General features: G+C 46.0%; 54 protein-coding genes and 1 pseudogene (2 of these 55 only partly in view). 23 read left to right on the top strand and 32 right to left on the bottom strand.

What is annotated here, in order from left to right; all coding sequences use genetic code 11:
- The 3 genes in view from OO774_RS17010 to OO774_RS17000 are tightly spaced (at most 14 nt apart) and all read right to left on the bottom strand, a layout consistent with a single transcriptional unit that may run on beyond the window.
- Positions 1-550, bottom strand: partial view of a M14 family zinc carboxypeptidase gene (locus OO774_RS17010; RefSeq protein ID WP_264907742.1) — the start only. Its footprint begins 2,114 nt before the window's first position; the window shows 550 of its 2,664 coding nt (coding positions 1-550); it begins with the start codon at positions 548-550; the stop codon falls past the left edge of the window.
- A 14-nt stretch (positions 551-564) separates the two neighbouring features.
- Positions 565-2,007, bottom strand: coding sequence for a helix-hairpin-helix domain-containing protein (locus OO774_RS17005; RefSeq protein ID WP_264907741.1), 1,443 nt, complete (start codon positions 2,005-2,007; stop codon positions 565-567).
- Positions 2,004-3,002: an ATP-grasp domain-containing protein gene (locus OO774_RS17000; protein ID WP_264907740.1), complete on the bottom strand. Its 999-nt coding sequence runs from the start codon at positions 3,000-3,002 to the stop codon at positions 2,004-2,006. Before OO774_RS17000 ends, OO774_RS17005 begins: the two co-directional genes overlap by 4 nt.
- 229 nt (positions 3,003-3,231) lie before the next feature.
- Here OO774_RS17000 and OO774_RS16995 point away from each other — a divergent pair, with 229 nt between their 5' ends.
- A complete protein-coding gene (locus OO774_RS16995; protein WP_264907738.1) occupies positions 3,232-4,323 on the top strand; it encodes a M20 family metallopeptidase in 1,092 nt (363 codons plus the stop codon).
- Positions 4,324-4,369: 46 nt separating this feature from the next.
- Here OO774_RS16995 and OO774_RS16990 read toward each other — a convergent pair whose 3' ends face one another.
- Entirely contained in the window at positions 4,370-5,284 is a 915-nt protein-coding gene (locus OO774_RS16990; protein ID WP_264907736.1) for a LysR family transcriptional regulator, read from the bottom strand.
- Positions 5,285-5,433: 149 nt separating this feature from the next.
- Between OO774_RS16990 and hisC the strand changes: the two genes are divergently transcribed.
- Positions 5,434-6,525, top strand: coding sequence for a histidinol-phosphate transaminase (hisC, locus tag OO774_RS16985; RefSeq protein ID WP_264908722.1), 1,092 nt, complete (start codon positions 5,434-5,436; stop codon positions 6,523-6,525).
- Between the two features lie 19 nt (positions 6,526-6,544).
- Positions 6,545-7,318 (top strand): ABC transporter substrate-binding protein, encoded by a 774-nt coding sequence (locus tag OO774_RS16980; RefSeq protein WP_264907734.1) that lies wholly within the window; start codon positions 6,545-6,547, stop codon positions 7,316-7,318.
- Positions 7,319-7,398: 80 nt separating this feature from the next.
- Here the strand turns inward: OO774_RS16980 and OO774_RS16975 are convergent, their stop codons facing one another.
- The 7 genes from OO774_RS16975 to xdhA all read right to left on the bottom strand — a co-directional run bounded on the left by OO774_RS16975 (position 7,399) and on the right by xdhA (position 15,929).
- Positions 7,399-8,802, bottom strand: coding sequence for a nucleobase:cation symporter-2 family protein (locus tag OO774_RS16975; RefSeq protein ID WP_264907732.1), 1,404 nt, complete (start codon positions 8,800-8,802; stop codon positions 7,399-7,401).
- Between the two features lie 279 nt (positions 8,803-9,081).
- A complete protein-coding gene (locus OO774_RS16970; RefSeq protein ID WP_264907730.1) occupies positions 9,082-10,311 on the bottom strand; it encodes a urate hydroxylase PuuD in 1,230 nt (409 codons plus the stop codon).
- Between the two features lie 113 nt (positions 10,312-10,424).
- Positions 10,425-10,748, bottom strand: a complete 324-nt coding sequence (uraH, locus tag OO774_RS16965) for a hydroxyisourate hydrolase (RefSeq protein ID WP_264907728.1) — start codon at positions 10,746-10,748, stop codon at positions 10,425-10,427.
- The gene (locus OO774_RS16960) at positions 10,745-11,236 is read right to left on the bottom strand and encodes a 2-oxo-4-hydroxy-4-carboxy-5-ureidoimidazoline decarboxylase (RefSeq protein ID WP_264907727.1); all 492 of its coding nucleotides are present in this window, start codon (positions 11,234-11,236) and stop codon (positions 10,745-10,747) included. Before OO774_RS16960 ends, uraH begins: the two co-directional genes overlap by 4 nt.
- On the bottom strand, positions 11,233-12,144 hold the full coding sequence (gene xdhC / locus OO774_RS16955) for a xanthine dehydrogenase accessory protein XdhC (protein WP_264907725.1): 912 nt from the start codon (positions 12,142-12,144) through the stop codon (positions 11,233-11,235). The genes OO774_RS16960 and xdhC overlap by 4 nt, the downstream gene beginning before the upstream one ends.
- Entirely contained in the window at positions 12,128-14,524 is a 2,397-nt protein-coding gene (xdhB, locus tag OO774_RS16950; RefSeq protein ID WP_264907724.1) for a xanthine dehydrogenase molybdopterin binding subunit, read from the bottom strand. Before xdhB ends, xdhC begins: the two co-directional genes overlap by 17 nt.
- Entirely contained in the window at positions 14,517-15,929 is a 1,413-nt protein-coding gene (gene xdhA, locus OO774_RS16945; RefSeq protein WP_264907722.1) for a xanthine dehydrogenase small subunit, read from the bottom strand. The genes xdhB and xdhA overlap by 8 nt, the downstream gene beginning before the upstream one ends.
- A gap of 592 nt (positions 15,930-16,521) precedes the next feature.
- On the opposite strand from xdhA, the gene OO774_RS16940 reads away from it, so the two are divergent.
- A complete protein-coding gene (locus OO774_RS16940; RefSeq protein ID WP_264907720.1) occupies positions 16,522-17,163 on the top strand; it encodes a TetR/AcrR family transcriptional regulator in 642 nt (213 codons plus the stop codon).
- Between the two features lie 129 nt (positions 17,164-17,292).
- On the opposite strand, the gene OO774_RS16935 is transcribed toward OO774_RS16940, so the two are convergent.
- A complete protein-coding gene (locus OO774_RS16935) occupies positions 17,293-17,736 on the bottom strand; it encodes a DUF2798 domain-containing protein (protein WP_264907719.1) in 444 nt (147 codons plus the stop codon).
- A gap of 65 nt (positions 17,737-17,801) precedes the next feature.
- On the opposite strand from OO774_RS16935, the gene OO774_RS16930 reads away from it, so the two are divergent.
- Together OO774_RS16930 and OO774_RS16925 are read left to right on the top strand one after the other, a co-directional pair.
- Entirely contained in the window at positions 17,802-18,242 is a 441-nt protein-coding gene (locus OO774_RS16930) for a MarR family transcriptional regulator (protein ID WP_264907717.1), read from the top strand.
- Between the two features lie 250 nt (positions 18,243-18,492).
- A complete protein-coding gene (locus OO774_RS16925; protein WP_264907715.1) occupies positions 18,493-18,765 on the top strand; it encodes a hypothetical protein in 273 nt (90 codons plus the stop codon).
- Between the two features lie 52 nt (positions 18,766-18,817).
- Here the strand turns inward: OO774_RS16925 and OO774_RS16920 are convergent, their stop codons facing one another.
- The 6 genes from OO774_RS16920 to OO774_RS16895 form a co-directional block, all read right to left on the bottom strand.
- Complete coding sequence (locus OO774_RS16920) at positions 18,818-19,495, bottom strand: response regulator (protein WP_264907714.1); 678 nt, start codon at positions 19,493-19,495, stop codon at positions 18,818-18,820.
- Positions 19,482-21,137, bottom strand: a complete 1,656-nt coding sequence (locus OO774_RS16915; protein ID WP_264908720.1) for a sensor histidine kinase — start codon at positions 21,135-21,137, stop codon at positions 19,482-19,484. The genes OO774_RS16920 and OO774_RS16915 overlap by 14 nt, the downstream gene beginning before the upstream one ends.
- A 109-nt stretch (positions 21,138-21,246) precedes the next feature.
- Complete coding sequence (locus OO774_RS16910) at positions 21,247-22,548, bottom strand: sodium ion-translocating decarboxylase subunit beta (protein ID WP_264907712.1); 1,302 nt, start codon at positions 22,546-22,548, stop codon at positions 21,247-21,249.
- Between the two features lie 14 nt (positions 22,549-22,562).
- Positions 22,563-24,362, bottom strand: a complete 1,800-nt coding sequence (gene oadA, locus OO774_RS16905) for a sodium-extruding oxaloacetate decarboxylase subunit alpha (RefSeq protein ID WP_264907711.1) — start codon at positions 24,360-24,362, stop codon at positions 22,563-22,565.
- 11 nt (positions 24,363-24,373) lie between these two features.
- Positions 24,374-24,628, bottom strand: coding sequence for an OadG family transporter subunit (locus tag OO774_RS16900; RefSeq protein WP_264907709.1), 255 nt, complete (start codon positions 24,626-24,628; stop codon positions 24,374-24,376).
- A gap of 67 nt (positions 24,629-24,695) precedes the next feature.
- Entirely contained in the window at positions 24,696-26,039 is a 1,344-nt protein-coding gene (locus OO774_RS16895; protein ID WP_264907707.1) for a 2-hydroxycarboxylate transporter family protein, read from the bottom strand.
- A gap of 272 nt (positions 26,040-26,311) precedes the next feature.
- On the opposite strand from OO774_RS16895, the gene citC reads away from it, so the two are divergent.
- The 7 genes from citC to OO774_RS16860 are packed head-to-tail and all read left to right on the top strand — an operon-like array spanning position 26,312 to position 32,418.
- Positions 26,312-27,364 (top strand): [citrate (pro-3S)-lyase] ligase, encoded by a 1,053-nt coding sequence (gene citC, locus OO774_RS16890; RefSeq protein WP_264908718.1) that lies wholly within the window; start codon positions 26,312-26,314, stop codon positions 27,362-27,364.
- A gap of 34 nt (positions 27,365-27,398) precedes the next feature.
- Complete coding sequence (citD, locus tag OO774_RS16885) at positions 27,399-27,695, top strand: citrate lyase acyl carrier protein (protein WP_264907706.1); 297 nt, start codon at positions 27,399-27,401, stop codon at positions 27,693-27,695.
- On the top strand, positions 27,692-28,567 hold the full coding sequence (gene citE, locus OO774_RS16880; RefSeq protein WP_264907704.1) for a citrate (pro-3S)-lyase subunit beta: 876 nt from the start codon (positions 27,692-27,694) through the stop codon (positions 28,565-28,567). Before citD ends, citE begins: the two co-directional genes overlap by 4 nt.
- A 54-nt stretch (positions 28,568-28,621) precedes the next feature.
- Complete coding sequence (gene citF / locus OO774_RS16875) at positions 28,622-30,091, top strand: citrate lyase subunit alpha (protein WP_264908717.1); 1,470 nt, start codon at positions 28,622-28,624, stop codon at positions 30,089-30,091.
- The gene (gene citX / locus OO774_RS16870; protein ID WP_264907702.1) at positions 30,088-30,627 is read left to right on the top strand and encodes a citrate lyase holo-[acyl-carrier protein] synthase; all 540 of its coding nucleotides are present in this window, start codon (positions 30,088-30,090) and stop codon (positions 30,625-30,627) included. Before citF ends, citX begins: the two co-directional genes overlap by 4 nt.
- Positions 30,611-31,552 (top strand): triphosphoribosyl-dephospho-CoA synthase CitG, encoded by a 942-nt coding sequence (gene citG / locus OO774_RS16865; protein ID WP_264907700.1) that lies wholly within the window; start codon positions 30,611-30,613, stop codon positions 31,550-31,552. The genes citX and citG overlap by 17 nt, the downstream gene beginning before the upstream one ends.
- A gap of 35 nt (positions 31,553-31,587) precedes the next feature.
- Complete coding sequence (locus OO774_RS16860) at positions 31,588-32,418, top strand: DUF5718 family protein (RefSeq protein ID WP_264907698.1); 831 nt, start codon at positions 31,588-31,590, stop codon at positions 32,416-32,418.
- Between the two features lie 162 nt (positions 32,419-32,580).
- On the opposite strand, the gene OO774_RS16855 is transcribed toward OO774_RS16860, so the two are convergent.
- A complete protein-coding gene (locus OO774_RS16855; protein WP_264907696.1) occupies positions 32,581-33,483 on the bottom strand; it encodes a LysR family transcriptional regulator in 903 nt (300 codons plus the stop codon).
- A gap of 145 nt (positions 33,484-33,628) precedes the next feature.
- Between OO774_RS16855 and hutH the strand changes: the two genes are divergently transcribed.
- The 3 genes from hutH (at position 33,629) to OO774_RS16840 (ending at position 38,345) form a co-directional block, all read left to right on the top strand.
- A complete protein-coding gene (hutH, locus tag OO774_RS16850) occupies positions 33,629-35,122 on the top strand; it encodes a histidine ammonia-lyase (RefSeq protein WP_264907695.1) in 1,494 nt (497 codons plus the stop codon).
- 14 nt (positions 35,123-35,136) lie between these two features.
- Positions 35,137-37,149, top strand: coding sequence for a urocanate hydratase (locus tag OO774_RS16845; RefSeq protein ID WP_264907693.1), 2,013 nt, complete (start codon positions 35,137-35,139; stop codon positions 37,147-37,149).
- A 245-nt stretch (positions 37,150-37,394) separates the two neighbouring features.
- A complete protein-coding gene (locus OO774_RS16840; RefSeq protein WP_264907691.1) occupies positions 37,395-38,345 on the top strand; it encodes a LysR substrate-binding domain-containing protein in 951 nt (316 codons plus the stop codon).
- 71 nt (positions 38,346-38,416) lie between these two features.
- On the opposite strand, the gene OO774_RS16835 is transcribed toward OO774_RS16840, so the two are convergent.
- A complete protein-coding gene (locus OO774_RS16835) occupies positions 38,417-40,153 on the bottom strand; it encodes a BCCT family transporter (protein ID WP_264907690.1) in 1,737 nt (578 codons plus the stop codon).
- 321 nt (positions 40,154-40,474) lie between these two features.
- On the opposite strand from OO774_RS16835, the gene OO774_RS16830 reads away from it, so the two are divergent.
- The 6 genes and pseudogenes from OO774_RS16830 to OO774_RS16805 all read left to right on the top strand — a co-directional run bounded on the left by OO774_RS16830 (position 40,475) and on the right by OO774_RS16805 (position 46,345).
- The gene (locus OO774_RS16830; protein ID WP_014234888.1) at positions 40,475-41,662 is read left to right on the top strand and encodes an aromatic ring-hydroxylating dioxygenase subunit alpha; all 1,188 of its coding nucleotides are present in this window, start codon (positions 40,475-40,477) and stop codon (positions 41,660-41,662) included.
- 1 nt (position 41,663) lies between these two features.
- The gene (locus tag OO774_RS16825) at positions 41,664-43,088 is read left to right on the top strand and encodes an aldehyde dehydrogenase family protein (RefSeq protein ID WP_264907687.1); all 1,425 of its coding nucleotides are present in this window, start codon (positions 41,664-41,666) and stop codon (positions 43,086-43,088) included.
- Between the two features lie 156 nt (positions 43,089-43,244).
- Positions 43,245-43,406 (top strand): annotated as a pseudogene (locus tag OO774_RS16820) (rubredoxin); the annotation flags it as partial.
- Positions 43,395-44,669, top strand: a complete 1,275-nt coding sequence (locus tag OO774_RS16815; protein WP_264908715.1) for an FAD-dependent oxidoreductase — start codon at positions 43,395-43,397, stop codon at positions 44,667-44,669. The pseudogene OO774_RS16820 and the gene OO774_RS16815, both read left to right, overlap by 12 nt.
- Before the next feature lie 12 nt (positions 44,670-44,681).
- Positions 44,682-45,998, top strand: coding sequence for an FAD-binding oxidoreductase (locus tag OO774_RS16810; RefSeq protein ID WP_264907685.1), 1,317 nt, complete (start codon positions 44,682-44,684; stop codon positions 45,996-45,998).
- On the top strand, positions 45,995-46,345 hold the full coding sequence (locus tag OO774_RS16805) for a cupin domain-containing protein (protein ID WP_264907684.1): 351 nt from the start codon (positions 45,995-45,997) through the stop codon (positions 46,343-46,345). The genes OO774_RS16810 and OO774_RS16805 overlap by 4 nt, the downstream gene beginning before the upstream one ends.
- A gap of 138 nt (positions 46,346-46,483) precedes the next feature.
- Here OO774_RS16805 and azu read toward each other — a convergent pair whose 3' ends face one another.
- Positions 46,484-46,936, bottom strand: coding sequence for an azurin (azu, locus tag OO774_RS16800; RefSeq protein WP_264907682.1), 453 nt, complete (start codon positions 46,934-46,936; stop codon positions 46,484-46,486).
- A 279-nt stretch (positions 46,937-47,215) separates the two neighbouring features.
- The gene (locus OO774_RS16795) at positions 47,216-47,866 is read right to left on the bottom strand and encodes an HAD family phosphatase (RefSeq protein WP_024372859.1); all 651 of its coding nucleotides are present in this window, start codon (positions 47,864-47,866) and stop codon (positions 47,216-47,218) included.
- 214 nt (positions 47,867-48,080) lie between these two features.
- Between OO774_RS16795 and OO774_RS16790 the strand changes: the two genes are divergently transcribed.
- Complete coding sequence (locus OO774_RS16790) at positions 48,081-48,956, top strand: NAD(P)-dependent oxidoreductase (protein WP_264907680.1); 876 nt, start codon at positions 48,081-48,083, stop codon at positions 48,954-48,956.
- 423 nt (positions 48,957-49,379) lie between these two features.
- Here OO774_RS16790 and OO774_RS16785 read toward each other — a convergent pair whose 3' ends face one another.
- The 10 genes from OO774_RS16785 to OO774_RS16740 all read right to left on the bottom strand — a co-directional run.
- Positions 49,380-49,997 carry a glutathione S-transferase family protein gene (locus tag OO774_RS16785; RefSeq protein WP_264907679.1) on the bottom strand — a complete coding sequence of 206 codons (618 nt, stop codon included), beginning with the start codon at positions 49,995-49,997 and terminating at the stop codon, positions 49,380-49,382.
- A 14-nt stretch (positions 49,998-50,011) separates the two neighbouring features.
- Positions 50,012-51,043 carry an NADP-dependent oxidoreductase gene (locus tag OO774_RS16780; RefSeq protein ID WP_264907677.1) on the bottom strand — a complete coding sequence of 344 codons (1,032 nt, stop codon included), beginning with the start codon at positions 51,041-51,043 and terminating at the stop codon, positions 50,012-50,014.
- 144 nt (positions 51,044-51,187) lie between these two features.
- Complete coding sequence (locus OO774_RS16775; protein ID WP_176292538.1) at positions 51,188-51,787, bottom strand: TetR/AcrR family transcriptional regulator; 600 nt, start codon at positions 51,785-51,787, stop codon at positions 51,188-51,190.
- 33 nt (positions 51,788-51,820) lie between these two features.
- Positions 51,821-52,147: a N(4)-acetylcytidine aminohydrolase gene (yqfB, locus tag OO774_RS16770; protein ID WP_264907674.1), complete on the bottom strand. Its 327-nt coding sequence runs from the start codon at positions 52,145-52,147 to the stop codon at positions 51,821-51,823.
- A 102-nt stretch (positions 52,148-52,249) separates the two neighbouring features.
- Complete coding sequence (locus OO774_RS16765) at positions 52,250-52,639, bottom strand: VanZ family protein (protein ID WP_264907672.1); 390 nt, start codon at positions 52,637-52,639, stop codon at positions 52,250-52,252.
- 2 nt (positions 52,640-52,641) lie between these two features.
- Positions 52,642-53,949: an oligosaccharide flippase family protein gene (locus OO774_RS16760; RefSeq protein ID WP_264907671.1), complete on the bottom strand. Its 1,308-nt coding sequence runs from the start codon at positions 53,947-53,949 to the stop codon at positions 52,642-52,644.
- A gap of 9 nt (positions 53,950-53,958) precedes the next feature.
- Positions 53,959-54,990, bottom strand: coding sequence for a glycosyltransferase (locus OO774_RS16755; protein ID WP_264907669.1), 1,032 nt, complete (start codon positions 54,988-54,990; stop codon positions 53,959-53,961).
- Positions 54,987-55,820, bottom strand: a complete 834-nt coding sequence (locus OO774_RS16750) for a putative capsular polysaccharide synthesis family protein (RefSeq protein ID WP_264907667.1) — start codon at positions 55,818-55,820, stop codon at positions 54,987-54,989. Before OO774_RS16750 ends, OO774_RS16755 begins: the two co-directional genes overlap by 4 nt.
- Positions 55,817-57,055, bottom strand: a complete 1,239-nt coding sequence (locus OO774_RS16745) for an O-antigen ligase family protein (protein WP_264908712.1) — start codon at positions 57,053-57,055, stop codon at positions 55,817-55,819. Before OO774_RS16745 ends, OO774_RS16750 begins: the two co-directional genes overlap by 4 nt.
- A protein-coding gene (locus OO774_RS16740; RefSeq protein ID WP_264907666.1) for a glycosyltransferase crosses the window boundary here: on the bottom strand, positions 57,033-57,671 show its 3' portion. The gene runs 408 nt beyond the window's last position; the window shows 639 of its 1,047 coding nt (coding positions 409-1,047); the start codon falls outside the window, past its right edge; the stop codon is at positions 57,033-57,035. The genes OO774_RS16745 and OO774_RS16740 overlap by 23 nt, the downstream gene beginning before the upstream one ends.

The following is a 57,671-nucleotide window of genomic DNA, read 5'->3' as shown; positions in this document are numbered from 1 at the left end:
CGATGCAGATATTGTTATGCTGCTCTACAAAATGTTTGATCGCGCGGGTTTCTGGCTCTGAAAAAGCTTCTGGACCACCGTAAATATTCGAGCTGGTTTGATTGCTGCGGCGGAAGTTCACCCCGAAGTTACGGTTTAAATCTACCCCAAAAGTGCCGTCACCGTTGTCACGGCGGTTTTTACGCCAGAAGGAAAAGTGCTTATGCGAATACTCAAAACCATCAGGGTTGAGGCAAGGTACCATATACAAGGTATTGCGACTTAATGCATCAATCACATCTGGATTGGTTTGGTGGTTATCCAGCAGGTATTGGATAAAGCTAACGGCCAACTCATTTCCTATCCACTCCCGTGCATGGATGGTACCTGTGTAGAGCAGTGCAGGTTTGAGGTGAGCATAGGCTACATTTTGAGAAATAGTGGCCATTAGGATTGGCCGCCCTTCATGAGTCTCCCCAATACTTTCAAGGCGGATCAAATCTGGATGCTTCGCCATCGCTTGCTCGAGAAACTGTTGGGTTTGCTCATAGCATAGGTATTGTTTTTTCATTCGTTTACCTCTGCTCAAGCCAATGCTTTGCAGTGTAAATTCCAATGCAGACAAATCGCATCGCATTTTTTCTGCTTAATCCCTGGGACTGTCATCAACAGATTTGGGGCAGAATTTAACGCGGTCAAGGTTTGCTCAACGCCTAGGTGAGTGATGATTTTGTTCGCTTGCTCTAAGCCTATGCCTTTAATACTGGTGAAAAATGTCACCAATTGCGCTTGATTCATCGCACTATTAGGTTTTGTGGCTGTGGAATTAAGTAAGTGTTCACTTTTACTTTGCGCTTGTAAATCAAGGCTGTCTAAGCTTTCAATACCAGTATCAATCGCTTCAAGGCGAGACTGTTCACCCAGTTGCGATGCAGATGGCGCGATTAACTGATGAGCGAGTAAGCCTTGTCGATTCCAGACTTCACTTGGCCACTCTTCGCCAATTTCTTGGTATGTACGAGCAAGTGGATAAGCTGAGTCGTGTGGTGCGTATTCGCCAGTATCGGTAGAAATGCTGGTTTCACCAAAGCTTAGATGACGCAAAGTACGGAGCAAAGATGACTGAATTTTCCCTAATTCTTCCCAGTTGCGATGCGCAAAGTAAGGCTTTTTAAAGCGCTCTGGCGCGAATAACCACATCAGATATTGACCGATCCAGTCACGGATATAAGGGAAAGCAGCAAATGCGGTCGCACATTCTAAAATGGTGTAATCATCGTCCATGCTAACGGCGATATCACACGCCCAATACTCAGCATTGGCCGCTTTAGATGCCTTCACTGCAACGTCGAGCACTTTCTCTGGTACGGCTTGGTAATCCATGCTGCCGCCTTGGCTGGTATTGGTGAGCCATTCCCCTTCCGGTGGACGGCGCCAAAATGCGCACACAGGTTGGTGACCTACTAACATTACGCGAATATCGGCTTTCATTGGGACAAAGTCTTGAATATAAGCGGGGTAATATTGTTTTTTCGCAAACAGGCGTAGAGCCTCGGCTTCTGAGTCCACTTTATGCACAAAATAACCGCCATAATTGGAAGGACCATAGGAGCGCTTAACAATTTTTGGATAAGTGGTATGGCTTAAATAATCCAGCGCTTCATCAACTTGATAAAAGATTTCAGTGCGCGGGATCGGCAGGTCATGCTTATGACAAAAGTGAGTAACATTCTCTTTCGACTTATTACAAAACTGGCTGTCGAGTGATGGCACAAATTGCACTTCAGGCAGGGCGCGGCTGATCTCACGGAAGGTTTCATACGCGGTAGCTGGGATATTACCGATCAGGACGTCGATCTTTTTGCGTTTGATTTCTTCGATAAAGCGCTGCTTGTCATTTCCCCAATGATAAACAACTTGTTCAATTTTATCCGGCCAGCCTTTGAAGTTTGAGCGATCGAAAAAGCGTAATACATGATCGAGATAGAGTAAGCCAAGTGTAGGACGAGTGGAGCCGTGAGAGGTCATAATGAGATTTCTACCTGCTGAGTGTTAGAGTGATTTGAGTTTAAATGAATGAAGCTGGTGTCTAAGGTCGTGGTCTTAGACTGGCTTTGGGCCGGATTCACGTTGCGATCAATCAGATCGACGATGTAGTTGATTTTTGTATCATTGAAATTCAGGCCGAAGGCTTCTTGTTCTGGCGTCGCAAAAGCAGGAATACCATTGACTTCAATAACGACATAACGTTGTTTTTCAATGTCATAAATAATATCAACGCCAGCTATTTCGAGTCCGGTTACAAATGCAGCTTGTTGAGCGAGTTCAACCACTTCTGCAAGAGGTTCACGTAGGATCACATGACCACCGCTGGAAATATTGGTTTTCCAGCTACCAGCGGCTGCTTTACGGCCATAGCAGGCGACAAACTTACCATCCACAATATCAATGCGATAATCAGAAAAATCATTTGGAATGACACGTTCAAGATAAAACTGACTACTAGAGTGATTTTTTAAAAATGGCGCTAGCAGGTCAATATCGCGTGTGTGTTCAAGCTTGATGATGCCATTGCCACCCCAGCCATCAACGGGTTTACAAATGGCCTGGCCTTCCCACGCGATTAACTGATCACGAACTTGATCCAGGTTGTCGCGGTTACATACGATGTAATCTGTCGCGCTTACTCCCGCTTGCTTGAGTTTATGAGCGGTACGGAATTTGTCTTCCGTCAAGGCAAACGAGGTGTAGTTGTTGATCATCGGCATCATGCTGTCGATGGTTTGGTACAGGTAAACCTGGTAGGGGGTTTGTTCTCCCGCGTTGTAAGAAAAAAACAGCTCCAGCTCTGATAGATCCTTGCCTTGGCAGAAAACCGTCCCGTCTTTAGCGCTCGCTTCTGCAAGGTTCAAACCACAAACAGATTCGATCTCGCGCTCACGCAGTTGGTCCACCATTTTTTGTTGAATTTGGCTACCGCCGCTATTTTCATACATCCAAATGCCAACTTGCTTCCGTGTCATGCATAGCTCCGTTAATTGCTACTCCCCTCCTTATCAGAACCTGTAGCTCTCTAAATTTTGGGGCAGGATTGATGTTAATTGCTCGTTTGGGTTGTTTTGCTAATTAATGCCTTTGTCACAATAGGGCTATATGTTCACATCACTTTATTGAATATTTATTACACATAACTCGAAAGTTGTAGGCTCTGGATAAGCTATAACTTCTAGGCACATGGAAGGTCATTTACACATGTTTGATTTTGGTGATTTGAAGCAATTGGTAGAAATAAATTCCTGGACACATAACAAACCCGGAGTGGACCAAACTGGTCAACTTATGCAGCAGTGGTTGGGAGAATTGGGTTTTCGTTGTGAGCGCTATAAGCGTGAAAATATTGGTGATCACCTGTTATTTAGTACTAAAAGTAATGAAAGTTCGCCGAAGTTGTTGCTTTTGGGCCATTTGGATACCGTGTTTTCACCCGAGACATTCGAAGGTTTTAGTCAAGACCAATATTGGGTCTACGGCCCTGGTGTGTGCGATATGAAAGGTGGGAATTTTGTTGCTCTGCAAGCTCTGCGCAATGTATTTACCCAGCAAGGGGAGCTCTGCAATGTCGATTTTCTGCTCGTTAGTGATGAAGAGACTGGCAGTGATGACAGTCGAGAGTTGACCAAAGAGCTTGCGACTAATTATGCAGTTTGTATTGATTTTGAAGCTGCTGGTGAGAACCATGAAGTGGTGATTGGTCGTAAAGGCGTGGCGACTTACCATATTGATCTAAGCGGTAAAGCGGCTCATGCGGGTAATAACTATGCACTGGGATGCGACGCTAACCTTGCTGCAGCCAAAATGATGATTACGCTAAGCGAGTTAACCGATTTAGCCGCAGGTACTACGGTTAATGTCGGCAAAATGGAAGGCGGTATTGGCGCTAATACGATCTCGCCACAAGCCCACCTTACCGTAGAGGCTAGATTTACCTCGCTTGAAGAGCAACGACGTGTACTTGAAAGTATTGAAAGTATCGCTCAGCAGCCTCAGGTGGTTGGCGTGAAAACGGAACTCAGTGGTGGCCTGCAGCGCGATGTCATGGTTCCCACCGCTGCTCAAGCTGAGTTTCTGGCACAGATAGAAGTTGCACTGGGGTATTCGTTACTGACTGAACAGCGTGGTGGAGTGAGTGATGCTAATGTGGTGGCAGGAATGGGCGTTGCCACTTTAGACGGCTTTGGACCGTTTGGCGATGGTGATCATACTCACAATGAGCGCGCATTAAAAGCGAGCTTTACCCGCCGTATTGATGAAGTGACAAAAATCCTCACTCTTTATAGTGTGTGAGAATTAAATTTGATTTAAGAAGACTCATCTCGCCACAGTGTCACCGCTAGGGCGAGATTTTCGAAGCTCTGCTTTGCTCAGACAACCAACTGACGAGGTTGCCAACCATCGCATTTCCCTCGTGTCTTGGGTTGATCAGATGATAACCGTTGCCAGACGCTACGTAGTGGTCGAATGGTTGAATCAGGTGCTTTAACTTCAAGTCTTGTTCGGCCAGCGTTATGTCACCAATTGCCATGCCAAATCCTTGTTGAGCTGCGTTGACCGCCTGATCGAGCGTGGCAAACGTCTGGTTGCCTTTGCCCTGAATATTGCGATACCCACGTGAGGCCAGCCACATCGACCAGTCTGACTGCTCGGTATTGGCATGCAGCCAGGTACAGCGTTTGAGCACGTTTAGTTCATCAAATCCTTTTTCTGTGCTGGATGGCGCTAACTTGTCCCACAGCTGTGGCGCGCAGACCGGAGCCAGAAGCTCATCGAACAATAACACCTGTTCGATGGTTTTATTGCGGATAGGTTTACCGTAAGAAATAACTAAGTCAAAGCTATCGAAGTTAGGTATGGCCTGATGTTTGGTGGTAGAGGTCAGCTCTACATTCACATCGGGATATTCTTGCTGGAAATTGGCGATGTGAGCCAGCAGCCATGAAGTAATACAGCTAGGGGCGTTTAGTTTGATTCGGTTTGCACTGTCAACCACTTCCCGAATCGAAGTTTGTAAGCGCTGAATAATTTCTTCTGCGAGCGGAACAAACTTCGCACCCTCCGATGTGAGAGCGAGCCCTCGTGCTTGGCGATAAAACAGGGCAACACCCATCAGACTTTCCATCGACTGAATCTGGCGACTTATCGCGCCCTGGGTCATGTTAAGTGCCTCTGCCGCATGGGTGAAATTCAGGTGCTGTGCGACGGCCAAGAAGGCTTGCAGGTTTTTTGTCGAAGGGAGTCTGTTATGCATCTTGTCTATCCATGCTTTTTTTGCATGGCTAGTATGCCTTTATTTCGATTTAACCGGAAGCAGTTCTTGACTAATTTATTACCAATACAGAGATTAAATTTAGTTTAATCGGTAAAAACTGATTAAGTATTCAAACTGGGGTGATAAATATAATGTCATTAGCTGAGAAATTAGCGCCTGAGAGCATAAAAAAGTTAATACCATATCAGTCAGCAAGACGCATTGGTGGGGCAGGGCGATTATGGCTGAACGCCAACGAACTTGAAGATCCGTTACTGTACAAAGAACATCAGTCGCCACTGCATCGCTATCCGGATTTTCTTCCTCATGATATTGCTGCTGCTTATCAGGCTTACTGTTCAACGACACAGCCGACATTGGCGGTACGTGGTGCGGACGAAGCGATTGATTTGCTCATTCGTACTTTCTGCCAGCCAGGAAAAGACAGCATCGCAATATGCAGCCCGACTTATGCGATGTACGAGTTCTGTGCTGAATCATTAGCGATCGATGTTATCGACTGTCCTCTGGTTTTGCCGAACTTTGATCTCGATGTAAATAGCGTGGTCCAAGCTGCAGAGAAGGCAAACCTTGTGTTCCTCTGTTCACCCAACAATCCAACCGGTCAGCTACTCAGCTATGACAAGATTGTTGATGTGCTTGAGCAGACTCAGCAAAGCGCGATCGTGGTTGTCGATGAGGCTTACATTGAATTTGAACTAGACCAAAGCGTCGTTGAACTGATTGATCGTTATCCGAATCTTGTTGTGGTTCGCACGCTATCGAAAGCGTTTGGTTTGGCTGCCGTCAGATGTGGATTTATTATCGCTCAGCAATCGATAATGGACTTTGTTTACAAGCTGATTCCACCGTACCCAATGCCGGATAGCTCTGCAGAAATTGTTCTCCAGGCGTTGAGTGCAGAAGGGTTAGACAAGGTCACGGCACATACCCGTACTTTGATTGCATCTCGTCAACGTTTTATTGAACGTATTCAAGGCCTTGACTGGATTGAAAAGATTTACCCATCAGCGACCAACTTCGTACTGATTCGCACTAAACCGAATATCAATCTTTTTGAATACTTACGTGAGCAAGGCATTGTGACGCGTAATCAAACCCATGAGCCAAGCCTGCAAAACTGTGTTCGTATCACTGTCGGCTCTGAAAAGAGCATGCAGGAAGTGGCAGAAACGATTTGTAACTTGCAACTAAACCAATCAACTGACACCATCAATTGAAATAATAAGGACATTACACATGAAAAAAATGCTCAGCGCGTTAGCTTGCACCGCGGCACTACTCTCGACTCCTTTGATGGCAAAGGAAGTTCGTCTGGCTTCTGACTTTACGTACCCACCATTCAATTATAAAGATGCGAGTGGTACTCCGGTTGGTTTTGATATCGAAATCGCTGATGCTTTATGTGCAGAGGCCAAGCTTGAGTGTACCTGGGTTTCACAGGGATGGGACTCTCTGATCCCAAGCCTGCTTGCACGCAAATCAGATGTGATCATGGCTTCCATGCGCATTACTGATGATCGTAAAAAACGCGTGTCGTTTACCGACAAGTACTATCAAACTCCGGCTCGCTTTGTGGCTAAAGCAGACAGCAATATTGAGATCAGTGAAGCGGGTTTAAAAGACAAAGTGATTGGTGTTCAGAGCGGCACAATTCACGATCTCTACGTGACCGATAAGTTCGGCTCAGTGGCAACCATCAAGCGTTATTCTGGTCAGGATGAAGTGTATCTGGACATGGCAAACGGCCGTTTGGATGCGACTTTTGGCAACTCAGACCAACTTTCACTGGCGTTCTTAGACAAAGATATTGGTAAAGGTCATGAGTTTGTTGGTGAAGCCGTGACAGATAAAGCTTACATCGGTGAAGGTACCGCACTAGCACTGCGTAAAAACGATAAAGAATTAGCTGACAAGTTTAACCAAGCGATCAAGACCATTCGCGCAAATGGTACTTACGATAAGATTGCCGCGAAATATTTCTCCTTCGATATCTACGGTGAAGAGCTGTAATTATCACATTTGAATACGAGTTACGAACAAGGCCTACCTCGCTTAGCAAGGTAGGCCTTTTTGTACTCTCGATTTATTTATTACTTTTCTAACGCTGGTTTTGATAGCGCTTTTTGTTTTTCTGTTTGATTCGCTTGCTGTACATCTTCTTTAGAAGTTTCAGGTAGCACAATAGTCATGATAATGGCAGCAATACCACTGGTGGTCACTGGAGAGCCAAAGACGCTCTGCATGATTTTTGGCATACCTTCCAGAATTTCAGGAACGAGCATAACGCCAAAACCGATACCGAAGGAAACCGCCAGGATCATGAGATTACGTCGATCCAGCTCTTCATTCGAGATGATCTTGATACCTGCCGCTGCGACCGTACCAAACATCACTAAGGTTGCCCCGCCAATCACCGGTTTAGGGATGGTGGTTAAGATGGCTCCGATGAGTGGAAATAGTCCGAGAGCAACCAAAATAAGCGCGACAAAGTAACCAACGTAACGACTTGCAATGCCGGTAAGGTGAATCACACTGTTGTTCTGGCTGAACGTGGTATTCGGAAAAGTATTAAATACCGCAGCAATCAGCGAATTTACACCATCGCCAAGTATGCCGGCTTTAATGCGTTTAAGGTATTGTGGGCCAGATACGGGTTGCTTAGTAATAATACAGTTCGCGGTAATATCGCCTGCTGACTCGATCGCTGTGATGGCATAAATAACAGCGATTGGTACGAATGCAAACCAATCAAAATCAAACCCGTACTTGAATGGAACCGGAACGCTTACCAAAGGCTGGTTGAATGCACCTTCTAAGTTCACCATGCCCATGAAAGCCGCCAGAATGTAACCCAAAACCATCCCGATCAGGATCGATGATAAGCGCACCATCAGGTTTTTAGAGCGATTTAACACGATGATAGTGGTTAACACGACTGTGCCCAAAACGAGGTTGTTCCAAGAGCCGAAGTCAGGCGCGTTGAATCCACCCGCCAGGTCGGTCATACCGACTTTAATCAGAGAGATACCGATCGTTGTCACCACAATACCCGCCACAACTGGCGTGATGATGCGTTTAAGTTTGCTGATAAACTGAGAGAGGATGATTTCAATGAAGGCACCGACAAAACACACCCCGAAGATCATGGCCAGAATATCTTCAGGACCTCCGCCCTGAGATTTAACGATAAAGCCTGCCGCCAAGACAGAGCTCAGAAATGCGAAGCTTGTGCCTTGAACACAAACTAGTCCAGCACCAATAGGGCCGATACGGCGCGCCTGTATAAAGGTACCAATCCCTGACACGATTAACGCCATGCTAATCAGGTATGGGATATGCTCGCCCAACCCAAGCACACCACCGATGATGAGGGTTGGAGTAATGATTCCGACAAAACTTGCAAGTACATGCTGTAGCCCAGCGTAAAGTGCTGCGCCGGCTTTGGGCTTGTCTTCTAACCCATAGATGAGGTCGTGGGTTTCCTGTTGAGACATACTGACTTCCTTGTATTCATTATTGTGTACTATTTTATTGATACAATTGAGCAATCTTTGTGCCACAAACTTCCTGACTGGTTAGTCAAGTTATTCCAGTGGGTTAGGAGAAAACCTTGTTTAGTAGGCTGAGAATATTGTTTCGTGTTGGTGCAAATCTACTCAATTTAGTGCATGCACAACCCGTTTCGTTATTGCTCGTCGTGGGGAGTAATAATTTGAAATCGCAATAAAAAAGCCACCTGGATTTCAGGTGGCTTAATATTGTTAGCTGAACGATTAATTCAGCACTTCTTTTAAGCGTTGTCGTTCTTCATCGGTCATCTTGGTTTTATTCAAGAATGGCATGTCAGCACTTTCGACAGAGCGAACCAGAATGCGAGCTTTCCAGCGTTCAATATCTTGCCAGTTATCGAATATTGCGCCGCTTGGCGCAACCTTGAAGACATCATCCGTTGGTGTTGAGCTATGGCACTGGCTACAGCGGTCATCAATAATTTTTTTCGCAATCATCTGATTTTCAGTGAGTGATTGCTGACTTGTGACCACTTTATGATGTCCCTCTGTACTTGCCATTGTATCTTGTGTCGCTTTACCCGAGGTTGACTGCCAACTCACAACAACAGCCAGCACGAACATTGCACAAGCACCACTTAAGATGACGCTTGGTTGATTTTTACCAACATGCTTGAGGTTAAAGTAATGACGGATATACGCGCTGATGATCAGAACGAAAAAGCCAATCAGCCAGTTTAGCGGATGTTGATAGATCATTGGGTAGTGATTACTGATCATCAGAAATATCACTGGCAGAGTGAAGTAGTTGTTATGAATTGAGCGTCGTTTACCTTCTAACCCCGGAGCTGGGTCCACGGTTTCTCCAGCGATAACTTGCGCCACCATTTTACGTTGGCCAGGAATGATCTTGTGGAACACGTTATTGACCATAATCGAGCCGATCAGTGCGCCCATATGAATAAATGCGCCACGACCACTGAACAATTGGGTAAAGCCATAGAAAAACAGTGCACCAAACGCGAGTAATGCGACGCTAAACAGTGCTGTATTACGGCCTAACGGTGAGCGCATCAGACCTTCATAAACTACAACACCCAGCAGAATACCACCAACCCCAATACCAACGGCTTGTAGTGAGGTCAGTTCCATGACTCGTGGATCAATCAGATAAGCCTGTGCGTTGAAGTAATACATCCAAATCATCAACGCAGATCCAGTTAGCCATGTGGCGTACGCTTCCCATTTAAACCAGTGCAGTTTTTCCGGGATTTTCTCCGGACCCACCTGGTACTTAGCGACTTCGTAAAATCCGCCACCATGTACCGCCCATAAGTCGCCTTTGATGCCTTTGTCTTTTTTCCATTTTGGTGGTGTTTCCAGGTTGTTATCCAACCAAGTAAAGTAAAAGCTTGCTCCAATCCATGCGATGCCACAGATCACATGAAACCATTTGATAAACAGCGCCAGCCATTCATACAGTTGTGGCCACATCGTCATATTCCTTATTAACGTTTTACTCTTTGAAATTATGTCCTATTAATGTTGGATTGCGCTTTGCGAGGGGGCTTAGCCAAACTGCCTCACTGAAGCACAATCCTCTCTTATCAACTTCCCCGGTAACTCGAATAAGAGAATGGGGATAGCAGAAGAGGAATGTGATAGTTACCCTCGTCATAAACGTTGAAATTCACGTCAATGAGAGGAAAGAAAGCGCTACCAAATTGTGCGTTACAATAAGGTGCGACGAGAAAACGCAGCGTATATCCCTGCTTTTCCAGGGTTAATTTCGGGAACTTGGCGCGACCATCTTGATCCGTGGTACCTTCCGCGAGACAGGTTTGGTCATTAAGGCTAAATAGTTGAACTTGAATACCAGCAGCCGGTTTTCCGTTTGCGGTATCTAAAACGTGGCAACTGAGTTGTTTCATAACAAGGCTTCCATTCTGATGTTACTGATTTTTTGTTGTTCTATTGCTGCTTGATGTAGCTCTTCGTCCCGAGAGCGATTGATTCGGCCTTTGAGTAGGTTGAGCATCTCTTCAGCCGTTTTATTGGTGGCACACACAATAAAAATGAAGCCATATTTGTCGTGGTATTCCTGGTTGAGCGTAAGCAGTTCTTGCAACACATCGGTTGAAGCCTGCTTAACGTTCTTTTGCTCCTTTTCGCTGAGGTCTTTGCCCTGAGCGTATTTCTTTTTCAGGCTATTGAGATCACCAATCATCGGGTGACCTGCAAATGCTTCCAGCCAGTCGTCTTCTTTTAACTTGGTAAAGGCGATCTCTGCGCTGCGAAGCAAAGATTCTGCTGAGTCAAACGGCATGCGAATTTTCATTTCTTTCTGCCAACGTTTGCTGGTACAAATTCTCTCGAGCTGTTCGTTACTGAGGTTCAAGGCTTGGTTTACTGCACTCATTGATGGTTTTCCTTGATATTCTTGCGCACAATATTGGCTTGTCGCCACTGTTCTTCGTTGCGCTGTTTTTCATCTGGCTGCAGGTCAGTGGACGGCATGGGCGCTTGATGATGTTTGAAAAGATTCATCAATTGAGCCGAGACGGATACCGCGACTTCCATTGGTAGCTTTCCTGTGATGTCAGGGTGACCAATTGGGCAAGTGAGTTGGTCAAGCAAGTTGATATCAGTCAGTTGCTCTTTAAGGCGAAATCTGAAACGCTGGCTTTTACCTTGTGAGCCAATTAAGCCGACATAAGCGAAGCGCTGACTTTCGAGCGCATGCTGAGTCAGTTCAAAATCAAGCGCGTGGTCCTGCGTCATGATCAACACGAATGTGTTGTCTTTTAGGTTTTCAATCGCATCGACAGGGTTGGCATGTTGTTCTGTCTCGGTTCCCTTTTGCGCTAAAGGCGTCAACCACTCAGGGCGGCTATCGATAACTTTTACATGGCAAGCCAACCCACTGAGAATACTGGTCAGAGACTGACAAACATGTCCGGCACCAAATATCGCCACTTGCGGGGTTTGTGTATGGAAGAACTCGAACATCACCTGCACAGCGCCGCCGCAACACTGCCCAAGATCGGCCGACAAAGCGAAGCGTTCGATAATGGGTTCTGCGTGTTGCAGCGTCAGGTTCTCGCGCGCTTTGGCGATTACTTGGTACTCCAGGTTACCGCCGCCGAGCGTATCGAACTGGCCTTGCGCCGAGATAACCATCTTCGCGCCACTAGAACGCGGAACTGAGCCCACATAAGCCAGTACCGTTGCAATACAGTAAGCCTGACCTTGTTGTTCAAGTTGCTGACAAGCGGCTAGCCAGTTCATTCCCGGGTTAGACAGGTAAGAATCATTCTTCGACGACATAAGATGCCTCCTGCTTTGATTGCTCTGCAAGCCACTGCTGCTGATGTTCACAAGCGTTAAGAATTTCTTCGCCAGTCGCAGGTGCATGTAGTGCGGGAGTACATTGATGTTGACTGATGGAGCCAACCGCATCGTAGATTGCACACCAGACACTGTTTGCATGCATGAATGGTGGTTCACCGACGGCTTTAGAGCGGTAGATGCTGTATTCCGGATTGGCCTGTTGATACAGATCCGTGTGCATCTGTTTCGGGTAGTCGCCAATCGTTGGAATTTTGTAGTTCATCGGACTGTTACTTAGCAGATGACCATTGTCACCCCAGACTAATTCCTCGGTGGTTAACCAGCCCAAACCCTGAATGAACGCGCCTTCAATTTGCCCTTTATCGATTGCCGGGTTGAGGCTGTTACCCACATCATGAAGAATGTCGACTTTTTCAACGCGCATTTCGCCAGTGAGAGTGTCGATCGTGACTTCAGAGCAGGAGGCTCCCAGGGCAAAATAGAAGAACGGACGACCAGTGGCAGTGCTTCGGTCATAGCCAATTTTTGGCGTTTGGTAGAACCCGCTTGCAGAAAGTGAAATACGGTTCATGTACGCTAACTGAACTAACTCCGCCCAACTGACGGGTTGTTGGTATTTCGGTGAGGACTCGATACCGACAAGCTCACCGTTGACGATATCCGCTTCTTCGACTTGATAATGCTCGCAGGCGAAATCAAGCAAGCGTTGTTTAATTGCCATTGCCGCATTATGTGCCGCCATACCGTTAAGATCCGCACCTGAAGAAGCTGCTGTTGGCGAGGTATTTGGCACTTTATCCGTGCGGGTTGAGGTGACAAGAACCTTGTTAATATCAATGCCGAAAGACTGAGCGACGATCTGCTGAATTTTGGTATGCAGACCTTGGCCCATTTCTGTCCCGCCGTGAGATACCTGAAGTGTCCCATCGGTATAAACATGAATAAGCGCACCCGCCTGGTTAAGGTGTGTTGCCGTAAACGCAATCCCGAATTTGAGCGGGGTTAATGCCAGCCCTTTTTTCAGTACCGGATTGCTCTGGTTCCACTGATTGATTTCTTCTCGGCGGGCTCGGTAGCCACTTTGCTGTTCAAGCTGTCGCATGATGTCTAACATCGCATCATGCTGTTCGACTTCCATGCCATACGGTGTGGTTTGTGCGCCGTCGCGATACAGGTTTTTGTAACGAATATCGAGGGAGTCTTGTCCAACCTGAAGCGCTAAATCTTGCATCGCTTTTTCAATCGCGATCATGCCTTGAGGTCCGCCGAATCCACGAAATGCAGTATGGGAGACCATATCGGTTTTGAGCCTGTTGCCAACCACACATGCCTGGCCTAACGAGTACGCGTTATCGGCATGGAACATGGCGCGATCAACAATCGCATCTGACAGGTCAGGGGAATGGCCACACAAACCGTTCACTTCGATATTCGCGGCAATGATTTGGCCCTGAGCGTCTGCGGCAAGCTGGTAACGGTTGTAGAATGGGTGACGCTTACCTGTGGCCGTCATATCCATTGAACGAGGGAGGCGCATTTTTACGGCGTGTTTGGTGTGATGCGCGCCGAGTGCTGCCAGACATGCCCATTGAGCCGCCTGACTCTCTTTACCGCCAAAACCACCGCCCATGCGGCGCATATCCACCGTGACTCGGTTAAAGTCTATCGCTAATACTTCGGCAACTAACTTCTGCACTTCTGACGGGTTTTGGGTTGAAGTGCGCAAGAAGATGCCGCCATCTTCGGTTAATTCTGCCAGGCTTACCTGACCTTCCAGGTAAAAGTGTTCCTGACCGCCAACGTGGATGTCGCCGTGCACATAAATAGGGGCTTGTTCAAAGACTTGCGGCTCGACTTTTTTACCCATCTGGTGCGGAGGCAACAGAGGATTTTTTGATGTGGCTTTTGGATAAGTTAGGGTTAAGTCGTTGGCTTCGGAGTATTCAACTTTAGCCAGACTTGCGGCTTTCCATGCAAGCTCATGTGACGTCGCCAGAATCAGGGCAATAGGCTGCCCGAAGTACTTAACCTCGTTACCTATGGTCAGTAATGGGTCGCCTTTGAGGATCGTACCTATGTCTTTTTCGCCGGGAATTGACGTTTCAGTTAGTACTTTTACCACGCCTTCTGCGCGCTCAACGTCCGATAAGTCGATCTGAGTAATGAGACCTTTAGCGATGGTGCTGGTCACAACAGCGGCGTGCACACAACCAGCCGGAGCAGCGTAATCATCAACGAAACGCGCTTCACCGCTGACCTGTTTGTCGGCACTTTCGTGCTTGTAAGATTTCCCCACCACTTGTTGGGATTCAGGGAGTATGGTTTGTCCTGATTCAACCTGAGTTAACTTACGCATCTTGCACCAACCTTGTCTCAATGCTCTGAGACTCCAAATAAAAACGTTTAAGCAGGTTCTGGACCAGTTTGATTCGATAAGTATTGCTGCCTCGCACATCACTTAGTGGGTGAATGACCGTTGGGACCATTTCCTGCGCTCGCTGAATGACAGAAAGCGACAGTGGTTTACCAATAAATAAGGCTTCTAACTCGCTCAGGCGTACTGACTTGGCCGCAACACCGCCGGCAGAGATGATGCAGTTGGTAACGCATTGGTTGGGACCAAACGCCATATTCAGACCCAACGTCACCGTCGCGATATCATCTTCGTAGCGTTTGCTGACTTTATAGATGGCGTGACGCTCGTTGTTAGCCAGTTGCGGCAAGTGAATCGCGCTGATCCATTGGTTAGGCTGAAGCGCAGTCTGGCGGTATCCGGTAATGTACTCTTCTGGCGCCAGTAACACTTTGTCTTGGCCATTATCTAGCTCAATCAGACCATGTAGGCTGATTAGCAGCGGAGCGATGTCTCCAATTGGAGAGGCATGACCAAGGCTGCCGCCCAGCGTCGCTCTGTTACGAATTGTCAGGCTGCCTAAGCGTTCAATCACTTCGTCAGCCGTTGGGAAATGTTGTTTTACGAACTCATGTACCTGTGTCATAGGAACCGCCGCACCAATGCGCCAGCCTGCTGATGTTTCTGTGATCGTCAGTAAGTCATCGACGTGAGACAAGTCGATCAGTTGCGGCAAAGTCTTATATTGCTGAGTCACCTCAAGTGATAAATCCGTTCCGCCTGCGATCATTTTTGCCCCTGGCATATCCTTGATTGCCTGAGCGAGTTGCTGACGGTTTTGCGGGCGAGCATAGTCAGGCTCATTTTCTTCCGAGACGGAGGCCATCCATGTTTTGACTGCGGCTTCATGAACGTTAAGTGGATCATCGATATGGTTTGCAGCAATTGAGTTCGCTGCTTCAATAAGTGGACCATAGCCTGTGCAGCGGCACAGGTTGCCTGAAAGAAAGTGAGTTGGGTTTTGTGGCGTTTCTTCTTGCTTTGACAGCGCATAGAGCGACATGACAATCCCGGGTGTACAAAATCCACATTGAGAACCGTGATGATCAACCACGGTTTGCTGTACGGGATGAAGCTGATCGTTCTGCTTAAGGTGCTCTACGGTAATAATCTGCTTACCGTGCAGAGCGTGTATTGGTGTGATACAGGCATTGATTTGTCGATAACTCAGCTTATTTCCGTCATCGCTATCAACCACAACTACCGTACAAGCGCCACAGTCACCACTGGCACACCCTTCTTTAGAGCCTGTCATGTGTTTCTGTTCACGCAGGTAATTCAAAAGCATGGTATCTGCTTTTGCTGATGCCACTTTAACGACATCATTATTAATCATGAGCTCTAACATAACTTCCTCTGTTCATTATTATTAAAAACCTGTCCATGTGGTCAACTAAAGAGCCCCAAGTTGCTCGCGCCGTCTTGTCGAAAGCACAAGCCAAGGATGAATCTGTTATTCGTTTCGTCTCTGCATAACTAGCCTAGTTGTTGCTATTAGCCAGTTGTTATTAGGACTAAAGCAAAAACCTGACCAACTGGTCGTATTTTAAAAAATAACTTTCCACTTTTGGCTTGAAGGCTTATATATCAAGCATAATAGGCATGCTGGAAAACCCCAATATTTCGACGGCAACTGTTGGCTTGACTGGATTGTGTACAATTTTGGTGCTAAATCTCGTACATATTGCACTGAATTGATGCAGATCAAGTTTGACTAAGCGATGGTGATTCCCGATATCAACGGCTCGCTCAGGTTAGCTGAAGGTTTTCAGGGTTGGCGCGTATCTTGTAACGTGTATCTTTTTTTAAGTGCTCGATGAGTCAGATGAATAACGGTATTTACGATGCTCCAGTGTCGTTGAGCATTTTAGTCAGCTAAGATGCAAAGCTATTTATTACACGATTGGTAGAGATAAAAAGTCGAGAGATAAGGAGTCAACTTGGTTGTAGAAGCAGGGCAAACGAAACGAGCTAATGTCGGTGAGATCAGACGACGTAATGAAGAGCTAATCTTACAAGCCGCGGCAGATGAGTTCGTCAAGCATGGCTACAAAGGCACCTCAGTTCAGGCCATTGCCGACAGAGTGAATTTACCTAAGGCGAACCTGCTGTACTACTTCAAGTCAAAAACAGGCATCTATAAGGCGTTATTGAAAGACATTCTTACGCTATGGAATGATGGTTTTTCTGAGCAAGCCGCCATGTTACCGCCTGAAGTCGTGCTGAGAAATTACATCGTCGGCAAGATGCAATACAGCCGTACACATCCCAAAGAATCGAAAATCTTCGCGCAAGAGATCATTCAAGGAGCGCCTATTATTGCCGATTCAATTCAGTTCCCAATGGTTAACTGGGCAGCAGGCAAAGCCACCATCATTCAAGCCTGGATTGATAAGGGGCTGATTCGTCCGGTTGAACCACTGCACTTGTTGTTTTTGATTTGGGGAGCTACCCAGTTTTACGCTGACTTTGATACTGAAATCAGGCTAATTAAAGGCGGGCCTTTGTCGACAGAAGAGTTTGAAAAAGCGCAGGAGTTTGTGGTTGATATGGTGTTGAGGGGGTTGAAAATAACGCATTAATACCCAAATAAGTCGTCGATCATTTTAGCGAGTTAACATCGCTGAGCGCTGCGTTCTAAGTTGATCACTTGCTTATCCGGATTGGCATAACCACGAATTAATGCGCTTTATTATCCAATAACCTTTGCATCAGGCAGCGGCAAGCGCGCGTTGAATTCGTGGCTTAACAACAAAGACCATTATCATGGCGATAACGTAACCAAGTGGATACGCTTTTATCAAAGTTTGAGCCCAGACTGATAGAAATTGGTTTGCTTCATAGAATGGCACCTTGGTCGACGTAGAAATAATGCTGAGCAAGGACTCAAGCGATAGCGCTATCAGCCCGCACAAAAGAAGCTTCCGGTATAGTGGATTCATACTTGGGAATTGCTCTTCAACCCATTTGGACAATTTCATGATAAGTAATCCGGCCACAGGCAAAATAATGATAAGGGAAAAGAGGAAAGCTTTTCCCCATTGCCATAGAAAATCATCTTGAATGCCATGATTCAGGTAAGTCATAAATAGTGAAAGGCTAGCGACGATACAGATAGGTGCTGGTAACGTGATAGCAAGCTTTTTTAATTTCATATCGCTGAACAGTTAATTAGTTGATATAATCAACCATACATAAAATAGTTGACAATATCAACCATATGGATAGTAAATCATTAGTAACACTAGTCGCTCATGTCACTCAGTTACTACGAATTCAGATAAGTAAGCAATTAGATGATTCCAATTTGCCACTGACGTTTTTTCAGAGTTTAGCGCTTCAGCACATTGGAGAGATGGCTCCTTGCTCCGCTAACGATATCGTGGTTGCCACAAAAAAAGACAAAGCGCAGGTTACTCGCTTGCTGAGTGAGCTTGGCAAACTCGGCTATATCGAACGTCACCAAAGTCAACAGGATAAACGCCTGTATATGTTAACGCTCACGGCTAGCGGACTAGAGGCTTACCACTCAATTCAATCCATTCGAATTCTGGCGGCGCAGCAAATGGTATCTGGTATCGAAGACGAACAACTGGTTGTTGTGCAGCAGTTACTCACCCAGATGGAAGCTAATTTGGAAAGTGATTCTAGGGCAGTTTGATTTACTCTTATGCGTAATTAAACCTACGGCATGAAATTTTTTCATACAGAGCATTTGTTTTGATAAAATTATCAAACTGCAGATAATACGCTGCAGTCTTGCCTAACCTTGACCGATAACACATCAATAAAAAACGTAAAAACCGAAGAGGGCATTAAGCTCATGCTTTTATTTGAGCTAAAGCGAAATTTACCCGCGCAGTTTTCGGTTTAATCAAGGCATTCCAAACAACAAAACAAATGGTCTGCATATGATTGTAAGTAATGTTTCTGATGAGTTAATCAATGATAAAGCGAAGCAAGAGTGGCTTTCATACTGGCAACACTTTAGTTCTCTGAACGATAAATATTGTAGTGAGGTCAATTGCGTTGTTGAACATACGCATGGGGTGTTAGTGAAAGCCCAAAATGACGAACAGCAACTGTACGTGATTCCGTTGTGCAAGGCGCACAGTGAAAATTTAGACAGCCCGCTCGAAATCGCTGAGGGTACGGAAGTGATTCCTGCCGACCTGACTCTGTAATGATTTGGCAACACGCAGCAAGCTTGTAGTGACGTGTTGCCAACATTTTCCATTATCTCTTCTTATAAACGCGTTCTGGTCGGCCAACGCGGCCGTGTTGGATAACAGCATGGACAAAACCTTTCGCAGTGAGAAATTCAAGGTAGCGACGAGCGGTGGTCTTACTGATGCCCACCTCTTTACCTAGCGTGTCAGCGGTATAAAGTTCTACACTTTCATCAAAAGCCTCAGTGACTTTATCAAGCGTTAGTTCATCAATGCCTTTAGGTAATTGCTGAAGATGTGCAGTTTTCGATTGAAAGTTGAATAACTCATCAACATGGCGCTGGTTAATACTGTCATTGGAGTTTAATGAACTGGTGTATTTCAGATATCGCTCCAGTGAGTCGGCTAAACGGTCATACGATATCGGCTTTAATAGGTAGTCAAAAACACCACATCTCACCCCTTCGCGTACCGTTTCCATATCATTAGCAGCAGTGATAAAAACGACATCGGGCGAGCTTTTCGACGCCGTTATTTCCTTAAGTAAATCAATGCCTTTACCATCTGGAAGATAGTTATCCAACAGGACCAGTTTTGGCTTTAGTAATTGAATCATCTTTTTTGCTTCCGCCACACTTTTGGCAATGCCAATCGGTCGAAAACGTAGGGTTTGCTGCAAATAATACGAGTGAAACTCGGCGATGTTGCTTTCGTCTTCGACGATCAATACGTCATAGGTTTCCATCTTTTGTACTCATGTTAGGAATAAATAAAGAAAAAATTGTGCCGGCTGGTTCTGCATCATCGACCACAATCGTACCGCCAGCGCGAGTGACAAAGTGGTTAACAAGATAGAGACCGATACCGTGGCCTGGTTGTTCTTTGCTTGTGATTCCTTTTTCAAATAGGGATTCTGCTATTTTGGGTGGAATTCCGGTGCCATTATCTGCCACTTCGACAATCAGCTCATTTTCACCATAATCCGAAAGCAAAATAGTGATTCGTTTATCGCTGTTTGGATTTTTAAGCGTGGCTTCGTACGCGTTATCGAGCAGATTGCCCATAATGGCGGCAAGTTCGTCTTCGGTAATTTGTGTCGGAGGATGGTTTAGCTGGCAAAACGGGTCAAACTCGAGGGTTAACCCCAATTCATGGGCGCGGGTGTATTTACCAAGCAACAGACCAGCAATCACTTTTGAGTTGAAGGTTCGCGAGATAAAATCAATCAGTTGTTGATGCGTTTCCGTTTCTTGACGAATGGCTTTTAGTGCTTGGTCATAGGCGCCAATTTGTATCAATCCGCTGATAGTGGAAAGTTTATTCGCGTATTCATGACTAAGTACACGCAAATTATCGGTTTGTTGACGAATCTTGTTAAGCTGATAGTTGAGAGTACTCTTGTCGTTGCGCGGTCGAAAACTGACCACCCAGCCAACATCATGATCGTTTTCCCAGATGCGAACTCGTGTTGCAACTAAGGTCTCGCCGTTACAGGTGATGACCTCATGTTGACGTTCTTGAATGTCTTGCTCACCATTCATTTTCACGCCGTAGAAAAATTCGCAGGGGGTAATAAATTCGTTGACCATACGTCCGCGAAGGTGGTCTAAATGGTGCGCAATACCAAGAATACGCAGGGCTTCTTGGTTGGCGGACAAAAAGCGCCCTTGTTTATCAACGGCAACAATACCTTCATATACCGCTTCCAGAACCGAATTTTGCACTCGAAGTGAGAGCGCGATTTCTTCGGGCTCCATGCCGTACATCTGTTTTTTAACGTGACGAGAAAAGGCCCACGCCCCCAAGGTTGAGCAGGCCAAAATGATGAGTAGTGCGAAGAAAAACGGATATGAGTAAAACAGTAACCAAGAACTGACGGTATCTAATAAATAACCAATCGACACCACGCCGATAATCTCTCCTTGTGGGGATACCACCGGAGATTTGCCCCGAATCGCAAAGCCAAGGCTACCTTTACGAATCGAGTAATAGTGTTCGCCTTGCTCTAATGCTCGTTCGTTATCACCGCCCTGCATCGGATAGCCGATTTTTTGATTATCCGGATGAGCAAGACGAATGCCTTGGTTATCGCCCACCACAATAAAGTCGGCATCGGAAATTTTCTGTAAGCGGGCGATTTGTTTAACTACTTCGGCGTCATTGTGCTCTGCAATAGCCGCGATTAGCTGTGGATCACTGGCAATTTCTCGTGCTTGAATCACCGCCCGTGTGCTGACCTGATGTGTCAGAGTTTCGGATAAAATGTAGTGAAAGTAGCCACCTATCAATAGTAACTGAATACTTACGACCACAAATAGCAGTGCCCAAACACGCTGGCGGAAAGTCATGTTTCTGCATAAATGGTGATGAAAGGCTTGATTTTGCATGTGATCGTCGTTGCAGTTTAAGAACAATGAATTTATAAAACGAAACGAGGAAGAGAACTGATCTCGATCTAGTGGAGTTCTCATTTGTCAGTCTCTTCCTACAATTTGTCTAACCGATCACATATTTGATCATCACACCCGCGGCTACCGCTGAGCCGATGACCCCGGCCACATTTGGACCCATGGCGTGCATTAACAAAAAGTTTTGCGTATTGGCTTCGAGGCCGACTTTGTTCGACACACGCGCTGCCATTGGTACGGCGGAAACGCCAGCCGACCCAATCAAAGGGTTAACTTGTTCGGAGGTAAAACGGTTAAGCAGTTTCGCCATGAGAATGCCCGCTGCGGTGCCGATACAAAATGCCACAATGCCCAAGGCCAAAATACCGATGGTTTCTGTTTGCAGGAACTTATCGGCCATCAGCTTTGAACCAACAGACAGTCCAAGGAAGATGGTCACAATGTTGATTAACGCGTTTTGCGCCGTATCAGACAAACGTTCGACCACGCCACACTGACGCATCAGGTTACCAAAGCAGAACATACCCAGTAGCGGTGTTGCCGAAGGCAGGAGCATAGCGATGAGTACAAGTAGCAAGAGTGGGAAACATACTTTCTCTAGCTTGCCTACTTTGCGCAGCTGCTGCATGGTAATTTGTCGCTCAGATGGCGTGGTGAGCGCGCGCATGATAGGCGGTTGAATCAGCGGGACCAACGCCATATAAGAGTAAGCAGCAACGGCAATCGCACCCAAAAGTTCAGGCGCTAGCAAACTGGACACGTAGATGGCGGTTGGGCCATCTGCACCGCCGATAATGCCAACTGCGGCCGCTTGCGCCACGCTAAAGTCCATCAGGCCAAAGCTGCTTAGGGCCAACGCGCCGAGAACGGTGGCGAAGATGCCAAACTGGGCTGCAGCACCAAGTAGCAACGTTTTAGGGTTGGCGAGTAGGGGACCAAAGTCAGTCATCGCGCCAACACCCATAAATATCACCAACGGACCAGCACCAGAGGCAATCGCTACGCTGTAAAATAGGTACAACATGCCATCAGAGTATTGATACTCTTCAGCCAGCAAATGGATATTAGTCAGCTGAGTGGGAGTGGCACTTGCTAGCGCTGCTTTGATTTCAGCCGCGGAATCCACACTCAGATTCAATGCCGATGCAAAGGCAGACATCACTTCCGGTTTGGCTGCATGCAGTGCGTTTTCCACCGCTGACATTGCCAGCCCGGCATCGGGAAGGTTGGCAAGAATACCGCCAAAACCGATCGGTACTAACAACAAAGGTTCAAACTGTTTGACGATCGCCAGATACAGCAGCAGTAAGCCGACAATGATCATAATGGCCTGGCCCACCTCAAGGTGAAACAAGCCAAAATCATTGACCAGCGCAAATACTTTTTCCATTGTAGCGATTCCTATTAAGCGATTTGCAGTAGTGGTGCACCGACATCAACGGCATCACCCTCGGAGACATCTATGCTGGCAATTTGACCGTTACGCGCTGCGCGTACTTCGGTTTCCATTTTCATTGCTTCAAGGATCAGCAGGACTTGACCTTCTTCGACGGTATCACCTGGCTTCGCGTGAATTTTCCAAATATTACCGGCTAGCGGTGCATTCATCGGCTCGGTATTAGCCGCCGGTGCTGGCACGGCCGTTGGCACAGATTGTGGGACTGGACTTGATGATACTTGGGTGATATCGCCCCCTTCATTGACTTCAACTACATACGATTGGTTGTTAACAGTAATGGTGTATGTGCTTGGTTGTTGGGGTTGTGTCATGTTGGTTTTCTCTGCTTTTTCGTGTGTGGATTGAGATACTGACGGTATTGGTTCAAATACATCTGGGTTGTCGCGGTTTTCGAGGAATTTCCAGCCTACCTGAGGGAAGAGGGCGACGGTCAATACGTCATCGATTAGGTCATCGGCAAGCGTGAGTTTTTTCTCTTGAGCCTGAGATTTTACGTCGCTGATCAGGGCATCGAGCTCTGGCGGCAGTTGGTCTGCTGGTCGGCAGGTTAGCGGCTGCTCACCGTCGAGTACGCGAGCTTGTAGATCAATATTGACTGGCGCAGGAGTGCGGCCGTATTCACCTTTTAAAACGCCTGCTGTTTCTTTGGTGATGGTTTTGTAACGCTCACCCATCAATACATTGATCACCGCTTGAGTGCCGACGATCTGCGAGGTTGGGGTGACCAGTGGAATAAAGCCAAGCTCTTCACGTACTTTTGGAATCTCAGTCAGCACTTGATCCAGTTTGTCTTGCGCATTCTGTTGTTTGAGCTGACTTTCCATATTGGTCAGCATGCCACCGGGCACTTGTGCAACGATGATGCGTGAATCCGAGCCTTTTAGCTGGCCTTCAAAGGCGGCGTATTTTTTACGTACTTCTCGGAAGTAAGCGGCGATAGACTCCAGTTTTTCAATATTAAGACCGGTATCAAATGGCGTGCCTTTTAGCGTTGCGACCAACGATTCGGTGGCTGGGTGTCCGTAGGTGCCGCTCATTGATGAGATAGCGGTATCAACGCGGTCAACCCCTGCTTCAATTGCTTTAATAATCGTCATATCTGCCAGGCCAGCAGTAGAGTGGCAATGTAGATGCAACGGCACATCGACTTGCTTTTTCAGGGTCGAAACCAGCTCTTCGGCTTGGTATGGCGTTAAAATACCCGCCATGTCTTTGAGAGCGATGGAATCGACGCCGATTTCGCTTAGTTGCTGAGCCACATCAACCCAAGTTTGTAGGTTATGCGCTGGGCTGGTGGTGTAGCACAGTGTGCCTTGGGCATGAGCGCTGTTATTTTTTACTGCAGAGATGGCTTGCTGCATATTGCGCGGGTCGTTCATGGCATCAAAGACACGGAATACGTCCATTCCGTTACTTACCGCGCGTTCGACGAATTTATCCACCACATCGTCAGCATAATGACGATATCCTAAAAGGTTTTGACCACGCAGTAGCATTTGTAGAGGCGTTTTAGGCATGGATTTTTTCAGTTCACGCAGGCGTACCCATGGGTCTTCACCAAGAAAGCGAATACAACTGTCAAAAGTAGCTCCCCCCCAACATTCCAGAGACCAATAACCAATCTCGTCAAGCTGCTGAGCGATAGGGAGCATGTCATTTAAGCGAAGACGAGTTGCGAATAACGATTGATGTGCGTCACGTAAGACAACATCAGTAATGCCGATTGTTTTTTTTGACTCAGACATGAGTATTCCTTCTACAGCGAGTTTTGTTGAATTCTTTTGTGGTGAATAGCCGCCGCCAGCACTGCAACTAACTGATTTTCATGTTGTGCAGAAGGTGGGGGGATAACACTTTTTGTTGCCGGTTTAGGTTCAGGCTCTGGGAACCAACGTGCGATCAAGTTGGACATGGCGGTGACGGCGAACACCAAAAAGACGAGAAAAATGAACACAAACCCCATGCCTAATGTCATCAGGTTGAGTCCTTCGGAAAATAGATTTGACTGCATAAGCGCTCCCAAAAATAAGTGGGGGAGCAAAGGTCACCCGTTTGCTCCCAATGAAACAAGATTGTGATTAACCGCCAAGTACGCCAAATACGACACTGGCAATAATCAGTACCAGACCGCCACCAAGACGTGAGGAGATTTGCGCATAAGAAAGCAAAGACATGCGGTTTGAAGCGGCAAGTACTTCTAGGTCACCAGAACCACCGCGGTTTGCCATACAAAGGCCAGCAGTAATGGATGATTCAATAGGGTAGAAGCCCATCACCCAGCCACCAATAGATGCACCAATAATGGCGCCCACAACGATAAGTGAAGCGATAACCAGATTCGTGAAGTTCAGCGCGTTGATGATTTCGCCAAGGTCGGTATACGCGATACCTACGCCGACCATCAGTACCCAAAGCAGCTGTTTGGAGAAGAATGAAGAGAGACGTTTAGCGCCTTCTTTGATCTCCTCAGAGCACAAGCCACAGGCATTAATGATGGCCACTAAAATCACCATGTAAGCAAAGGTGTGAATTTTCACATCCCCAAAGCCGGGCAAAATTTCTTTTGATAGTGCAGCAGCAAACGTATATACACAGGCTGCCAGCATGAGGCCAATTGCGATTTCACGCGGGGTGATTTTGGCTTCTTGTTGCTCGTCAACGCTGAAGTTAGACTTACGTAGTAACTCGCCATTACCTGTCAGTGATGGCATTCTTTCACCGATACCATTGAGTACCGCTGCTGCCACAATCGCGACGATGTTGGCTATGGTTAAAATCGCGATAGCGACTGAGTAGTACTGCTCTTTAGATCCACCTGTGACGGATTCATAGATCTCTGATAGAGGAATCGCGCCAGCACCGTTACCGCCACCCATGATAGGTAAAACATATAACATCATGATTTCTTTAACAGAAATTCCGAAAATCAAACCACCCAAAATCCCAAGAACTGAAGCGCCAGCTACGGCAGCTAAAATCGTTGGAATGTAGCCGACAAGGGATTTGAGCAAAAGTTTACGGTTTACGGCAAGGATCGAGCCCGTAATCAATACGGCAATAAACAAGTCGAGGAAGTCAGTACTTTTCATGACATCGGTGACTGTTGATATTTCTTTATCCGTTAATAAACCAGCATGAACAAACCAAGCGGCGACCAAAAAAATCATGACAGGCGCACCGCCGATATATTTGTTGAAGATTGGTAGACGATTCCCTAATTCACCAAATAAGGCTCCAACCACGAACATAAAACCAAAACCACCCACAATATTATCTGGGATAGTGTCAGTGACATGCGCGATCAAAATAACCATGAATAAGATGCTGTAGAGAGGTAATGGTAGGCCAAAAATTCTAACTTGCGATAACATCGCTAAGCCAGAGCTTTGCCCTTCATTTATAATTAGTGTTTTTTCGTTCATCTTAAATATTCCATTGTTGATGTTTCATTTATAACTTATTCATAATTCCTTCTCTTAACTGTGAGAGTGATCATTTAATGTTGTGGCTTAAAAATACACTTATGAATTTAAAGTTTTTAACTATTAATTTATTTTATATTTCAAATGGTTAGGTAATAAAAAACATTAAATTCATAAAGATTTTTTAGTCGCAAAAAATAGTCGACTTCGATCATCATTTTCTAACGTTTATTCGCTCACTATTTATGTGTCGAGATAAGGGGATGAATAAGATGTTAGACACTTATACATTAAGCAGGGTTAGTGCTAGAAATCTGAACAAGTGGGCTGATATAGCTGCGTTCTTGCAACGCTTTAATCTTGGTATCGACACGGATGTAGAGCGCTTTATTGTCGCGTATTCAGGCGAGGAGATTGTGGCCTGCGGCGGGATTGCCGGAAATATTCTCAAGTCAATTGCTATCGTTGATCAACTGCATGGTACTGGGTTTTCATTGAAACTCATGACCGAACTAACATCCATGGCTTATGAAATGGGAAGATATGAATTATTCCTATTTACTAAACCACAGAATGTTAAATTATTTCGTCAATCTGGTTTCTTTCCTATTGCAAAAGTAGATGGGAATTTAGTTCTTTTAGAAAATAGTCAGTATCGTTTAAGAAACTATTGTCGAAAATTAAATCGATTAAAAGTTGATGGTAATAAAGTTGGTGGAATAGTTATTAATGCGAATCCATTTACTTTAGGTCATCAATATTTAATTGAGCAAGCAGCAAAAGATTGTGATTGGTTACATTTAATTGTGGTTAAAGAAGAAGGAAGTGAATTTTCTTATCACGACAGGTTTGAAATGATTAAAAACGGCATTAGACATATTAAGAATATAACGGTGCACCCAGGTTCTAGTTATATTATTTCACGTGCAACATTTCCGACTTACTTTATTAAGTCCCAAGGCTTGATTAATTACTGTCATACCGCCATCGACTTGCAACTATTTCGTCATTTCATTGCGCCAGCTTTGGGCATTACCCGTCGTTACGTGGGTAGTGAGCCAGAGTGTGTGGTCACTAGCCATTACAACCAACAAATGAAACATTGGCTGACCACGGACGACTTGAAGTGGCCATCGGTTGAGGTGATTGAATTTGAACGTAAAACCGTCCATCACCAACCTATATCCGCTTCAACGGTACGTTCGCTACTTAAGCAAGGGCAGCTTAAACAGCTCGCTTCGCTGCTACCACAGACATCCATCGATTACATCCAGAGTCATCAGTTGTTTACAGCGGTGCGCTCGGGTGAGTTTGCGGCTGCTTAGCTGCCTAATAAATTAACGTGTAAAGGTTTATTGAATGAAAATTATACAGCCCGCTTTTGCAGGCACACTGGAGTCCAGTGATCTGCAAGTTCGTATTGAGCCTAACCCTGAAGGTGTGATTGATATTGCTCTAGACAGTTCGGTGCAGAAGCAGTTCGGTGCTGCTATTGAAAGTTTGGTTCGTGAAGTGCTCAGTAGTATGGGCGTGGAATCTGCCCAGCTTGAGATTGAAGACAAAGGTGCCTTGGATTGTGTGATTAAAGCTCGAGTCCAAGCAGCAGTAATGCGCGCTGCCGAGAATAAAAATATTGAATGGGGAGCACTATCATGAGTCAATTACGTCGCAGCATGCTGTTTGTTCCTGGCGCTAACGCCGCCATGCTGAGCAACACTTTTATCTACAAGCCAGATGCCATCATGTTTGACTTGGAAGATTCCGTCTCTATTCGCGAAAAAGACACCGCAAGAATGTTGGTGTTTCATGCGCTGCAACACCCGTTTTATAAAGATGTTGAGACTGTGGTTCGCGTCAATCCTCTCGACTCTGAGCACGGCCTTAATGATCTTAATGCGGTAGTTCGCGGTGGTGCTGACGTGGTACGTCTACCTAAAACCGACAACGCTGAAGATGTGCTGGAGATGGAACGTCATATCACAGAGATTGAGCGTCAATGCGGTCGAGCAGTAGGCAGTACCAAAATGATGGCAGCCATTGAGTCGGCTAACGGGGTTAATAACGCTGTAGATATCGCACATTGTTGTCCGCGTCTGATCGGTATTGCGCTTGGTGCTGAAGATTATGTACGTGACTTGCGCACCCAGCGCTCTCCTGAAGGCACTGAGCTTTTGTTTGCCCGTTGTTCGATTCTGCAGGCGGCTCGTTCGGCTGGAATTATGGCGTTTGATACGGTTTATTCTGATGCCAATAACGAGGAAGGGTTCTTACGTGAAGCCGAGCACATCAAGCAACTAGGCTTTGATGGCAAGTCGTTGATTAACCCACGCCAAATCGAAATAATCCATAACGTATTTGCCCCAACGCAGAAAGAAGTGGACTACGCCATTCGCGTGATTGAAGCCGCGAAAGAAGCCGAAGAGCAAGGTCTCGGTGTGGTGTCCCTTAACGGCAAAATGGTCGATAGTCCAATCATTGAGCGCGCGCGCTGGACTCTTCAAAAAGCAGAATCAGGTATCAAACAGTAAGGCAGTATCATGGCAGAATTTGAATTTAATCTAGACCTTCCTCACTCGTCATCACTGACCGCATTTGGTGGTGCCAACCGTACCACGCCTTATCTGGCTGATGCGAACGCAAAAACGGGTCGCAAAATGAAAACGGACCTTGAGCAAGCGATCTGCAACTCAGGTCTACAAGATGGGATGACCATCTCTTTCCACCACTCATTTCGTGGTGGGGATAAAGTCATCAATATGGTGATGGAAACGATCGCTAACATGGGTTTTAAAAACTTAACGTTAGCGCCGAGTTCACTAACCAGCGTCCATTCGCCTATCGTTGAGCACATTCGTAATGGTGTGGTGAGTAAGCTTTATACCTCGGGCATTCGCGGCGAACTGGGCGAGGCGATTTCGAACGGATTATTGCAAGAACCTGTGCATATTCATTCCCACGGCGGCCGTGTTCACCTGGTACAAAGTGGTGAGCTGAACATTGATGTCGCCTTTATCGGTGTTCCTTGTTGTGATGAATTTGGCAACGCCAATGGCATTCATGGTCAATCTCGCTGCGGATCGCTAGGTTATGCCAAAGTGGATGCTCAGCATGCAAAACATGTGATCATGCTAACTGAAAGTTTAGCACCTTATCCCAACCATCCTGCGTCTATCACGCAAGATTATGTAGATGCGGTAGTGAAAGTCTCTGAAGTGGGTGACCCAGCCAAAATTGGTGGCGGTGAAACGCGCCTTACCAGCAATCCACGTGAACTTCTGATCGCCAAGCGAGCGGCGGATGTCATCATCAACACACCTTATTTCAAACAAGGCTTTAACCTACAAACCGGATCTGGTGGTGCGTCGTTAGCGGTCACTCGCTTTTTAGAAAATGAAATGGTGAAACAAGGCATTACAGCTGAGTTTGCGTTAGGTGGCATCACCTCAACTATGGTAGCGATGCACGAAAAAGGTCTGATTAAACATTTACTGGATGTGCAATGTTTTGATGCGGGTGCGGCGGACTCATTAGCGCGCAACCCAAATCATATTGAGATTTCCGCTAACGAATACGCGAATCCATCCTCAAAAGGTGCGGTAGTTGACCGCTTGGATATTGTGATTCTTAGTGCGTTAGAAATTGATACTCAATTTAACGTCAACGTAATCTCTGGTTCTGATGGTGTCATTCGCGGAGCTTCTGGCGGCCACTGTGATACCGCCGCAGGCGCAAGTCTAGCGATTGTCGTTGCGCCACTTGTTCGCGGACGAATTCCAACTGTGGTGAGTCGCGTACTTAATACAGTAACGCCGGGTGAATCAGTGGATGTGTTGGTGACCGATCACGGTGTGGCGGTGAATCCAAAACGTGCGGATGTACGTGAGCAGTTAGAAAGCAAAGGTGTAGAACTGGTAGAGATTGAAGATCTTTATCAGCGCGCCATGACTTTAACGGGTGAACCAGTGCCGATTGAATTTGAAGAGCAAATTGTGGGTTATGTTCGCTACCGTGATGGTTCTGTGATTGATGTGATTAGGAGAGTAAAACAATGACCTTTGATCGCCAAGCACACGCGGTTGGGCTTGACGAAGTATTGGAGAGTAAAGAGGCTCGAATGAAACGACAACATGAGTGGCTTAGCCGCCACTCATCGCCTCTCATCTCCTTTACTGTCAATATTCCCGGCCCATACAAATTAACCCCAAGTTCACACAAAGTGTTTGAACAAGGGGTGGAGGCCATTAGCCTGGCTTGTAAGCAACACGGCTGTGACATAGCAGCGCGCCAGTTACTGACTTTAAATACTGGCCCAGAAGGGGTCTTTGCGGTGAAAGCGGTCAGCGCATCAGTACTCAAAAAGTTGATGATTAGAATTGAGTCATGTCACCCGCTGGGTAGGTTGATGGATCTCGACGTAATAGGCGAAGACGGCAAAATTATATCGCGCAAAGGGAAACAAATGCCGCGTCGTAAATGCCTAATCTGCGAGCAAGATGCTGTTGTCTGTGGACGCAGTCATCGTCACACGCTCTCTGAACTGACTTCCGTCATCGATCAAATGGTAAGAGAACATGAATACAGCGCTTAATCTTTTAGTGGGCACTGAGCACTTTTGCAGTACACCTGTTCAGGCTGATCGCTCAGTCCGTGTTGACCTGTTCAAATTGGTATCTGAGCTGGCTTATCATGCGATGCTGGTGGAAGTGCACTTGACGCCGAAACCGGGGTTAGTGGATTTGCTCGACAATGGCGCCCACAATGATATGGATGTGCGCCTTTTTGAACGCAGCGCTGAAGCTATTAAGCCTTTTATTCATGACTTTTTGAGTGCCGGTTTTGAACATCGTTCGTTTATGGCTGACAGCTTACTATCGGTATTAAGGCCTATTGGTGTCCAGGCGGAGCAGGCGATGTTTAAAGCCACTGAAGGGGTCAACACGCATAAAGGAATGATCTTCAGTCTTGGGCTGATATGCGGCGCCATTGGCTGGTTGAAAGGCAAAGGCTTAACGCTTGATTCGATTCATGTTAGCCAGGTAATCAAACGTTGTTGCGCAACGTTAGTGATTGATGAACTGAAACGTTCAAATCGTACTGCCGAGACCCATGGTGAAACGCTCTACCAACAATATGGCTTGACTGGCGCTCGCGGAGAAGCCGCATCTGGCTTAGCCACTATTACCCAGTTTAGCCTTCCAGCTTACGAGCAGGCGATCGCCAAAGGAAAAACCACTGAACACGCATTGTGGCAAACTTTGCTGGTTTTAATGGCGAACAACCAGGACACCAATGTGGTCTCTCGTGGTGGCATGCATGGACTGCGTTTCGTACAAAATGCAGCTTGGCAACTTTTGCAAAAAGGCGGCAGTGACCATCCTCAACTAGAACAAGAGCTTATTGAGCTCAATCAGCAGTTTACTGAGCGACGCCTGAGCCCCGGGGGGAGCGCAGACTTGTTAGCAATGACCTGGCTTTTAGCGCAGTTAAATCAGCTCAATAAACACAGCCGTTAAATCGACAACAGTGGAAAAATAAGGAATTCACTTTCATGGAAATGTATACAGATGTTCTTGTGCTCGGCATTGCTGGCAATTTTGCCGGCCACCTACAGCAAGCGGGAGAGGCGGCGGATTTTGCCCAGATTGAAGGGGCAGACCTTGCCATGCCGCAAGCACTGTTTCCTATTTACGTGCCTGCTGAGAGCAGCTCATTCTTAACTAATTTCCCGCTCAGTCATGATGCAATTCAATTGCCTCTGGATGTCGATAATTTACAAATTGAACCAGAAGTGGGGCTGTTGTGCGATGTCATCTATGATCAGAATAATCACGTCGTTGATTTACTACCTCAAGCATTTGGTGCCTTTAACGATTGCTCCATTCGCCGTCCAGACGCTAATAAGATCAGTGAGAAAAAGAACTGGGGAACAGCGTCAAAGGGCATTGCCAAAACCATGTTGCCGATTAGCGGTTTTTCTCGTGGCGGAGAGATTGATCAATATCGGATTGCAAGCTTTCACCAGCGCGGCGAAGCGTTTGAACTGTATGGTGAAGATTGCGAAATCTCTGGGTACACCTATTTCTACGAGACCTTGCTTCATTGGATTAGTGAGCAGATGAACCAGCAGCAAGACATAGGGCCTAAAGAAAATATCAAGCAGATGATTGCTGAAGCCAACCACCCGTCGCAGGTGTTGTTGGCGCTAGGTGCGACGCGCTACACGCCTTATGGTGAATCTAACTTTTTAGAACGTGGCGATGTGAGCATGGTCGTGGTTTATGATCAGCGCAGTTATACCCCTCAGACAATTCGTCAGTTGGCGACCGCGAATGATCTTCAAAAACAGGGTATTTCAGCGGTGGTACAAACCGTGTTCTAACACGTTTTACATGATATTTGTAGGGCAGTGTTGACGTTGGTCTTCACTGTATTTTGCCTAACATCCGCAACATTAATATGCGAATGTTAGGCTTTTCTTTTTCCAGCTAGAGTAATAGCAAATTGTGCTGGTTATTTTAACGTTAAATTCGATGTTCCCTGATTATGAATTAGTCCCGTGACAGCGCTTTATTTCTGAAATCAGCGCTTTAGCCAATGGTGAAGCCGAGTTGTTTTTTAACGTGATTAGCATGACCGGAATTTGATAGGTGTATTTTTCCGGCAGGATAGGTTTAAACAACCCCTTGTCGACCCAATTGCTGGCGTAGTGCTCGGGCAGGTAACCGATAAACGAGCCGGATAAAATGAGATGAGCAATTCCCTCATCGTGATAGGCGGTAGCGCTATTTTGGTAATTCAGCGCATCGTTGCGAGTTTCCTTATCTCGCATATAGTTACTGGTGATCACTTCTGCTTGTTGTAAAAGTGTCTTGATTTCAGAAGGCTTACAGTCGAACAGCGGGTGGCCTTTACCGCAATACAAATAGTTCGTTTCGTTATGCAGCGGATAATAGTCGAGCCCCCTTAATTGGTGGCGACTGACGCCGATCCCGACCAGCGAGCGACCATTGGCTACGGACGTTTCAACTTCGCGCGCCTCACAGACGTTAATGTCGAACTGTAGGTTGTTGCTTCGGCTTTTTAATGATGACACTACCTCTGCCACGCGGCAGCGCGGATCGTTGACTAAGGTGTCAATCATGGCAATCGTTGCTCGACCCGAGAGTTCATTTTTCGAACTTGCGACGGTCGCAGCAAAAGCTTCACACTGCTGAAGTAATTCCAGAGATGCCTGATAAGTCACATGCCCTGCCTCCGTTACCTCAAAACCGCTTCGACCACGTTTACACAGATTAAGTCCAAGACGTAACTCCAAATCAGACAAATGTGAGCTAATGGTTGAACGCCCAATGTTTAGGCGGGATTCTGCAGCTGATAAACCACCGCATTCGACGATAGCAACGAATATCCTCAGCATACGTAAATCGACATCTTGAACCTGCATGGAGTGACCTCTTTCTATGTTGACCTTTTAGTTCGATAAAGTCGGAATGAACTACGAACATTATGCTTTTATAAAACATCCAGAGCAAGCTAGCATAGGTCCATAAGTAACGTGATAGCAAAATATCGTCTGTTAGGAGAACAAAATGACGTTTAGATATGGTGTAGACCGACTAAACCTAGATATCGTAAATGGAATTGCTGACGGCAGTATGAAAGCTGAACTGTGTGAAGAAGCGCTGGATAAGATCAATGCAAGTCGTCGTAATGTAGACATCATTGCAGCTTCTGATAAGGCGGTGTACGGCATCAATACTGGTTTCGGTCCTCTATGTGATACGCAAATCTCACCTGAAGAAACGCATCTACTACAAAAAAACCTCCTGATTACCCATGCGGTTGGTGTTGGTGAGCCAATTGCTAAACCAATCTCAAAACTGATGCTGATTACTAAGGTGCATGCGTTAAGTCAGGGCTACTCGGGCATTCGCCTAGAAGTGGTTCAGCGTATGTTGGCGTTTATCGAACTAGACCTTATCCCTGTGGTTCCGGAGCAAGGTTCTGTTGGCGCATCAGGCGACTTAGCGCCTCTTTCTCACCTGTTTTTACCACTGATTGGTGAAGGGGAATTCTGGCAGGGAGACCGCATTGTTCCTGCAGCGGAAGCACTTCGTGAAAACGGCCTAGAGCCTCTTGAGCTGCATGCTAAAGAAGGTTTGGCACTGATCAACGGCACACAATTTATTCTGTCTCATGCGATTACCGCGCTAACAAAAATGCGTTACCTGCTGGATCTGGCTGACCTGGCTGGCGCGATGAGCATTGAGGGCATGCAAGGCAGTGGCTCGCCATTCAGAGAAGAGCTTCACCTGACGCGTGCGTTCGCGGGTAACATTGAAGTCGCGGCTCGAATGAGACGCTTCTTCCAAGGTTCAGAAAACATGGCTTCTCATGCTGATTGTGTTCGCGTGCAGGACCCATATTCACTGCGTTGTATTCCGCAAGTGCATGGTGCTTCTCGTAACGCCTATAACCACTTAAAAGAGCTGGCTGAAATCGAAATGAACTCTGTAACTGATAACCCTATTGTTATCAGTTCTGAAGAAGCAATTTCAGGTGGTAGCTTCCATGGTCAACCTCTGGCGATGGTATTGGATTACGCTTCAATCGCAGCAGCGGAGCTGGGCAACATTGCAGACCGTCGTTGTTACCTACTTCTCGAGGGCTTACACGGTCTACCGCGTCTATTGACCTCATCTGGTGGTCTTAACTCGGGCATGATGATTCCGCAATACGCGACAGCTGCGCTGGTTACTGAAAACAAATCACTCTGTTTCCCACCGTCTGCTGACAGCGTGCCGACCTCAATGGGTCAGGAAGATCACGTTTCTATGGGTAGTATTTCAGGTCGAAAACTGAACCAAATCTTAGGTAATTTGGAAAAGATTTTTGGCATCGAGCTGATGTACGCTGCACAGGCGATAGAGTTCAGACGTCCGCACAAATGTTCAGATCTGATCGAAGAAAACTTCCAGATTATTCGTGAGAAAGTTGCCAAGCTAGAAGAAGATCGCCTGCTTAAGCCTGATATCGATGCGATGATTACACTGGTTAAAACACAAGCATTTAATGTGAACTAAGGGAGACGCACAAAATGGAAACAGTATTAAATTTTCAAGACCAGATTAAGCAAGGACTCCCTAGTACACTGCCGGAAGCAAAGCCTTATCCGGAAGGCGTAAACCGCGCGCCAAAGCGTAAAGACATTCTGAGCCCTGAAGAAAAGCAACTGGCTATTCGTAATGCATTGCGTTACTTCCCGAAAGAGTGGCATCAGGAATTGGCAGCGGAGTTTGCTCAAGAGCTGAAAGATTTCGGTCGTATTTACATGTACCGCTTCAAGCCAAGTTACAACATGAAAGCGCGCTCTATTTCAGATTATCCAGCCAAGTGTGAGCAGGCAGCGGCCATCATGCTGATGATCGACAACAATTTAGATCCTGCTGTTGCGCAGCATCCAGAAGAGCTTATCACTTACGGTGGTAACGGTGCGGTATTCCAGAACTGGGCACAGTACCTGCTGACCATGAAATACCTGAGTGAAATGGAAAGCGACCAGACGTTGCACTTGTACTCTGGTCACCCTATGGGTCTGTTCCCGTCGTCTGAAGAGGCACCACGTGTTGTTGTTACTAATGGCATGATGATCCCGAACTACTCGAAGCCAGATGACTGGGAAAAATTCAACGCACTAGGCGTAACTCAATATGGCCAAATGACGGCTGGCTCGTTCATGTACATCGGTCCTCAGGGTATCGTACACGGCACCACTATCACGGTAATGAACGCGTTCCGCAAGGTTTTGGAAAAAGGTCAAAGCCCGCAAGGTAAGATCTTCCTGACAGCAGGTCTTGGCGGTATGAGCGGTGCGCAGCCTAAAGCAGGTAACATCGCAAACTGTATTACAGTATGTGCAGAAGTGAACCCGAAAGCGGCGATTAAGCGTCACGAACAAGGTTGGGTTGATGAGTTGGTCGACAACATGGACGCATTGGTTGAGCGTGTTCGTCACGCTCAGTCTAATGAAGAAGTGGTGTCGATTGCCTTTATCGGTAACGTGGTTGATGTATGGGAAGCTTTCTATGAGAAGGAAATCTTCGTCCACCTGGGTTCAGACCAGACGTCACTACATAACCCTTGGTCAGGCGGTTACTACCCGGTTGATATCAGCTACGAAGAATCTAACCGTCTAATCCGTGAAGAGCCTGAAGTGTTCAAGGTAAAAGTACAAGAGACTCTGAAGCGTCATGCTGATGCAGTAAACAAACACACAGCTCGTGGCACTTACTTCTTTGACTACGGTAATGCCTTCTTGCTTGAAGCTTCTCGCGCTGGTGGCGATGTGATGGCTGAAAACGGCATCGACTTCAAATACCCTTCATACGTGCAGGACATTCTTGGTCCTATGTGTTTTGACTACGGTTTTGGTCCATTTCGTTGGGTTTGTACTTCAGGTAAACCAGAAGATCTAGACAGAACCGATGCGATTGCTGCGGAAGTGCTAAGCAAGATTATGCAAGAGTCACCAGAAGAAATTCAGCAGCAGATGCAAGACAACATCACTTGGATCAAAGATGCGAAACAGAACAAAATGGTTGTAGGCTCACAAGCTCGTATTCTTTACGCGGATGCGCAAGGTCGTATGGAAATCGCGAAAGCATTTAACGATGCGATCAATCGCGGCGAAATCGGTCCAGTGGTACTTGGTCGTGACCACCACGATGTAAGTGGTACTGATTCACCGTTCCGTGAAACGTCGAACATCTATGATGGCAGCCGCTTTACTGCTGACATGGCAATTCACAACGTAATCGGTGATGGTTTCCGTGGCGCGACTTGGGTTTCTATCCACAACGGCGGCGGCGTAGGCTGGGGTGAAGTGATCAATGGCGGCTTTGGTATGTTGCTTGACGGCAGTGACAGCGCTGAGCGCCGATTGAAGTCTATGCTATTGTTCGATGTTAACAACGGTATCGCACGTCGTAGCTGGGCACGTAACAAAGAAGCTAAATTTGCGATTCAACGTGAAATGGAAAGAACACCGAAGCTTAAGGTGACGTTAGCGAACCAAGTTGACGATGACATTATCGATAACTTGTCTTTCTAAGTAACCCACACAGGGCTGAATCGAAACAACCAAAAAGGCAGCGAATTTCGCTGCCTTTCGTGGTTAAAAAATACAACGGCGCGCTATATTTCTCCCCGAAGAAAAGGCAATTTATGATTCATCTCTCTTTTTTATTATTTATAAATTGTCGTTTGACGATGGTTGTCCACAATGGCGGTTATCCACGTGCAACAGAAGATTGCCGGGAATAACAATAATTACAATGCTGCCATACTGGAAGAAACATGAAAATCAACCCCCTCCCACCTTTAAACAGCCTAGTTGCGTTTGAAGCGTCGGCTCGACATTTAAGCTTTACGCTCGCAGCTGACGAGCTGAATGTGACTCAAGGCGCAATCAGCCGTCAAATTAGACAATTGGAAGATTACTTAGGTAAAGCGATGTTCACTCGTGCCAATCGCAGTATCAACCTAACGCCGACAGGCTTGCAGTATTATCAGTCGATAAGTCAGTCTTTGCTCGATATTGCGCAGATCACCGGAGAAGTGAAAAAGTGGCAAGGGGAGCAGAAAATTACCGTCGCTACGACCAATGCAATGGCTGCCCTATGGCTATTGCCAAAAGTGGCGGAGTTTCAAAATGAACATGATGATATCGATATACGAATTCTGGCGTCTGATAACGTACTGGATTTAAGACGCCTAGATTGCGATATCGCACTGTTTTACTGCAAAACACCACCCGCCGAAATGGAAGTGACGACACTTTTCTCTGAAGAAGTTTTTCCGGTTTGCAGCCCACTGTATTTAGAAAAGATTGGTCAACCGACTGAGGCTGAAGAGATTTTTAATAAAACGCTGCTTTATCTCGAAGAGTCGCAAAGGGACTGGGTAAATTGGGAAGAGTGGTTTGCAAGCGTAGATTTACCGAATATTGTCCCTCGGAACCGAATGAACATTAATAACTACCCTATGTTGTTACAAGCAGCAATTAATGGTCAGGGTATAGCGTTAGCTTGGGGCTCATTAGTTGATGATTATTTGCAAAGTGGTGCGTTGGTTCGGCCTGTCGAGCATGTTCTGTCAACACCATCGAATTTCTGTATGTTGGAGCCTAAAGACAGAGGTTTAATCCCTGCGAGTGTGAAACGCTTTCGCGGTTGGTTGTTGCAGCAATTACCGGATGAAGTCGGTGATCGCGGGTTAGCAGAAACGGTCGAATCGACCATTTCCTAGATGTAAAAAGTCGTAGATACAAAAAAGCGGGAGCTAAGCACTCCCGCTGATATATTTTTATTCTGTTTTGTTTACGTTAGCGCTGGGTTTTGATCAAGCGTTGGATTTTTAGCAGCTGTTGAATCAGCGGTTATGGTTTGCTGAATCGCCGTCTTACTTTCTACAAGTGGCTCTACTGGTCCATCAAGCTTGGCCTCTTCCGGGTGGACGTGTTCTGGCAACATCGCCCAAGGCTTCGGCTCACGTCGAATACTATGGAATAAAGTTAAACTCATTACCGCAATAAAAATAGCGATTGGAAAGCCAGCGATGATTGACGCAGTTTGCATTGCTTTCAGTCCTCCTGCGTACAGCAGTACACCAGCTATCGCGGCGATCATTATTCCCCAAAGTACTCGAATGGATTTGGGAGGTTCGCTATCACCCGCCGCATCTAAGGTACAAAGAACCAAAGTTCCTGAGTCAGCGGAGGTAATGAAATAGGTACCCAGCAGCAAACACGCTAATACACTCAGTGTTTTGCCAAACACACCGGTATCTAGGTTATCGAACAACGTAAATAATGCGCGAGTGGTATCCGCTTTAGTTGCTTCGAGAATGATTCCGCCCGTAAATGCGTCTGGTGGCGTTTGGCCAGCTTCTTGAGCTGCAACCACTTGAGTTTCATACGCTACGCGAGCATCTTGCTCAACTTTTAGTGCGGCACCACCGAAAACAGAAATCCATAAGAAAGTGATTAGTGTTGGTACGATTAAAGCACCACCTATCAGTTCACGAATCGTTCTTCCTTTAGAAATTCGCGCGATGAACATGCCAACAAATGGCGCCCAAGTCATCCACCATGGCCAGTAGTACGCTGTCCACCAGTTTTGCCAGCCTGAGTCATTTTGGGCGTCACTCCATAAGCTCATACCAACAATATTTTGCACGTAAAGACCGGTGCTCTCTAAAAGTGTGTTCAGAATGTAGCGTGTTGGGCCAATGTAAAGTACAACAATCACCAGCAGCAAAGATAGCAACATATTCCATTCAGAAAGGCGACGAATCCCTTTACCGACGCCAGAAAGAACTGAGGCAACCGCACAGGTACATAAAGAAACGATAATGATCAGTTGAGTGCCTAACCCGATATCTAAACCAAATGTTTGATTTAGCCCCGAGTTGATTTGAATCACGCCCATACCAAGTGTCTGGGAGATACCAAAGGCCGTGACTGCGACAGTAAGAATATCGACAGTGTGGCCGATTGGACCATAAATACGGTTGCCAATAAGGGGGTACAGAATAGATCGTAAGGTAAACGGCAGATCTTTACGGTAAGAAAAGTAGGCCAGAGCAAGCGCAACAATAATAAAAACTGACCAAGGGTGTAATCCCCAATGGAAGAAAGTCAGTTTCATCGATGTTGTGGCAGCTTCATTAGTTAAACCCTGTGTGAACGGGTTGTCCGCGTAGTGCCACATTGGTTCAGCGACTGACCAGAAGATCAAACCAATCCCCATACCGCCAGAAAACAGCATGGATACCCATGACAGGTAACTGAACTCGGGCTTTTCGTCGTCCTTACCTAATCGAATATGCCCATAGCGGCTAATCATTAAATAGAGCAGAAAACCGACGACTAAAGAAACGAGTCCGATATAAAACCATTTCATATTCTGCAACAGAATACCGGAAATAGATTCGAAATATTGACCCGCTTGGTTAGCTAGAATGGCGCAGAAAAGTACAAAACCGATGACGATGATCTTAGATGCGATCGTCACAGTCGGATTGAGTCCTTTTAGTATCCCTGTTGTTGCTCTCATAGGCGTCCCTCACAGTGTTTTTTGTATGCAGTGTTATCGTTTGTTGTTTTATTGTTAATTTTTCTGGGAGATTAGAGAGAGCTATGCGTTGTTTCAACTGATTAATACTCATCAATTAATGATTTTTAGTCATGCCATTAATATTTGTGCAATTTTTAAAGATGCATGCTTGTCCCAGATCAATGCATGAATGATAAAAACTCATCCATACCCTCCAAAAAAGTCGTTTGTTTGTTGCTGGTTTGTTAATCAGAATCGGCTCCATTGACACAACACGATGTTGTCCGCAATGGATGCAACTCGACTTTCGGAGATAAGAATATGAGCAATGTCAACCAAACCCTAATTCCTGTTGAACTCGTCGATAAGGTTCTTAACCCAATCAGTGAAGCGACTGGGATGCCAAACGATGCCTACATAAATGAAGACTACTTTACGTTTGAACGTGATCAGGTATTTGGTAACACGTGGGTATGTATTGGTTTTGCCTCTGACCTTCTTAAAGACGGTTACGTGATGCCGATAGACTTCATGAACCTACCGCTGTTAATGATGAGAAATCGTCAGGGTGAAGTTCAGGTCTTTCATAATGTGTGTAGTCACCGTGGCATGAAGCTAGTACATGAAGCGGGTGAAGTGCAGGGCATGATTCGTTGTCCTTACCACTCATGGACTTACGATCTAGACGGTAACCTAAAAGGTACGCCGCATATTGGCGGTATCGCACAGCACAAAGATGACCGCTTCAAGTGCGAAAAGCACGGGTTGAAGCCACTGCGTTCAGCAATTTGGATGGACATGGTGTTCGTAAACCTTTCAGGTGATGCGCCAAGCTTTGAAGAACATATCGCACCGCTAGAGGAACGTTGGAAGCCATTTTTAGGCGAAGACGGTATGGGCCTTTTGCGCCGTGTGAACATGGGCGGCAATCTAGAGATCGAAGTTAACAGTAACTGGAAGCTGGCAGTTGAAAACTACTGTGAAGCCTACCATTTGCCTTGGGTTCACCCGAGCTTGAACAGCTACTCGCGCCTGGAAGATCACTACAACATCATGTTTGAAGAGCGATTTGCAGGCCAAGGTAGTCTTGCTTACAACCTGTCGGATACCGCTGGTACACATTTGCCGAAGTTCCCTAGCTGGCCAGAAGACAAACTTCGCCATGCAGAATACGTTGCACTATTCCCGAACGTGTTGTTAGGAATTCAGGCTGATCACGCGTTTGCGATGATGATTGAACCAATCAGCGCTGGTAAAAGCATTGAGCATCTACGTGTTTTCTATGTCGGTGACGAAGCAACCAAAGACGAATTTGCAGCTTGCCGTACTGCCACGGTTGAATCTTGGCGTGTGGTATTCGGTGAGGACATCGGTGCTGTTGAAGGTATGCAGCAAGGTCGTCACTCACCAGGGTTTGGTGGCGGTGTATTTTCTCCAGAAATGGATGTTCCAACGCACTTCTTCCAAACATGGTTAGCAAAACAAGTTAAGTCGGCAATGGAGCAGTAGTATGACTCATTACCTAAATTACATTGATGGTGAGTGGTGTGACTCAGAGCAAACCCTCACGGTTATCAACCCAGGTACAGCGGAGCCGTACGCGACGATAGCTGAAGCGAATATCGCAGACGCTGATCGTGCAATGGCAGCAGCTCGTCGAGTTGTGAATCAAGGGCTCCTGTCGGATGTTCGTCCAGCAGTAAGAACTGAGTGGATGCTAAAAGCTGCGGCGGCTATTCGTGAAATGGTCGATGAAGGCGGATTAGTGGCATGTCGTGAAAATGGCAAATCATTACAAGACGCAAAAGATGAGTTCATCGAATCGGCACGTTATTTCGAATACTACGCAGGCATGGCGGACAAACTAGAAGGCACTTCAATCCCACTGGGGAAAGATTATGTCGACTTTACGCAATATGTGCCGTTTGGCGTAAGTGTACAGATAGTGCCTTGGAATTTTCCGGTATCCATTTGTGCGCGTTCGCTCGCGCCCGCTTTAGCTGCCGGTAACGCAGTAGTGATTAAATCGCCAGAGATTTCACCACTGGCAATGACCTTACTGATTAAAGCCATCGAAAAAGCCGGTTTTCCGAAAGGCACCATCAACTTGCTTTGTGGTAAAGGCTCAGTGATTGGTAGTCACTTAGTGCAGCACCAGGAGGTCGACCAAATCGTCTTTACTGGTTCGGTTCCAACTGGCCAGCGAATTCTAAAAGATTCGGCGCACAGAGCAACGCCATCGGTAATGGAACTGGGTGGTAAATCGGCGGCTATCGCACTGAAAGATGTCAATCTGGACTTACTACTGAAAAGCGTCCAGGTCGGTATCTACTTTAATGCCGGTCAGGTTTGTTCGGCTATGTCTCGATTGCTGGTTGACAAAGACCGTTATGAAGAAGTGAAAGCCGCAGTGGTATCAATGGCTGAAGGACTTTCAATTGGTCAAGGCGAAAGCCAGCCTGATATCACACCGTTGGTTTCTGCTGATCAGCAAGCACGAGTGCTGGAAATGATCGAGCAAGCACGAGCAGATGGCGCGAACATCCTTACAGGTGGTTATGCACCGGATTTGTCTGGCTACTTTGTCGCGCCGACAGTCATTGAAGCCACTCCAGACATGCGTATTGCGCAGGAAGAAGTGTTTGGTCCTGTACTGGTGGTCATGCCATTTGAAACCGAGCAAGAAGCTGTGGCAATGGCCAATGGTACAGAGTTTGGCTTAGTTGCTGGTGTATTTGGTGAGAGCATGAACCAAACCTTGCGCGTTGCTCAACAGCTACGTGGCGGACAAGTGTTCATTAACGAGTGGTTTGCTGGTGGCATAGAAACCCCATTTGGCGGTGTTGGGCTGTCCGGTTTTGGACGAGAAAAAGGGCAAGAAGCGATTTATAGCTATGTCCATACGCGCAACATTGCTATTCGTTTGCAGCAATAGAGCGACGCTTAGCCTACGTGTAACTGATTTCTTCGCCTCACACCTTCTTGGATTTCAGACCACAAGATGGTGTGAGTGCGATGAAACTTTCACTTTTCTATGAGTAAGTAGTGAACACGCACGGGAAATTGGAACAAGGTAGTTGGAGAAAAAGTGATGAAAAAGTGGCTCTGTATTATTTGCGGCTTAATTTACGATGAAGCCCAAGGTTGGCCTGCTGATGGGATTGCACCAGGAACGGCATGGGAAGATGTGCCGGATGATTGGTTATGCCCAGATTGCTTGGTTGGAAAGGCTGATTTCGAAATGATTGAAATCACGGGTGATGTGATTGAAGAAGAGGTGGTTGTGCCTGTTTTGTCGGGTACGGATTCAACGCCATTGGATCAACCACTTCCTCCTTCAGTGAGCCAGCCTGTCTTTTCGACGGATCCTATTGTCATTATTGGCAGTGGACATAGTGGCTATCAGTTGGCTTCGGCGCTTCGAGCTCAGTCTGCCAATGTTCCGATTACCGTCTTTACCTGTGACGATGGTGCTCTGTACAGTAAACCAGCGCTTTCGAATGCTCTGGCCATGGGTAAAAATAGTGATGCACTGCAAACGGAAAGTGCATTGGAGTGGGAGCATCGTTTAAATATTCGAGTTTACCCACATACCCGTGTCGAGCATATTGATCGCGCTAACTCAACATTACACACATCGATTGGTCAGTACCGTTATAGCCGCCTGGTGCTAGCGACGGGAGCATCACCGATCGAAATTCCTATTGAAGGTGACCGTTCGTACGTGGTTAGCGTCAATGATCTGGTCGATTACCGTCGCTTTAGATCTCAACTTCAAGGTAAAAAGCGCATTGCTATTCTGGGTGATGGCTTAATTGGCTGTGAGTTTGCTAACGACCTGATTGAAAGTGGTTTTGAAGTCAGTGTCATTGGTTTAGGGCAGTGGCCAATGGAGCGCCTGATCCCACAGCAGTTGGGCGAATCACTACAAAATGCACTAAGCGAACGTGGCGTACAGTGGTTACTGCAAGACAGCATTGCGAAAATTGAGCCAATGGCTGACACCAGCGCGGAACTCCACCTGACGAGCGGGAAAAAGATCACCGCGGACTTGGTCCTTAGTGCTGTGGGGCTTAAACCTAATGTTTCTCTGGCTGAGCAAGCAGGGCTGGAAATTGGCCGCGGCATTAAAGTAAACCAATTTGCCCAGACAAGTGATGAAAACATTTACTCGTTAGGGGACTGTGTTGAAACCGAACAAGGCTGGCAGCCGTATATTGCGCCTATCAACCAAATGATTCCGTCTCTGGCGAAGAGCCTATTGGGTGAAATGACGCCTATCGCGTTAACGCCAACACCAGTGATTGTGAAAACACCGATTCTTCCGTTGACCATCTTCCCTGTCGCACCTAATGCACAAGGACAGTGGCACATAGAAAAGCAGGGTGAGGAATTAACAGCAGCGTGTTACTCGGTGGAAGGTTCGATGATTGGATTTGCACTGCTAGGTCGAAAAGTCCAGTCTCTGCGCTCGCCTTGGCTCGAACAATTATCACTAAAACAATCTGCGGCGTAACGGAGGCCGATAATGATTCATTTACCAAACGATGATGCAACATGTGGCTGGTATCATGCGCTACCCAAAACGCCAGCAAAACCTTCGTTGCAAGGGAATATAAATGCAGATTACGTGGTATTGGGCGCTGGGTTTGCGGGTCTTGCGATCGCGAGACGTTTAGCTGAGCATGAACCTGATGCACGAATTCTCTTGATTGATGCGCAGCGCATAGGTCAGGGAGCCTCCGGGAGAAATTCTGGCTTTGTTATCGACTTACCGCATAAGTTTTCTCTAGAGCATCCGGACCCAGCTCACAAGCAGAAGTTACTGGCGTTAAACCGTTCTGCGATCGGTCAATTAGATTGTTTGATCAGCAAATACAATATTGATTGCCAGTGGTCAGCAAAAGGTAAATATCAGGGCGCGGTTGGAGAAAGGGGCGAGGCTTATCTCGATCACTTTGAGCACTTGATGAAAGACTTGGGCGAACCGTATTTCCACGTGGATCGAGCAGAACTTGCAAAAGTACTCGGTACAAATTACTACAGCCGAGCCATTTACACTCCAGGTGGCTATTTAATGCAGCCAGCAGCACTAGTTCACGGCTTGGGTGAGAGCTTGCCTGATAACGTAGAAGTGCTAGAAAACTCTCCTATTCGCCGCCTGAGTAAAGAGAATGACAATTGGGTGTTGCATGGCGATAAAGGTTCAGTTCGCACACCAGAATTGTTACTAGGAACCAGCATTTTTACTCGAGAGTTTGGCTACCTGAAAAATCGACTGCTTCCGGTGATGACGTTCGCGAGCTGGACACGTCCTCTGACGGACGCCGAAATGCAGCGTTATGGTGGTGAACTGAACTGGGGGCTGACTCCGGCTGACCATGCTGGGACGACGCTGCGTATGACAGCGGATCGCCGAATACTGATTCGTAATACTTACAAACACGTACCTAAGTATGGCTCAAGTGTCAGTGACAAAATGAGGCAGAGTATTCAAGAAGATCATCGTCAAGTGTTCTTGGCCCGTTATCCAGAACTTGCTGATGTACCGTTTACTCACACATGGGGCGGCGTTTATGCCATCTCTCGTAACTTCACCAATTTTTTTGGTCAACTAGACCAAGGTGTTTACGCCAGTGCTTGCGATAACGGCGTTGGAGCTGCATGGGGAACCGTATCCGGCACTTTGCTTGCGGACTATGCCGTGGGGGCAACCTCCAAATCGTTGGATGACATACAACAAGTAACCGGTATGCCTAGCCTGAATCCGCCAGAGCCGTTTTTGGGTATGGGAGTGAGGAGTCGTATTCAATTAGCTAAGTGGCAAAGCCGGAGTGAATTATGAAGCAAGTAAAACTCGTTGATAGCAAAACACTCGACTTCAACGTGCGCGGTGATACTCCTGGCATGGCTTATGTAGCAAGAGCGCTCAGCGCGGAGATTTCACCAAATATTGGTGTTGGTTTTGCTAAGTGGGAAGGCGCAGAAGTTGCGTGGACGGTACTTTATGATGAAGTGGTTTTCGTCATAGAAGGGTGTTTTGAACTGACCGCAAATGGAGAAACCCATTTTGTTCGCCCCGGACAGATGCTTTGGATTCCTGAAGGTACCGAGTTAGTTTATGGCGGACACGCGTTATTTGGTTATGTGGTACACCCGGGAAACTGGAAGGAACTGCACGGCATTGAGTAAGACGAGCAGAGGTTTGTAGGCATGACTTTTCATGTTTTTAGGCTGCTAAACTGAGAACTAGCATTGAGTCTCGATTAAAAAGGGAAGCCTGACCTGAGCTTCCCTTAAATCTTTACATCATTCTAGGGCACAAGGTTTTTATTTGAATTCAAATTTGCCTTGCATGACTGCCCAGTGACCAGGGAATGAGCAGAAGAATGAGTAGTCACCGCCCGCGGTCATTTTTTCTGTACTGAACGTGATGCTTGTACTTTCTCCGCCACCAATGATGTCCGTGTGGGCATAAACTCGCTCGTCATCTGGCTTAACGTAGTTATTATCAGCGCCTGCATTCATGCCGTCGGTACCAACTGCCTGAATATTCGCTGTATCTGCAATAACAACGTTGTGACCCATTGACTGTGCTGGCATTTTACCTGTGTGGTTCAGAGTCAAAGTGACTTCACTACACGTTGCCGGAACACTCAAGGTTTTCTCTGAAAATTGCATCATATCGTTAGCATCTAGTGATACCTCACACTCGGCACTGGCTTGCGCGCCAAAGCTTACCCCAACAAGTGCAAAAGTTGCTGCTAATAAACGTAAAGACATATAACACTCTCCATTTTATATTTTTGGCTGACTGGTTTCATATGAACCAATAGTTCTCATTATCAACGAGTTAATAGCGTAAAACTGTGCTGTGAGCGGTACGTTGACACTTTGTTGCAAACTTATACTCATTCATCTCTATGATTGATCACATGAAGCATTGCGAGTGGAAACTGCACAAAATAAGAGACAGATAAAAAATAGCAGGTGATTTGGTATTAAGCGAAAAATGAAAAAAGCTCAACCATTAGGCTGAGCTTATTGTGAAGAGCAGGTGTGTTATCGAGTTTGCTTCAATTCTTTCAGCACATCGTGTAGCGAAGGGACGATAGAGTGACCGAATTGGCGTACTTCGTCACATGGCTCTACCAAATCTGGGATCTGATAAGTCGACATATTAGCGGCGACAGCAGCACGCACACCATTGTTTGAATCTTCAAAAGCCAGGCACTTAGTCGGTTCAACATTCAGTCTGTTGGCAGCAAGTAAGTAGATTTCCGGGTCAGGTTTACCATTGCTTACTTCACAACCTGTCGTCAGGTTGTCGATATATTTGCTCAATCCTGCCAGTTCAAGTTTGATCTTAGCGACATCCTTAGCTGTCGACGTCGCAACTGCGATAGGCAAACTCTGCTCTTTCAGCCATTCTAGCAGCTCTACGACTCCCTCTTTTACAGGAATCGCCTGGTGCTTGACTACAGCGTTGTAACGGGTTCGCCATTCTTGATGCAGGCGGTCCAGATCATTTCCATAAGCTTTGCGGAAAATGGCTTCAATACCTGCGGCATTACGTCCGATGATTGACAGGTATACTTCCGTGTAAAAAGGAAGTTGTTGTACTTCGCAGGCCTCTTGGAACACGCGCATACAGACGCGTTCAGTATCAAGAAGCAAACCGTCCATATCAAAAATAGCAGCGTGATAATTCATTACTTTGCCGGTTTGTTGAGTGATGGGGTATTCTGACATAAGTCACACTTTATTTCTCGCCAATTTAAACTGGTCGCGTGTTTACAGCATTGATTCTGTCCTTCAAGCATGCAGTTTCCTTTGTGAAAATCAGAGATAAATTACGAGTAAAAAGCAGAATTCTTTAGTAGCATGTTACAAAAGATTTAAATTCAGTTGATTAGGGAAGCAGGCAATGGAAAAACAACGTGTAGCATTTATTGGTTTGGGTGTAATGGGCTACCCAATGGCAGGCTATTTGAGTAAAGCTGGCTACGAAACCAAAGTATACAACCGCACAAAAACGAAAGCTGACCAGTGGGCAGAAGAATACAACGGTGTTGCCTGTGAAACACCTGCACAAGCGGCAGAAGGATGTGACATCGTATTTACTTGCGTAGGCAATGATGATGACGTTCGTAGTGTGGTTTATGGCGAAGAAGGGCTTCTGGTTGGTCTTAAACCGGGCGCGGTATTAGTCGATCACACCACGACTTCAGCAGATTTGGCTGTCGAACTGGCGGACGCTTGCACTAAGGTTGGTAATCATTTTATCGATGCCCCAGTTTCTGGTGGTCAGGCGGGTGCTGAAAATGGTGTTCTAACCATCATGTGTGGCGGTGACTCGAATGTCTTTGAACAGGTTGCGCCTGCGATGGATGTCTACGCTAAACAAATTACGTTGCTGGGTGAGAATGGCCAGGGGCAACGATGCAAAATGGTCAATCAAATTTGTATTGCCGGCGTACTGCAAGGCTTGAGTGAAGCACTGCTACTGGCTCAAAAATCTGGTTTAGATATTGAACAAGTTGTCGAAACACTGAAACATGGTGCTGCTGGGTCATGGCAAATGGAAAACCGTGCCAAGACCATGGCGCAAGATAAATTCGACTTTGGCTTCGCGATTGACTGGATGCGCAAAGATCTAGGGTTCTGTCTTAAAGAGGCTGAGCGTGTTGGTTTGCAGCTTCCGTTAACCCAAATGGTTGATGAACAATACGCTGACTTACAGCTTGACGGTCTTGGACGTATGGATACCTCGGTACTTATTAAAGCCGTGGCTAAAGGTTAACAGGCCCTAGTAATAGATAAACAACTCTTGAGTATCGAAGAGCTTAAAGAAGTCGAAGTTAATCATACTTATCTCCTTACGAATTAGAGGTGCGTAAAGCACCTCTTTTTATTGGTATTAACTTAGGGCTTGTAGGGAAGATTATTATGGATAGATTCTGGTGGAAAGCGGATTGTACTTATTGAATTGATAGTCGGTGACTATGTTCCAGAACTGGATGAAATCAGAAAAGTACTATGTTGAACTGCTTGAATTTAAGAGTGAAATGGATGTTGAAGCGTAAGGATAGCCAGTTGCTAAAAACGAGTGCTTGATTCAGAGAGCCGTTGCTTTTGTGAGGCAATTCGTTTCTGTGAACCAAGCATCTCGGTGATGATTGAGTATGAGCCTATTGGGTGTGTCGCTTACACCAAAAGGCCAAAGTTAAGCGTATTTGACTTCGAGCTGTTCTGCTTTTGAGAACCCCTCGTGAGTGGCAAGTTGGTTTCCATAACTTTCAATATTAGGAAAATGTTTGCTCATGCCAAACTTATGTACCAATTCCACGATGAAAGACATCATGATGTCTGCCCCGGTTAAGCGTTCCTCGACCAGATAGGTTTTCTCTTCCAAAGCTTGCTCGAAGTAACTCAAAACACTCATGGTTTCTTTATCTGCATAGCCTGATAAGAACTCTGTTTGAGTTGGTTCTTTGCTTACAAAGACTTTGAGCAATATTGGTAAAATCGCCGAACTTTCAGCAAAGTGCATCCACTGCAAGTACTGCGTATGAGCTTTCGTTCCGCGTTCTGGAGTAAGTTGACCATCGCCGTACTTTTCGATCAGATACTCTGTAATTGCGCCTGATTCAATGATGATTTCACCGTCATCTTCGATCACTGGTGACTTACCTAGTGGATGCACACTTTTAAGCTCTGGAGGAGCCAAAAAAGTCACTTTGTCACGTGTATACGGTACGACTTCGTAGCTCACATTAAGCTCTTCGAGTAACCAGATAATGCGTTTCGAGCGAGACTGATTGAGATGGTGAAGTTTAATCATTCTTTATCCTATATTTACAGAGGGTTGTTTACCTGTACAACAACTTTGCCGAAGTTTTTTCCTTCGAGCAGACCGATGAACGCATCAGGTGCATTTTCCAGACCTTGTACGAGTTGTTCACGGTATTGGATCTTTCCTTCTGCCAACCACTGGTTCATGTCTTGCGCAAATTCATCGTAACGGTGTCCGTAGTCATCAAAAATGATGAATCCTTGAACTTTGATTCTCTTTGTCAGAATGTTAACCATCAGTAGTGGCAGGTGGTCTGTACCTTGTGGAAGCTCGGTCGCATTGTATTGAGAAATCAAACCACATACAGGAATACGAGCGTTTACATTCAGCAGCGGCATAACGGCGTCAAACACCTTGCCTCCAACGTTTTCAAAGTAAACATCGATGCCGTTGTCACACGCATTTTCCAATTGTTGCGCGAAATCGTCGGCTTTATGATCAATACACTCATCGAAGCCAAGTTCTTCTTTAGCATAGCGACATTTATCTTCACCACCGGCAATACCGACTACGCGACAGCCTTTAAGTTTTGCAATTTGACCGACCGTTGAGCCAACGGGGCCGGTTGCTGAGGCAACGACGATAGTCTCACCTGGTTTTGGCTGACCGATATCAAGCAAGCCCATGTATGCCGTAAAGCCTGGCATACCTGCTACGCCTAGGGCGTATGAAGGGTTTTGCGGATTTTTGCCCAATTTAATGACCATTTCGCCTGTTGAAATGGCGTAATCTTGCCAGCCAGTATAAGCAAGCACCCACTCACCAACTTCATAATCTGGGTGGTTGGAAACTTCTACCTGAGACACGGTACCCGCGACCATGACGTCGTCAATCTCAACAGGGGCCGCGTAAGATTCAGCATCACTCATACGACCGCGCATATAAGGGTCTAGTGACAGGTAAACGGCTCTTAACAACATTTCACCATCTTTTGGCACTGGCTTTACCACTTCTTCCAGTCTAAAGTTTTCAGTTGTTGGTGCACCGTGTGGACGTGATGCAAGTACGATTCTGCGGTTAAGTGCGTCTGTCATGTTATTTTCACCTTGAATTAGACCGGTCGTCTAGTTTTTGTTGCAAAATATCCCGCTGTGAGAGCGGGAAAGTATTTTGTGTCTGCAGAAGGCTAGCCTCAAACAGACACTTATAGGTTTGTTCTCTTAATGCGTTGAAGACACTTACGATAAAGTGCGTGTATTCTGCAATAGATCTTGAGTATAGGTCAGACTCTGCGTCAGTGCCGTCTGATCTTGATACAGCTTGTTGAGTAAGCTTGCACCATTCCAAAGGTAGTAGAGTTGCCTTGCTAACAAAGCGCTGTCACCATTTGCAATCGATCCGTCTTGAATGCCAACATCAATACAGTCCGCGATGGCTTGAATTGATTTGTCGGCTCCACGACGCAGTGCAAGTCGCATTGGTTCGGAAAGGTCTGACACTTCAGCGCTAAGTTTAACTAACAGGCATTTGTTCGCATTACACACATTGTTTTCGACTTTCGCAAATTCCTCAAAGTAGCTCATCAGACGTTGGTATCCGTTGCGATCAGTATTGGTAAAGAGCTCATCTAACTTGTGGAAATAGCGATCAAAGTAAGCCTCAATCAAAGCCTCACCAAACTGCTCTTTGGATTTAAAGTAATGGTAAAACGAGCCCTTTGGCACTGCTGCCGTTTTTAGAAGCTCGGAAAGTCCAACGCTCGTAAAGCCTCGGGTTACGATTAACTCGTATCCGACCTCGAGAATATGTTGGCGTGTGTCGTTAGTCTTTGCGTTCATGGGACGTACTATAATTAAAATTAGACCAGTCGTCTAGTTTATTTTAATTAACTCGAATTCAATAGCGAAAAGTGAGTCAGTATCAGGGTAAATCTCCCGAATCAGTTGCTTTAACTTTGGTAACTCCATGGCTTCTTGTTCAGCATGGAACTCGTTGATTTCATCAAAGTTAAGTGGATTTACCGATAGGATCTTGATGTCACAGACCTTGCGGTTAGTCTCTAAAGTAAAGACTTCCACTTCGGTATTTGGGATGTAGTGACTTTCTGACTTATCTCGTATCGTGATGGTTTTTTTGCCCGATCTGATCAAAGGGGTCAGAAATTCAAAAAAGGTAATGGTTGTTGGATGAGATGACATGTTGTGCTCGCTTCTCAAGGTTATTTGACTGCATTATATAACCTCGAGGTGCATATTTCAGTGTGTGGCTTGTCAATCCTCTGTTGGCGAAACCTCACCAATTTAGCCTTTTCTTATGATATACAGCCCTTTCGCGAAAAAGTAACCAAGTAATATGCCGCTCCAGTTAGTGCTGAGGTCGCCGACGCTAAACGTACGGTTAGCAATAAAAAACTGGCTAAATTCCTCCAAAGAAGTCATCAGTAGCAGACACAACAAAAGGCGAACACCAAAAGTATCCGTTTTGTTAGAACTGGCAAAGCGGGGAAAGGTAAACACCGCAAAAAAGCTAATTAACAGGCTGAACGTAAAATGGAGCGTCGTTGAGCCACCGACATAATGCTCCATATTGAGGTAGGTCGCATGACTCAAATCGGAGCTTTTCCAAAGCGAAAGGGTAACAGTCAGGAGCGATACGAAGCAAAAACTGATGCGTGCAATCATTGGTGACATAACTAACCTACTGGAAAGAAACCTAAATAACGTTTAACAAAGTACAGTGCGGCAAGGTTTTGTATCGCCATACCGATTGCCATTGCCCAAGCTGCACCGATGACGCCATAGCTATAGCATAAAGCGATCAATAGCAAAATGGAGATGGTTCCAGATCCGATGGTGATGTATTTCATGGTTCGTTCATGCCCACTCATCAAAAGCAGAAATCCCACCGATCCAGTGGCGACGTTAATTAATTGACCGAGAGAGAGTACGATTAGAAGTGGGGCGGCAGCGATAAACTCTTCGCCAAAAAAATTCAGTACAAATACAGGGAAAAGCGTACAAATCAACACTGGAATTAATGCGGCAGCAATGTTCATCCGGCATGCCATTCGGCTAAGGTTACGTAATTTGCCCATTTCACCTTCTTTATACAGAGACGCAAACATCGGAGCGACGACAAAATTAATCGTGATTAGCACAAACCCGATCAATAGTGAGGTTCGTTGTGCTGCGGCTAATAAGCCAATCTCTGACGCCGATATGAAGAAACCGGCGATGACCAAGCCTCCCCACTGAAGCATGTTGTTAAAAACACTTCCTATCCAGACTTGTTTGGCTGAAGCAGCGAGTTGGCGATTCGGCGTTGACGTTGGTTTACGAAATTGTCCCGATCTAACCCAGTTTACCGTCGATGTTGTCGCAACAATAACGCATGCTAGTAGCAGAGCAGCCATCAAATAATTTAGGTTTTGCATATCAAACAAGGCTAACGTTGCAATAAAAAACACCATCAACATACTCACGCCTAATTGCAGAGCAAATAGGGAGGAGAGCACATTCTTACTCGCTTGCAAGACTCTGCTATTGGTTTGGCCAAGTACTAAAAATGGCACACAGAGTAAGGCGATCGCAACGGCGGTTAACGGGGCTCCGGTCTTATTGACGGTGTCCGGAAATAGATAAAATCCGGAGCACAGCACCAGCCCTGCAGGGAGACAAAATGCAAGACTTCGGAACAGCGCTGTTTTGTAATTATCGCTTTGTTGTTGAACATCGTTGCCGCTGAATGCAATGGCGTTATATCTCACCAAGGCTACGTCAAAACCCAACTGAGAAATAATCGCGGTCAGCGATACCAGATTAAATAAGAAGAAAAACTGGCCAGCGGTCGACGCATCTGTGGTTCGCGATACCATGACGGCGAGAAGAAACGCAAATAGTGCGCCGCAGACTTTGGTGAGCGCAGTTTTTAAACCAAGTGAAAGCAAACTTTTTTGCTCGCTAGGGGCTGATAGTCTTTTTTGTTGAATCGCTTGAAACATGTAAACTCTCTAACTGTAGATGCTGTTTAGAGCAAGACGCTGTTTTTCTTCACTGAACATGTGATTCAATTCAGTCGTGTATTGGTCAAAATCTATATCGTGATAGTGGTTGATACAGTGAGTCAGCTGTTTTGCCATTTCTTCTGGGGTTTGCGCCAAGAAGGGATAGTTCAGATCTTTTGTTGCGCCAATCAGACGGATGACCATGGGGAGATGGAGCTTCGCGGCCTCAAGGATCGTTAACGGCATCCCTTCCCAAGCGGCAGTGTGTAAATAAATATCTGATGTTTTTAACTGCTTGACGACCTCATCACGAGGAAGCATGCCAGTGACGTGTACGCCTTGGTCTTTTAAACGCTGCTCAAGTTCTTGGTCGCCACCCCCAATCCAAGTGATATCCAACTGACGATTGAGTGTTGCGACATCAAGGTGGGAAAGGGTATCAATCAGAAACTGAGGGTCTTTCTGAGGCGCGACGCGGCCAAGGATGACCAGTTTTAATGCAGCGGAGTTATCCCGGTTTTTGCGCTCTTCACTTTGATAAGAGACATAATTATTAAGTAACTCAGCACGTTTCGCCCCAATACTGATGGCTAAATCGCACTCACGCTGACTACACCCTGCGACAACATCGATTTTATTCAATCGAACTCTTTCTAGTGCTTTATAAAGCCGTCGAGCAACGCCGGAAATATCTTCCCGCTCAAATGCATAGCAGTGGGGCGTATACACTAACCGGGCGTTATTGAGATTCAAAAAACGCCCTAAAAAGCCCGCTTTACTCGAGTGTAGGTGGACAATATCTGGCTTGATTTGGTCAATGGTTTTGTTCGCATCTTTAATGAACTGCAGTAGCCCACCCTTCACCCATTGAGCCCGCGAAAATACATCGTGGCTGCTGTCATTGGTTAAATCATTTTCGCGAGCTCTGGCGACCAGAAAGTGCTGATAAGGTTCATGACGGGAAGAGTGCGCGTAACTATAAAGTGCAGTTTGAACACCACCGCCAAAAGATTCGGTTATATGTAGGACTTTTTTCATGATGTTTTGGTTCCCGGGGTTTGCTGCCATTTAGTCTTAAAGGCGTCCCGCTCTTGAACTGAGTAAACATGTTGATAAAGCGGCAAGTCGTACATGTAGAACAATTTGGAAAAATCGTATTGCTGCTTAAAATACTGATAGATGTTTGAATACCATTTGTTCTTCGCTTCGTTGCTATTCTTTAACTCAAAATTATCGACATTTAAAAATTGACCGATCTCCTGGTCTAATAAGCTGAGCTTTTCACACTTAATTAAAAGCACTTCTGCCTGGTTATTGTTGAAGGTAAAGAAAGGCTGAGTGCTATCAATCTGTTGACTCATGACATCGATTTTGAAGTTACGTTTTAGTTCGTTGTCGAACCAGTTAGCGAAATAGTTAAGGTTAATGTAATTGTCGAAGCAGTTTTCCAAGTGCTGATAGGTCACGTCCATGTCGTTGTGGATTGCTTCGTTCTTTTTACCTTCGATAAACTGCAAATGAAGATCCTGGAAAAAACGAGACAGTACGGTAGCGATAGGATCACGTACTAAAGTGACGATTTTTATCTGTTCGCGTTTTTGCAAAATCCGCTTTCTCTGGTTGAGTACCAAGCGATAGAACGCGCGGTTTTTAAAATCGAAGAACTTCTTCACATCTTGTTTGTTGTAATACATGTGAAACTCTTCATGATCATCAAAGGTATGGATGTGGTAACTCGGGATTTTACGTTCTCCTAGTGTGTGCTCGATGGAAGATGAGCCCACTTTGCCCATTTGGTAAACCAAGACGAAGTTGTCAGCCCGAAGTTCTCGGTTTTTCTCAAATTGTCGAGAGATGGAATATTTCATTGATCAAGTCCTTGATTATTAAAGTTCGTGGCTTTATTTACCGAATGTGATGGGATGCTGTCGGATTCTTCGCTGGGCCTCACGCTGATCATTACTGGCAGTAATAGGATTAAAATGATCGTGGTATTGACCGCGACGAAACAGACCATAACCAGCGCGTACGCTGCGAGTAGCAGACTTTTTCTGTTTTCGTTTAAGCTGTGGAAGCAAAATTGGATGAATAAAAAATACCCGCCGAACAATAATGCTATACCCAGTAACCCATACTCAATCGCGGTATCAAGGACAAAGTTGTGGGTGTAAATCGCCAATTCTGGATAGTTAAAATAATTGACCATGAAGTTGGGAAGCATTTTGGCTCCAACACCTAAGATTGGATGCTGCTGCAGAATGTCGAAACCATTGGCGAGCAGAAGTTTTCGGTGCAGATTGGACACCCACCTTGCTTCGCTTTGATTGGCAAACAAAATGTCTTTTTGGGTAAACTCTAATTGGTCAGCTAACGCGTCGAAACCGACATACAGTGTGATGGAAACGGCAGCTAAAACGACGAAGCTCAGAGTCAGTAAAATGGTCCAGGTATACGTTTCACTGACGGCTTTTTTCATCAAACCCTTAATGAAAAGCTGATCCAAAATAAACAATAAACAAAAACCAAGTAGGGCTTTTCGCTCTTGTGACAAAACGAGTAACACCAGAGCAATCAACATCAATATATGAAAGGCGCGAATTTTGTCTCGATATAAATAGAGCAACGAGCAGAGCAGGCCAAAACCATACTTACTGACCCCAAGAAGCTTGAATCCACTTTGATAACCTTGGGCAAAATGCCAAGCGGCAACCAGACAGCAAATAACGAAGAGAATATAAGAAAAGTACACCATGACGCGGTCATCATCGAAAGCACCGTATGCGAACATTAATCCGAGTAGACTAAGAATGGCTACCCACTGAACGGTTTCGGTAATGAGCGGCATCAACGGAACACGGTTAAGTAAGCCGTTAATAAACACATAACCGGTAAACAGCAGTACAAACCCAATACACGGATGGATTAACTTGCGTGCTTTACTTTCCATGACAACAAGCGCACTTAATCCGAGTGAAAGAAGACTGGCGATATCACTTGGTGCCAGTGCGATACCTCCAGCTTGGATTTTTACCGGCGCGAAGAAGAGTGCTAAGGTAACCGCAGCGAGCAAGGGGATGTGATTATTTGCTGGCATAGAGTTCATCATAAGCCTTGTAATAGCTCTCTCTGAATTGCTCCAGAGTAAAAGATTTACAACGTTCGACAAAAAAGTGAGTAGCCATCTCATAATGAGCTTGGTTACTGCAAATTATCTCAATTTTATCGGCTAATTCCTGAGCGTTTCCGAGTTCGAATAAGTAGGAGTCATTACCAATCACTTCATCTAATCCGGGAACATTTGACCCCAACACGGGCAGTCCCTCTGCCATCGCCTCCACGGCGGCCAGTCCAAATCCTTCAATAATTGAAGATTGAACATATACATCAAGTTTAGAAAGAAAGGTTGGAACATCTGAGATGACACCATGCCAGTGTACGCGGTGAGCGCAATGTAATTGTTGTGCTAAATTTTGCAGCTGTTGCTTTTTATCACCGTCACCCGCTAAATGAAGGTGGTAATGTTCGGGTAATTTAGCGACGGCTTGTATGAGAGTCGAGTGGTCTTTATAGCCATGCAGCCTGCCTGCCATCCCGATTTTAATTGGATTATCTGGTGTAATTCTGCTGTAGAATTTCGCTTGTCTGGAGAAACGGTTTAAGTCGACACCATTATAAATAACGTCATAGCGATCCTTGTATCTCGGCAAAAACCGGATCAA

Origin of the sequence: Vibrio sp. STUT-A11, from assembly GCF_026000435.1 — a bacterium.
Taxonomy (GTDB): domain Bacteria; phylum Pseudomonadota; class Gammaproteobacteria; order Enterobacterales; family Vibrionaceae; genus Vibrio.
The sequence above is the reverse complement of the archived record's forward strand: the minus strand, read 5'-3'. Positions and strand labels throughout refer to the sequence as shown.

Coding starts and splice junctions, on each gene's coding strand:
- OO774_RS16760 (WP_264907671.1), bottom strand. CDS start 53,949: ATGTTTCAAGCGATTCAACAAAAAAGACTATCAGCCCCTAGCGAGCAA.
- hutH (WP_264907695.1), top strand. CDS start 33,629: ATGACGTTTAGATATGGTGTAGACCGACTAAACCTAGATATCGTAAAT.
- OO774_RS16840 (WP_264907691.1), top strand. CDS start 37,395: ATGAAAATCAACCCCCTCCCACCTTTAAACAGCCTAGTTGCGTTTGAA.
- OO774_RS16775 (WP_176292538.1), bottom strand. CDS start 51,787: ATGAACGCAAAGACTAACGACACACGCCAACATATTCTCGAGGTCGGA.
- xdhA (WP_264907722.1), bottom strand. CDS start 15,929: ATGTTAGAGCTCATGATTAATAATGATGTCGTTAAAGTGGCATCAGCA.
- OO774_RS16900 (WP_264907709.1), bottom strand. CDS start 24,628: ATGCAGTCAAATCTATTTTCCGAAGGACTCAACCTGATGACATTAGGC.
- OO774_RS16765 (WP_264907672.1), bottom strand. CDS start 52,639: ATGTCACCAATGATTGCACGCATCAGTTTTTGCTTCGTATCGCTCCTG.
- OO774_RS16920 (WP_264907714.1), bottom strand. CDS start 19,495: ATGGAAACCTATGACGTATTGATCGTCGAAGACGAAAGCAACATCGCC.
- OO774_RS16855 (WP_264907696.1), bottom strand. CDS start 33,483: ATGCAGGTTCAAGATGTCGATTTACGTATGCTGAGGATATTCGTTGCT.
- citD (WP_264907706.1), top strand. CDS start 27,399: ATGAAAATTATACAGCCCGCTTTTGCAGGCACACTGGAGTCCAGTGAT.
- OO774_RS16910 (WP_264907712.1), bottom strand. CDS start 22,548: ATGGAAAAAGTATTTGCGCTGGTCAATGATTTTGGCTTGTTTCACCTT.
- OO774_RS16845 (WP_264907693.1), top strand. CDS start 35,137: ATGGAAACAGTATTAAATTTTCAAGACCAGATTAAGCAAGGACTCCCT.
- yqfB (WP_264907674.1), bottom strand. CDS start 52,147: ATGTCATCTCATCCAACAACCATTACCTTTTTTGAATTTCTGACCCCT.
- OO774_RS16895 (WP_264907707.1), bottom strand. CDS start 26,039: ATGAACGAAAAAACACTAATTATAAATGAAGGGCAAAGCTCTGGCTTA.
- citG (WP_264907700.1), top strand. CDS start 30,611: ATGAATACAGCGCTTAATCTTTTAGTGGGCACTGAGCACTTTTGCAGT.
- OO774_RS16960 (WP_264907727.1), bottom strand. CDS start 11,236: ATGAGTGCAGTAAACCAAGCCTTGAACCTCAGTAACGAACAGCTCGAG.
- OO774_RS16790 (WP_264907680.1), top strand. CDS start 48,081: ATGGAAAAACAACGTGTAGCATTTATTGGTTTGGGTGTAATGGGCTAC.
- oadA (WP_264907711.1), bottom strand. CDS start 24,362: ATGTCTGAGTCAAAAAAAACAATCGGCATTACTGATGTTGTCTTACGT.
- OO774_RS16745 (WP_264908712.1), bottom strand. CDS start 57,055: ATGAACTCTATGCCAGCAAATAATCACATCCCCTTGCTCGCTGCGGTT.
- OO774_RS16995 (WP_264907738.1), top strand. CDS start 3,232: ATGTTTGATTTTGGTGATTTGAAGCAATTGGTAGAAATAAATTCCTGG.
- citX (WP_264907702.1), top strand. CDS start 30,088: ATGACCTTTGATCGCCAAGCACACGCGGTTGGGCTTGACGAAGTATTG.
- xdhC (WP_264907725.1), bottom strand. CDS start 12,144: ATGTCGTCGAAGAATGATTCTTACCTGTCTAACCCGGGAATGAACTGG.
- OO774_RS16785 (WP_264907679.1), bottom strand. CDS start 49,997: ATGATTAAACTTCACCATCTCAATCAGTCTCGCTCGAAACGCATTATC.
- OO774_RS16835 (WP_264907690.1), bottom strand. CDS start 40,153: ATGAGAGCAACAACAGGGATACTAAAAGGACTCAATCCGACTGTGACG.
- uraH (WP_264907728.1), bottom strand. CDS start 10,748: ATGAAACAACTCAGTTGCCACGTTTTAGATACCGCAAACGGAAAACCG.
- OO774_RS16975 (WP_264907732.1), bottom strand. CDS start 8,802: ATGTCTCAACAGGAAACCCACGACCTCATCTATGGGTTAGAAGACAAG.
- OO774_RS16915 (WP_264908720.1), bottom strand. CDS start 21,137: ATGCAAAATCAAGCCTTTCATCACCATTTATGCAGAAACATGACTTTC.
- OO774_RS16810 (WP_264907685.1), top strand. CDS start 44,682: ATGATTCATTTACCAAACGATGATGCAACATGTGGCTGGTATCATGCG.
- OO774_RS16925 (WP_264907715.1), top strand. CDS start 18,493: ATGATTGTAAGTAATGTTTCTGATGAGTTAATCAATGATAAAGCGAAG.
- OO774_RS16970 (WP_264907730.1), bottom strand. CDS start 10,311: ATGTGGCCACAACTGTATGAATGGCTGGCGCTGTTTATCAAATGGTTT.
- OO774_RS16930 (WP_264907717.1), top strand. CDS start 17,802: ATGGATAGTAAATCATTAGTAACACTAGTCGCTCATGTCACTCAGTTA.
- OO774_RS16780 (WP_264907677.1), bottom strand. CDS start 51,043: ATGACAGACGCACTTAACCGCAGAATCGTACTTGCATCACGTCCACAC.
- OO774_RS16825 (WP_264907687.1), top strand. CDS start 41,664: ATGACTCATTACCTAAATTACATTGATGGTGAGTGGTGTGACTCAGAG.
- OO774_RS16830 (WP_014234888.1), top strand. CDS start 40,475: ATGAGCAATGTCAACCAAACCCTAATTCCTGTTGAACTCGTCGATAAG.
- OO774_RS16750 (WP_264907667.1), bottom strand. CDS start 55,820: ATGAAATATTCCATCTCTCGACAATTTGAGAAAAACCGAGAACTTCGG.
- OO774_RS16755 (WP_264907669.1), bottom strand. CDS start 54,990: ATGAAAAAAGTCCTACATATAACCGAATCTTTTGGCGGTGGTGTTCAA.
- OO774_RS16795 (WP_024372859.1), bottom strand. CDS start 47,866: ATGAATTATCACGCTGCTATTTTTGATATGGACGGTTTGCTTCTTGAT.
- OO774_RS16805 (WP_264907684.1), top strand. CDS start 45,995: ATGAAGCAAGTAAAACTCGTTGATAGCAAAACACTCGACTTCAACGTG.
- xdhB (WP_264907724.1), bottom strand. CDS start 14,524: ATGCGTAAGTTAACTCAGGTTGAATCAGGACAAACCATACTCCCTGAA.
- citC (WP_264908718.1), top strand. CDS start 26,312: ATGTTAGACACTTATACATTAAGCAGGGTTAGTGCTAGAAATCTGAAC.
- OO774_RS16990 (WP_264907736.1), bottom strand. CDS start 5,284: ATGCATAACAGACTCCCTTCGACAAAAAACCTGCAAGCCTTCTTGGCC.
- OO774_RS17000 (WP_264907740.1), bottom strand. CDS start 3,002: ATGACACGGAAGCAAGTTGGCATTTGGATGTATGAAAATAGCGGCGGT.
- OO774_RS17005 (WP_264907741.1), bottom strand. CDS start 2,007: ATGACCTCTCACGGCTCCACTCGTCCTACACTTGGCTTACTCTATCTC.
- OO774_RS16980 (WP_264907734.1), top strand. CDS start 6,545: ATGAAAAAAATGCTCAGCGCGTTAGCTTGCACCGCGGCACTACTCTCG.
- OO774_RS16935 (WP_264907719.1), bottom strand. CDS start 17,736: ATGAAATTAAAAAAGCTTGCTATCACGTTACCAGCACCTATCTGTATC.
- citE (WP_264907704.1), top strand. CDS start 27,692: ATGAGTCAATTACGTCGCAGCATGCTGTTTGTTCCTGGCGCTAACGCC.
- OO774_RS16860 (WP_264907698.1), top strand. CDS start 31,588: ATGGAAATGTATACAGATGTTCTTGTGCTCGGCATTGCTGGCAATTTT.
- OO774_RS16815 (WP_264908715.1), top strand. CDS start 43,395: ATGATTGAAATCACGGGTGATGTGATTGAAGAAGAGGTGGTTGTGCCT.
- azu (WP_264907682.1), bottom strand. CDS start 46,936: ATGTCTTTACGTTTATTAGCAGCAACTTTTGCACTTGTTGGGGTAAGC.